This is a genomic window from Deltaproteobacteria bacterium (assembly GCA_020848905.1).
Taxonomy (GTDB): Bacteria; Myxococcota_A; Polyangia.
The window spans coordinates 1-57,671 of the sequence record JADLHG010000004.1 but is presented as its reverse complement, the minus strand read 5'-3'; the positions used below and the strand labels follow the sequence as shown (position 1 = coordinate 57,671).

48 protein-coding genes (1 of these 48 running past the window's edge) are annotated in these 57,671 nt (G+C 69.4%); 31 read left to right on the top strand and 17 right to left on the bottom strand.

Annotated elements, in window-relative coordinates; translation table 11 throughout:
• Window positions 1–872, bottom strand: the 5' portion of a protein-coding gene (locus IT371_01070) for a serine/threonine protein kinase (protein MCC6746216.1). It extends 961 nt beyond the left edge of the window; the window shows 872 of its 1,833 coding nt (coding positions 1–872); its start codon is at window positions 870–872; its stop codon lies off the left edge, out of view.
• A gap of 148 nt (window positions 873–1,020) precedes the next feature.
• On the opposite strand from IT371_01070, the gene IT371_01065 reads away from it, so the two are divergent.
• Window positions 1,021–1,605: a hypothetical protein gene (locus IT371_01065; protein MCC6746215.1), complete on the top strand. Its 585-nt coding sequence runs from the start codon at window positions 1,021–1,023 to the stop codon at window positions 1,603–1,605.
• Between the two features lie 231 nt (window positions 1,606–1,836).
• Window positions 1,837–3,219, top strand: a complete 1,383-nt coding sequence (locus IT371_01060) for a sigma 54-interacting transcriptional regulator (GenBank protein MCC6746214.1) — start codon at window positions 1,837–1,839, stop codon at window positions 3,217–3,219.
• Window positions 3,220–3,243: 24 nt separating this feature from the next.
• On the opposite strand, the gene IT371_01055 is transcribed toward IT371_01060, so the two are convergent.
• Window positions 3,244–4,389 carry an acyl-CoA dehydrogenase family protein gene (locus tag IT371_01055; protein MCC6746213.1) on the bottom strand — a complete coding sequence of 382 codons (1,146 nt, stop codon included), beginning with the start codon at window positions 4,387–4,389 and terminating at the stop codon, window positions 3,244–3,246.
• Window positions 4,390–4,655: 266 nt separating this feature from the next.
• Between IT371_01055 and IT371_01050 the strand changes: the two genes are divergently transcribed.
• Window positions 4,656–5,405: a response regulator gene (locus tag IT371_01050; protein MCC6746212.1), complete on the top strand. Its 750-nt coding sequence runs from the start codon at window positions 4,656–4,658 to the stop codon at window positions 5,403–5,405.
• Between the two features lie 9 nt (window positions 5,406–5,414).
• On the opposite strand, the gene IT371_01045 is transcribed toward IT371_01050, so the two are convergent.
• Window positions 5,415–5,951, bottom strand: a complete 537-nt coding sequence (locus IT371_01045) for a hypothetical protein (protein ID MCC6746211.1) — start codon at window positions 5,949–5,951, stop codon at window positions 5,415–5,417.
• A 370-nt stretch (window positions 5,952–6,321) separates the two neighbouring features.
• On the opposite strand from IT371_01045, the gene IT371_01040 reads away from it, so the two are divergent.
• Both IT371_01040 and IT371_01035 read left to right on the top strand, forming a co-directional pair.
• Entirely contained in the window at window positions 6,322–7,638 is a 1,317-nt protein-coding gene (locus IT371_01040; protein ID MCC6746210.1) for a protein kinase, read from the top strand.
• A gap of 23 nt (window positions 7,639–7,661) precedes the next feature.
• Entirely contained in the window at window positions 7,662–8,801 is a 1,140-nt protein-coding gene (locus IT371_01035) for an FHA domain-containing protein (protein MCC6746209.1), read from the top strand.
• Window positions 8,802–8,811: 10 nt separating this feature from the next.
• Here the strand turns inward: IT371_01035 and IT371_01030 are convergent, their stop codons facing one another.
• Complete coding sequence (locus IT371_01030) at window positions 8,812–9,681, bottom strand: NAD-dependent epimerase/dehydratase family protein (protein MCC6746208.1); 870 nt, start codon at window positions 9,679–9,681, stop codon at window positions 8,812–8,814.
• Between the two features lie 98 nt (window positions 9,682–9,779).
• On the opposite strand from IT371_01030, the gene IT371_01025 reads away from it, so the two are divergent.
• From IT371_01025 to IT371_01015, 3 genes are all read left to right on the top strand, one after another.
• Window positions 9,780–10,259 carry a cytochrome c maturation protein CcmE gene (locus IT371_01025; protein MCC6746207.1) on the top strand — a complete coding sequence of 160 codons (480 nt, stop codon included), beginning with the start codon at window positions 9,780–9,782 and terminating at the stop codon, window positions 10,257–10,259.
• Window positions 10,260–10,333: 74 nt separating this feature from the next.
• A complete protein-coding gene (gene selD / locus IT371_01020; GenBank protein ID MCC6746206.1) occupies window positions 10,334–11,401 on the top strand; it encodes a selenide, water dikinase SelD in 1,068 nt (355 codons plus the stop codon).
• A complete protein-coding gene (locus IT371_01015; GenBank protein MCC6746205.1) occupies window positions 11,370–12,557 on the top strand; it encodes a putative metal-binding motif-containing protein in 1,188 nt (395 codons plus the stop codon). Before selD ends, IT371_01015 begins: the two co-directional genes overlap by 32 nt.
• Window positions 12,558–12,563: 6 nt before the next feature.
• Here the strand turns inward: IT371_01015 and IT371_01010 are convergent, their stop codons facing one another.
• Window positions 12,564–14,603, bottom strand: a complete 2,040-nt coding sequence (locus IT371_01010; GenBank protein MCC6746204.1) for a radical SAM protein — start codon at window positions 14,601–14,603, stop codon at window positions 12,564–12,566.
• Between the two features lie 400 nt (window positions 14,604–15,003).
• On the opposite strand from IT371_01010, the gene IT371_01005 reads away from it, so the two are divergent.
• The gene (locus IT371_01005) at window positions 15,004–17,304 is read left to right on the top strand and encodes a transglycosylase SLT domain-containing protein (GenBank protein MCC6746203.1); all 2,301 of its coding nucleotides are present in this window, start codon (window positions 15,004–15,006) and stop codon (window positions 17,302–17,304) included.
• On the opposite strand, the gene IT371_01000 is transcribed toward IT371_01005, so the two are convergent.
• Both IT371_01000 and IT371_00995 read right to left on the bottom strand, forming a co-directional pair.
• Window positions 17,298–17,666 carry a hypothetical protein gene (locus tag IT371_01000; protein ID MCC6746202.1) on the bottom strand — a complete coding sequence of 123 codons (369 nt, stop codon included), beginning with the start codon at window positions 17,664–17,666 and terminating at the stop codon, window positions 17,298–17,300. The genes IT371_01005 and IT371_01000 overlap by 7 nt on opposite strands.
• A gap of 71 nt (window positions 17,667–17,737) precedes the next feature.
• Entirely contained in the window at window positions 17,738–18,772 is a 1,035-nt protein-coding gene (locus IT371_00995) for a hypothetical protein (GenBank protein MCC6746201.1), read from the bottom strand.
• Window positions 18,773–19,051: 279 nt separating this feature from the next.
• On the opposite strand from IT371_00995, the gene IT371_00990 reads away from it, so the two are divergent.
• Window positions 19,052–19,912: an LEA type 2 family protein gene (locus tag IT371_00990; protein ID MCC6746200.1), complete on the top strand. Its 861-nt coding sequence runs from the start codon at window positions 19,052–19,054 to the stop codon at window positions 19,910–19,912.
• A gap of 16 nt (window positions 19,913–19,928) precedes the next feature.
• On the opposite strand, the gene IT371_00985 is transcribed toward IT371_00990, so the two are convergent.
• Together IT371_00985 and IT371_00980 are read right to left on the bottom strand one after the other, a co-directional pair.
• Complete coding sequence (locus IT371_00985) at window positions 19,929–21,155, bottom strand: YvcK family protein (GenBank protein MCC6746199.1); 1,227 nt, start codon at window positions 21,153–21,155, stop codon at window positions 19,929–19,931.
• Window positions 21,156–21,842, bottom strand: a complete 687-nt coding sequence (locus tag IT371_00980) for an HAD-IB family phosphatase (protein MCC6746198.1) — start codon at window positions 21,840–21,842, stop codon at window positions 21,156–21,158.
• A gap of 51 nt (window positions 21,843–21,893) precedes the next feature.
• On the opposite strand from IT371_00980, the gene IT371_00975 reads away from it, so the two are divergent.
• The 3 genes from IT371_00975 to pruA all read left to right on the top strand — a co-directional run bounded on the left by IT371_00975 (window position 21,894) and on the right by pruA (window position 26,090).
• A complete protein-coding gene (locus IT371_00975; GenBank protein MCC6746197.1) occupies window positions 21,894–23,159 on the top strand; it encodes a hypothetical protein in 1,266 nt (421 codons plus the stop codon).
• A 73-nt stretch (window positions 23,160–23,232) separates the two neighbouring features.
• Entirely contained in the window at window positions 23,233–24,402 is a 1,170-nt protein-coding gene (locus tag IT371_00970; GenBank protein ID MCC6746196.1) for a hypothetical protein, read from the top strand.
• Window positions 24,403–24,458: 56 nt separating this feature from the next.
• The gene (gene pruA / locus IT371_00965; protein MCC6746195.1) at window positions 24,459–26,090 is read left to right on the top strand and encodes an L-glutamate gamma-semialdehyde dehydrogenase; all 1,632 of its coding nucleotides are present in this window, start codon (window positions 24,459–24,461) and stop codon (window positions 26,088–26,090) included.
• Window positions 26,091–26,118: 28 nt separating this feature from the next.
• Here the strand turns inward: pruA and apaG are convergent, their stop codons facing one another.
• Complete coding sequence (gene apaG / locus IT371_00960; GenBank protein MCC6746194.1) at window positions 26,119–26,499, bottom strand: Co2+/Mg2+ efflux protein ApaG; 381 nt, start codon at window positions 26,497–26,499, stop codon at window positions 26,119–26,121.
• A 228-nt stretch (window positions 26,500–26,727) separates the two neighbouring features.
• Here apaG and IT371_00955 point away from each other — a divergent pair, with 228 nt between their 5' ends.
• From IT371_00955 to IT371_00880, 16 genes are all read left to right on the top strand, one after another.
• Window positions 26,728–27,672, top strand: coding sequence for a heme A synthase (locus IT371_00955; protein ID MCC6746193.1), 945 nt, complete (start codon window positions 26,728–26,730; stop codon window positions 27,670–27,672).
• Window positions 27,669–28,649: a protoheme IX farnesyltransferase gene (cyoE, locus tag IT371_00950; GenBank protein ID MCC6746192.1), complete on the top strand. Its 981-nt coding sequence runs from the start codon at window positions 27,669–27,671 to the stop codon at window positions 28,647–28,649. Before IT371_00955 ends, cyoE begins: the two co-directional genes overlap by 4 nt.
• Window positions 28,646–29,620, top strand: a complete 975-nt coding sequence (locus tag IT371_00945; GenBank protein MCC6746191.1) for an ABC transporter ATP-binding protein — start codon at window positions 28,646–28,648, stop codon at window positions 29,618–29,620. Before cyoE ends, IT371_00945 begins: the two co-directional genes overlap by 4 nt.
• Window positions 29,617–30,465, top strand: coding sequence for an ABC transporter permease (locus IT371_00940; protein ID MCC6746190.1), 849 nt, complete (start codon window positions 29,617–29,619; stop codon window positions 30,463–30,465). The genes IT371_00945 and IT371_00940 overlap by 4 nt, the downstream gene beginning before the upstream one ends.
• Window positions 30,462–31,163: an SCO family protein gene (locus IT371_00935; GenBank protein ID MCC6746189.1), complete on the top strand. Its 702-nt coding sequence runs from the start codon at window positions 30,462–30,464 to the stop codon at window positions 31,161–31,163. The genes IT371_00940 and IT371_00935 overlap by 4 nt, the downstream gene beginning before the upstream one ends.
• Window positions 31,164–31,493: 330 nt before the next feature.
• On the top strand, window positions 31,494–32,141 hold the full coding sequence (locus tag IT371_00930; protein MCC6746188.1) for a cytochrome c3 family protein: 648 nt from the start codon (window positions 31,494–31,496) through the stop codon (window positions 32,139–32,141).
• Window positions 32,138–35,200: a TAT-variant-translocated molybdopterin oxidoreductase gene (locus tag IT371_00925; GenBank protein ID MCC6746187.1), complete on the top strand. Its 3,063-nt coding sequence runs from the start codon at window positions 32,138–32,140 to the stop codon at window positions 35,198–35,200. Before IT371_00930 ends, IT371_00925 begins: the two co-directional genes overlap by 4 nt.
• Before the next feature lie 3 nt (window positions 35,201–35,203).
• Window positions 35,204–36,652, top strand: a complete 1,449-nt coding sequence (nrfD, locus tag IT371_00920; protein ID MCC6746186.1) for a polysulfide reductase NrfD — start codon at window positions 35,204–35,206, stop codon at window positions 36,650–36,652.
• Entirely contained in the window at window positions 36,652–37,200 is a 549-nt protein-coding gene (locus IT371_00915) for a DUF3341 domain-containing protein (GenBank protein MCC6746185.1), read from the top strand. Before nrfD ends, IT371_00915 begins: the two co-directional genes overlap by 1 nt.
• 7 nt (window positions 37,201–37,207) lie before the next feature.
• Window positions 37,208–37,891: a cytochrome c gene (locus tag IT371_00910; GenBank protein ID MCC6746184.1), complete on the top strand. Its 684-nt coding sequence runs from the start codon at window positions 37,208–37,210 to the stop codon at window positions 37,889–37,891.
• A complete protein-coding gene (locus IT371_00905) occupies window positions 37,888–39,108 on the top strand; it encodes a hypothetical protein (protein ID MCC6746183.1) in 1,221 nt (406 codons plus the stop codon). Before IT371_00910 ends, IT371_00905 begins: the two co-directional genes overlap by 4 nt.
• Window positions 39,109–39,309: 201 nt before the next feature.
• A complete protein-coding gene (locus IT371_00900; protein MCC6746182.1) occupies window positions 39,310–40,113 on the top strand; it encodes a hypothetical protein in 804 nt (267 codons plus the stop codon).
• Window positions 40,114–40,154: 41 nt separating this feature from the next.
• Window positions 40,155–41,435 (top strand): aminotransferase class I/II-fold pyridoxal phosphate-dependent enzyme, encoded by a 1,281-nt coding sequence (locus IT371_00895; protein ID MCC6746181.1) that lies wholly within the window; start codon window positions 40,155–40,157, stop codon window positions 41,433–41,435.
• Window positions 41,435–43,042 carry an amino acid adenylation domain-containing protein gene (locus IT371_00890; GenBank protein MCC6746180.1) on the top strand — a complete coding sequence of 536 codons (1,608 nt, stop codon included), beginning with the start codon at window positions 41,435–41,437 and terminating at the stop codon, window positions 43,040–43,042. Before IT371_00895 ends, IT371_00890 begins: the two co-directional genes overlap by 1 nt.
• A 24-nt stretch (window positions 43,043–43,066) precedes the next feature.
• A complete protein-coding gene (locus IT371_00885) occupies window positions 43,067–44,350 on the top strand; it encodes an aminotransferase class I/II-fold pyridoxal phosphate-dependent enzyme (protein ID MCC6746179.1) in 1,284 nt (427 codons plus the stop codon).
• Complete coding sequence (locus tag IT371_00880) at window positions 44,347–45,603, top strand: MFS transporter (GenBank protein MCC6746178.1); 1,257 nt, start codon at window positions 44,347–44,349, stop codon at window positions 45,601–45,603. Before IT371_00885 ends, IT371_00880 begins: the two co-directional genes overlap by 4 nt.
• A gap of 12 nt (window positions 45,604–45,615) precedes the next feature.
• Here IT371_00880 and IT371_00875 read toward each other — a convergent pair whose 3' ends face one another.
• Entirely contained in the window at window positions 45,616–46,443 is an 828-nt protein-coding gene (locus IT371_00875) for a hypothetical protein (protein ID MCC6746177.1), read from the bottom strand.
• Between the two features lie 45 nt (window positions 46,444–46,488).
• Between IT371_00875 and IT371_00870 the strand changes: the two genes are divergently transcribed.
• Complete coding sequence (locus IT371_00870; GenBank protein MCC6746176.1) at window positions 46,489–48,129, top strand: hypothetical protein; 1,641 nt, start codon at window positions 46,489–46,491, stop codon at window positions 48,127–48,129.
• A gap of 24 nt (window positions 48,130–48,153) precedes the next feature.
• On the opposite strand, the gene IT371_00865 is transcribed toward IT371_00870, so the two are convergent.
• On the bottom strand, window positions 48,154–50,241 hold the full coding sequence (locus tag IT371_00865; protein MCC6746175.1) for a hypothetical protein: 2,088 nt from the start codon (window positions 50,239–50,241) through the stop codon (window positions 48,154–48,156).
• Window positions 50,242–50,572: 331 nt separating this feature from the next.
• Between IT371_00865 and IT371_00860 the strand changes: the two genes are divergently transcribed.
• Window positions 50,573–51,649, top strand: coding sequence for a hypothetical protein (locus tag IT371_00860; protein MCC6746174.1), 1,077 nt, complete (start codon window positions 50,573–50,575; stop codon window positions 51,647–51,649).
• Here IT371_00860 and IT371_00855 read toward each other — a convergent pair.
• The 5 genes from IT371_00855 to IT371_00835 all read right to left on the bottom strand — a co-directional run bounded on the left by IT371_00855 (window position 51,640) and on the right by IT371_00835 (window position 57,300).
• The gene (locus IT371_00855) at window positions 51,640–52,872 is read right to left on the bottom strand and encodes a nitroreductase family protein (GenBank protein ID MCC6746173.1); all 1,233 of its coding nucleotides are present in this window, start codon (window positions 52,870–52,872) and stop codon (window positions 51,640–51,642) included. The two genes, IT371_00860 and IT371_00855, sit on opposite strands and share 10 nt — an antisense overlap.
• A gap of 35 nt (window positions 52,873–52,907) precedes the next feature.
• Window positions 52,908–54,290, bottom strand: coding sequence for an aspartate ammonia-lyase (locus IT371_00850; GenBank protein MCC6746172.1), 1,383 nt, complete (start codon window positions 54,288–54,290; stop codon window positions 52,908–52,910).
• An 819-nt stretch (window positions 54,291–55,109) separates the two neighbouring features.
• Window positions 55,110–56,018: a hypothetical protein gene (locus tag IT371_00845; protein ID MCC6746171.1), complete on the bottom strand. Its 909-nt coding sequence runs from the start codon at window positions 56,016–56,018 to the stop codon at window positions 55,110–55,112.
• Between the two features lie 148 nt (window positions 56,019–56,166).
• Window positions 56,167–56,592 (bottom strand): DUF420 domain-containing protein, encoded by a 426-nt coding sequence (locus IT371_00840; protein ID MCC6746170.1) that lies wholly within the window; start codon window positions 56,590–56,592, stop codon window positions 56,167–56,169.
• Window positions 56,593–56,631: 39 nt separating this feature from the next.
• Window positions 56,632–57,300 carry an SCO family protein gene (locus tag IT371_00835; protein MCC6746169.1) on the bottom strand — a complete coding sequence of 223 codons (669 nt, stop codon included), beginning with the start codon at window positions 57,298–57,300 and terminating at the stop codon, window positions 56,632–56,634.
• Window positions 57,301–57,671 lie beyond the last annotated feature (371 nt).

The window sequence follows — 57,671 nt, the reverse complement described above, 5'->3', positions numbered from 1 at the left end:
CCGAAGAGCATGCCGCTCTGCTGCATACACTGCGTCAACGCCTGCCGGAAGGCAGCCGCGCTCGCGAAGCGTCGTTCCCGCCGCCGGGAGAGCGCCTTGTCCACGATCCGGTAGAGCGTCTCGGGCAGGTCGTCGCGCGTGTTCCGGAGCGGCTCGAAGTCCGCGTCGCGCATGCGACGCAGCACCTCGGTGTCCGAGGCCTCGACGGAGTGCGGCTCGCCGCGTAACAGCTCGTAGAGCACGACCCCGGCAGCGAAGATGTCGGTCCGGTGGTCCATCGCCTCGCCGGAGGCCTGCTCCGGCGACATGTAGCGGAACTTCCCCTTGATCACCCCGGCCTGGGTCTTCACGGCCCGCGTCTGCGCCTTGGCAATGCCGAAGTCGATGACCTTGACCTCGCCCTCGTAGCTCACGAGCACGTTCTGGGGACTCACGTCGCGGTGCACGATCCCGAGGGGGCGTCCCTGGGCGTCCTCCTTGCGGTGGGCGTAGTCGAGCCCGGCCAGCATCTCGCAGGCGACGTAGAGCGCGGCCTCCACGGGGAAGGGCTGGCGCTGGTCTATCAGCTCGTCCTGCAGGTTCCTCAGGTCCTGCCCGGCGATGTACTCCAGGGCCAGGTAGTACGAGCCGTTCACCTTCCCGAGGTCGAAGACCTGGCAGATGTTCGAATGCGTGAGCTGCGCGGTGATGCGCGCCTCGTCGAGGAGCATCGCCACGAACTCGCGGTCCTCGCTGAAGTGCGCGTGCAGGCGCTTGATGACCACCGGCTTGACGAAACCCGCCTCGCCATGAACCTGCGCGAGGAACACCTCGGCCATCCCCCCGTGGGCTAGGGGCTCGGTGAGCGTGTACTTTCCGAAGCTCTCGGGCAAAACGACTCCGTGCGGTAACTTGCCGCGATCTTCCTACAGATCGCCCGCCTTGCACTACCCGTTTCCTCTCGGAACGGGGCGTCCGCCAGGCCCGGTGCGAAGCCCGGCTCACCTTGACCCCCACAGTGCGCCGCGCCACGATACGCCCGTGCCCAAGCGTCACGCCCGAACGTGGATCGTCGTCGCCGGAGCCTTGCTGGTCCTGCTCGCCGCGGGCCTGCTCTGGCAGTTCGGCCGAACGAGCGCGCCCCGCCCCGAGGCCCCGGAACGTGAAGCCCCTTCAGCCGCGCGCTCCGACCCCGGCGCATCCCGCGCCAAGACCGGCGCATCAGCGGAGCGGACCTCGCCTCCGCGCGAGCGACGCACCGCTCCCACGCCCGCCGCCGCGTCCTCCGACCCCGCCACTGACGCCGCCGCGCGCGCCCCTGCACTCCCTTCGCTGCGCCCCCCGGCTCCCGCCGCGGTCCCCTCGGAGATCGCGCAGGAGACCGACCCCGCGAAGCGCGCCCAGCTCCTCAAGATGCACGAACGCGCGACGGCCCAGATCCGGCTGAGCGTGCTTCGGCGTCGGACGCGGCTCCTCGACGAAACGCTGGCGCGGGCGCGCGCGAGCGGTCAATCGTCCCCAGAGCAGCTCCGTCGGCTCGAGGGGGAGCTCCTGCAGCTCAAGGCCGCGACGAGCGACGCCGAAACCGCTCTCGGCCGCATGGAGGCGACCGACAATTCTCCCTAGGACGCCCCGGCCAGGCGACGTGCTTCGGCTTGACGCGCTCGAGAGCCGACTCTAAAGTGGTCTACTGACCCCACCGAATGGCACGCCGCGTTCGTTTCGCGCGCCGGCGGAGGGACGCCGGGGACGCAAGCTCCCCGACGAGACGACTGGACTGTCCGGTAACTGGCTCGAGGGAGAATACGAGTGGCCGAGCGAATCGCGAAGTTCCCTGACTACGCGGCACCCACCAAGATCGCCTACGTCAGCGGACGCCCTACCGAACTTCACCTCCGAAAGTGCAAGTTCGTGCTGGAACGCGGCGGGAGAGTCCGAGAGAAGGTCTTCGACCAGGCGGTGGTCACCCTCGGCGCGATGGAGGACAACGACCTCGTGATCAACGAGGAGACCGTCTCCCGCTACCACGCCAAGGTGGTCCAGGAGCCCGAGGGGTACGTCCTTGTGGACCTCGGCTCCACCAACGGTACGTTCATCAACCGGGTGCGCGTCCGCGAGGGCTACCTGAAGCCCGGATGCACGGCCCAGCTCGGCAAGGTGGAGGTAAAATTCTTCTTCGCGGACGAGAAGGTTCCCATCGTCCCGAGCCGCAAGGAGCGACTCGGCTCGATGATCGGCCGCAACGTCAAGATGCGGGAGATCTACGGCATCATCGAGAAGATCGCCCCTACCGGCACCACCGTGATCATCGAAGGCGAAACCGGTACCGGCAAGGAGGTGGTGGCGCAGACGATCCACCAGCTCAGCGATCGCGCCGACGGCCCGATGATGGTCTTCGACTGCGGCGCCGTCCCCGAAAACCTGATCGAGAGCGAGCTCTTCGGACACGAAAAGGGCTCCTTCACGGGTGCGATCATGACCCGGCAGGGGCTCTTCGAGATGGCACACGGCGGCTCGCTCTTCCTCGACGAGCTCGGCGAGCTGTCGCTGGACCTGCAGCCGAAGCTGCTGCGCGCGCTGGAGCAGCGCGAGATCCGGCGCGTCGGCTCGAACAAGCCCATCAAGGTGGACGTGCGTGTGATCGCCGCCACCAACCGGAACCTCGAGGAGGAGGTCCGCGCGGGGAGGTTTCGCGAGGACCTCTTCTATCGCCTCTCCGTGGTGCGTATCATCATCCCTCCGCTACGCGAGCGTCCCGAGGACATCGCGCTCCTCGTCGAGCACTTCCTGAAGACGCACGCGTTCAACCGGCGGCCGGACGGCACGCCCAAGGTCGACGGCGCGGACCGCGAGGCGATGGACCTGCTCGCGAGCTACCGCTGGCCGGGGAACGTGCGCGAGCTCCTGAACGCGATCGAGCGAGCGGTTTCCTTCGCCGACGGCCCGTTGATCCAGGCCCGCGACCTCCCGGACATGATTCGCGTGGCGTCCAGCAGCTCGCCGGGAAGCGTGGCGAACGTCGCCGCCGGCGCGACCATCGATTCCACGTTCAAGGATGCGAAGGAGAAGTGGATCTCCTCCTTCGAGCGCGATTACATCGTCGGTCTGCTCCGAAAGAACAACGGCAACATCTCGCACGCGGCGCGCGAGGCCGACATCGACCGGAAGTACTTCCGCAAGCTCATGCGCAAGTATGGGATCGAGGCGGCCGGGGCGGAGGGAGAGGACGACGAGGATTGAGAGGATTGCCGGGCGAGCCCCCGGCTACCCGATGCCCATCCACTTGGAGATGATCTCCTTCATCACCTCCGAGGTCCCCCCGCCGATCGTGATCAGTCGACTGTCGCGCCAGGCCCGGCTGATGTCGTACTCGTCCATGTAGCCGTAGCCGCCGTGGAACTGCAGCACGCGGTCCATGACCTTGACCACGGTCTCGCCCGCGTAGAGCTTGGCCATGGAGATCTCCTTGACTGCGTCCTTGCCGCGGTTGAAGAGGTCGCAAGCGCGGTAGGTGAGCCAGCGCGCGGCCTCGACCTGCGTGTAGAGGTCGGTCAGTTCGTGCCGCCAGACCTGGAACTTGATGATCGGCCGCCCGAAGGCCTGCCGGTCGCGGCCGTAGCGCACCGCGTCCTCGAGCGCGAGCAGGGAGCCCGCCACGGCGGTGATGGCCGCGATCAGGCGCTCGCCCTGGAAGTTCATCATGATGTACCGGAAGCCGTGGTTCTCCTCCCCCACGAGGTAGCGCTGGGGAATGCGGCAGTTGTCGAAGGCGAGCTCCGCCGTGTCCGAGGAGTGGTTGCCGAGCTTCTGGAGCTTGCGCGTCACGCTGAAGCCCTTCACGTCCGTCGGCAGCACGACCAGGCTGATCCCCATGTGCCCGGCGTCGCCCGTGCGTACGGCGAGGGTCACGAAGTCCGCCCGGGTGCCGTTCGTGATGAAGGTCTTCGACCCGTTGATGACGTAGTCCCCGCCCTCCTTGCGGGCCGTCGTGCGAATCGACGCCACGTCGGAGCCGCAGCCGGGCTCCGTCACGCCGAGCGCGGCGATCTTCTCGCCTCGGATCGCCGGGGCGACGAAGTCCTTCTTGATGTCGTCCGTGCCGAGCTCGCTGAGGACCGGCGTGGCCATGTCCGTCTGGACCATGATCGCCATGTTCATCCCCGCCAGACGGGAACGGATCAGCTCCTCGCCGAACGCCACGGTGTACCAGTAGTCCACCCCCGCGCCGCCCGAGGACTCGGGATGCCGGAGGCCGAGGAAGCCGAGCTTGCCCATCTGGCGGAAGACCTCGACGGGGAAGATGCCGGCCTCGTCCCACTCCCGGGCATGCGGGGTGAGTTCCTTGGTGACGTAGTCACGAACCGACTTGCGGAAGATTTCGTGCTCTGGCGTGAAGGGCGGGAACTCCATGGCCTCCTCCTGACGTGAGATGGATGGAACCCGGGTACTCTAGGATTTGAATGACCGGTCAGTCAAGGCGAGGGACCCAGGCCCGTCGCCCCGCATTCGTCGATACCCCGAAATTGACACACCATTTCCGGAGGGCTAGGGTAACGAGAGGCGCAAGACCCGGATCCCAAGCGCGCCGGAAGCCGCGCGCGAGACGCGAGGCCCATCGCGCACCGGACGCAGGGCTCGGCCGCTCGAGGCGATAGGCTGAGGTCCGAGACGCGGTCATGGGCAAGCGCATCCTGATTGTCGACGACGACCCGTGGATCTGCCGCATGGTCGGAACCATGCTGCAGCAACGCGGCCACACGACGCAGCTGGCGCGCGACGGCCGAGAGGGGCTGCGGGCAGCGCTCTCCTTTCGGCCCGACCTGATCATCACCGACGTGCTGATGGCGGGGATGGATGGCTGGACGCTCGTGCGAACCCTGCGCAGCCGACCAGACCTGAACATGGTCCCGGTGATCTTCCTCACCGCGCTGAACAAGGACGAGGATCGCATCCTCGGGTTTCGCCTGGGCGCCGACGACTACCTCGCCAAGCCCTTCCGCTTCGAGGAGCTGGACCTGCGGGTCGAACGCGTGCTGCGCACCGCCGACCGCATCCGAGAGCAGGTCCAGGAGGAGCTCTCGCGACAGCAAGCCGACAGCAACGTAGGCCTGAAGGGCGACCTCGCGCACCTCGGAGTGAGCGCGATCCTGACCATCCTCGAGATGGAGCGCAAGTCCGGCATCCTGGTCCTCCGCGGACCCACCACCGGGCGCATCTTCATGCGCGAGGGGCGAGTTCTGGCCGCGTTCCTCGAGGGACAAACCGAACCGAGGGGCGCGGACGCGGTGTACCTCCTGCTCACCTGGTCGAGCGGCGCCTTCGAGTTCACGTCGCTCGACGTGGACATGGAGGACCAGGTCAAGACCTCTACGACGCACCTCCTCATGGAGGGAGCCCGCCGGATCGACGAATCGGAAGCGATCTAGGGACGCCCCCTACCGGCCGAAGAAGAGCAGCGCCGCCAGCCCCGCCGCGCCGAGCGCGAGCCCCCAGAGCAACACGAGCAATACGGTGGTGGCCGCGCCTCGCCCACGGGGACCCGCGGCACGCGAGCGCCTCTCGACCGGTTGAGGCCACACCTCCCGCAAGTGGGCCTCCGCCTCCTCCGCCTCCGCTTCAGCGAGCGGCTCGGCGGGGTCGTCCATCGTCACCGGCGCGGGCTCGACCAGGGACGCGGGTGTCGCGGTCGTGACCTGAACCGGAAGCGTGGGAGCCGCTGCGACCGCCGCCGGCGGAGCGCCGAGGGGCTCGGTGGGCGCCTTTGGGTCCGCGCGGTGCACGTCGGTCGGGAGGGCGGCGAGGACTTCGGAGGGCGTCACCGTGCTCACCGGCGGTAAGGTCACCGCGCTGTCCAGCGTGTGGCGCGGCGGGTCCACCGGGGTATGCGTGAAGGCCCATAGATCCGTCGGGTCCGGGTCGCTTCCCTCACCGCCACGAACGTCTGTGGCCCATTCGACCGCCGCCGGCGACACGGCGCTGCTCGCCGCGGGCCGACTCGCCGCGGCGGGCGGGCGCCCATTGGCCGACGCGACCCACACGGAGGTGGCCGGCTCGTCGACCGTGCGGGTCTTGGCGCCAACAGCGGCCCGTCGCAGGGCCGCCAAAGGGAGGACCGCGCCGCAATGAATGCAGTGTCCGTCGACCGACTGGCGGTTCAGGCCACCGCAGGCTGGGCAAGTTTGCATCGAAGTCCCGGATCAGGATCGCGTGACGAACCGCTTCAGGTCAACTCCCGCACCCGATTCCACCCGGACCCCGTTTCGTCTCGTCGACGCCTATTGTAGACTCAATCGACGGTGCGCGCCCAAGTTCGAGCCGTGGCGACGCCTCAAGGGGTCGTGGGTGAAAGTTTGTGGGATCTGCAACCGGGTCTACCCGGACGACGTCAGCGTCTGCGAGCACGACGGCCAGCGTCTGATCCCCGTCCGCCGCGCAGCCGTCACCAGCGCCGGGCCCGTCCTCGACTGGGAGGGCCCGATGCCGGGCGACCTGGTCGGCAATTACCGCCTGGAGCAGATGGTCGCCGAAGGGGGCATGGGACGCGTCTTTCGCGCCACGCACCTGAGCCTCGGTCGCCCCGCGGCGATCAAGTTTCTCCTGCCCGAGCACGCCACGCGCGCCGACCTCGTGCAGCGCTTCTTCAATGAGGCGCGCGCGGTCAACGCCATCCGGCACCCGCATATCATCGACATCTTCGACTTCGTGCAGGAGTCGAGCCCCGACGGCAAGGCGCGGGTCTACATGGTCATGGAGCTCCTCGACGGCGAGGACGCCCGAACGCGGCTGCACCGCGCCGGCCCTTTTCATCCCCGCGCGCTCTTCTCGCTCACCCTGCAGGTGGCCGAAACGCTCGCGGCCGCGCACGACGCGGGCCTCCTGCACCGCGACCTGAAGCCGGACAACATCTTCCTGTGCAACGACCACGGTGAGGACGACTTCGTGAAGCTGCTCGACTTCGGCGCCGCGAAGGCGTTCGGCGAGCGGCCGGGACACCACCTCACGCGGCCCGGCGTCGCGATCGGCACACCCGAGTACATGTCGCCGGAGCAGATCCTCAACCGTCCGCTCGACGGGCGGGTGGACGCCTACGGCCTCGGCGTCGTCTGCTACGAGTTGGCCACCGGGTCGCTCCCCTTCACGGCCGACAAGGTGGCGAACCTCCTCGCGCTGCACACGAACGAGGAGCCGGAGCCTCTCCACGTCCGCCGCGCCCTCGAGCCACCCTTGCCCGAGCCGTTCGAGGCGGTGATCATGCGTTGCCTGGCCAAGGAACCCGCCGCGCGATGCAAGGACCTCTGGGACCTCGCCCATCAGCTTCACGCGTGCGCTCCAGCGATCGAGGCTCTTCCGCTCCCCGTGCGGGCCCGGCGCGACGCCCCCGAGAACGCCGCGCGAGCGGGAAGCGGCGAGGCCCGGCGCTCGTCGGGATCCCCCCCCGTCGGCCGCGAGGCCGAGGCGCTTCCCGCCGCTTCGTCGCCCCCCTCCACGCGCCCCCCCGCGGGCCCCGTGGAGGCCGAAGACGAACAACCCACGAGCGCCTGGGCCACCGTGGATGAGGAGTCTCCCGCGAGCCCCAAGCGTCGCCGCCTTTGGCCGTTCGCGGTAGGACTCGCGCTCTTGGCGCTGGCGGTGCTTCTGGCCCTGGGCCTACGTTCGTAGTAGAGTGGGCCATCGATGCGACTGTGAAGCGCCACTACTACCTCACCCCCGTGCTCGGCGGCCCGGGGGCACCGCGCTACCCAATCTCCGAGGAGCCGCAGCTCGTCGGTCGCTCTGAACGCGCAGCGATCCCGCTGCTCGAGCCGACCGTGTCGCGGGAACACGCGGCCATCCAGTATCGCGACTCGGCGGTGTATCTCGAGGACCTCGGCAGCAAGCACGGAACCTTCGTCAACTCCAAGCGGGTCTCGACGGTGAAGCTCCGGGTGGGCGACATCATCGTCTTCGGGCTCAGCCTCGTGCTGCGCCTCGAGGAGGCCGACCGGCCCTTGCCCCCCGCGCCCGCGTTGGGCCTCACGGAGTCGGGAAACACCGTGAGCATCGTCGAGCCCATCAGTCGCCTGCGGAAGGAGGACGTGCGCGTCACGGCCACGGCGCGGCCCGTCGCAGCGGCCTCCGTCACGGGTACTCCGGAGCTCGACCTGCTGCGTGAACAGCTCACGCGGACCCGCAAGCTCGCCGCCGTCGGCGCGGCCTGTGCCGGGGTCCTCCCTTCGGCCTACCACCGACTGGTCGACCTCCGCGAGGAGCTCGCGCGAACGGAGGAGCTCACCTCCGCCGACCTGATCGCGGTGCTCGGTCCGGTGATCGACTCCCTCGGCCGGGCCCTGCGCGCCGGAGCGCTGGCGGCGCCGGCGCTGAGCGCGACCTCCCTCTTCGACGTGGCACGCCGGGCGGTAGCGCAGGTCCAGCCCGAGGCCGCCCCGAAGCAGGTGGACCTCCTCCTCGGCGTGCCCCACGAGCTCCGGGTGATGGCGGACGCCGACCGGCTCGTGGGCGCCTTGGTCGAGCTCCTTCGCAACGCCGCCCAGGCCAGCCCGGAAGGGCAGTCGGTAGAGCTCTCGGCCACCCTCGAGGGCGAGGACGTGCTGCTCTCGATTCGCGACCACGGGACGGGCTTTCCGCCCGACCTCGCCGAGCGGATCTTCGACCCCTTCGTGACCCTGCGCTCGGATTGGCGCCACCTCGGACTCGGTCTCTTCGAGGCGCGAGAGACGATCCTGGCGCAGGGTGGAGTCCTCACGCTGGAGTCGGCCCCGGAGTCGGGCACCGTGGCGCAGATCGCACTCCGCGCCGCGCAGGCCGGCGACGACGCCGCCTAGCGCGACCTGATCACCTCCCGGCGATCGCCAAAAGCCCCTCGCGATAGTTCGGATACCGAAGCGGCTCCCCGAGCCACTGGCGCAGGCGCGCCGTGTCGCATCGCTTGGAGTCCCGGAGCAAGGCCAGGTGGTTCGGGTCGGAAGGCAGCTCCGTGGCGTCGCCGCGCGGGGCAGCGGGCCAGCCGAGCAGCGTCGCCGCGTAGTCGTAGACCTCCCCGACGAGCGCCGGCGTCCCGTCCGCCGCGAGCAGGACCTTCTGGTCCAGCCGCTCGCCGAGCCGCACCAGGATCGTCACCAGATCCTCGAGGTGGATCCGGTTGCTATAGCGGTCAGGAAAGCGCACGCGATACCCCGCCTGGAGGCGCGAGATGGGACCGCGCCCCGGACCGTAGATCTCGGGCAGGCGCACCACCGACGCGGGCAGACCGCACTCCTCCCCGAAGGCGTGCACGCGCTCCTCGAGATCCACCCGCATGCGTCCCCACGGCGAGTCGGGAGCGGTCGAGGTCTCCTCCGACACCCAGCCCCCTGCGCGGTCGCCATATACGGAGGTGGAGCTCACATAGATGACGCCGCACGGTCGCGCCGAGCACAGCGCCCCGAGCACGCGGTCGAGCGGTCGAAGGTGGGTCCGCGACTCGGCCAGCTCATGGCATAGCGGACCCACCAGGTAGTAGACGACGGCCCCGCGCGCTTCCGGCAGCTCGAGCGGAGCCTCCGAAGTCAGGTCCACCGACCGGACGCGGCCCCCGTCGGCGTCGCGACCCGTCCGACTCGTGGCTGCCACCCCCACGCCCCGCTCCGCGAGGCGCCGGGCGAGGGCCGTGCCGGCAAACCCGCACCCGACGATTACCGCGCGATCCAACGTGTGGTCTGGCATCACGAAACCTTTCCCCGGCCACCCCCATCTGTCAACGACCGGCGAAGCCCCCCTTCCGAGGGCTTGTCGGGACGGCACGCTGTGCTACATTGCACGCGATGACAAACCCGTCCCGCCGCCGTCGCCGGACGCTGCTCTTCGCCGGCATCTCTGCCGCGGTCGTCTCGGCTGCGGTGATCTTCGTCGTCATGACCACCGTGTCGAGCGGTGGAGCCCTCGAGTACTTCAAGAGCGTCGACGAGGTGGCGAAGGACGCCCCCGCCTGGAAGGGACGTCGCGTGCGCCTGCACGGAAACGTCGTGAGCGGCACGATTCAGAAGAAGCGGGAGTCCATGGACTACCGCTTCGCCGTGCATCGCGGCAACCGCTGGGTCGAGGTCACCTACACCGGCCTCGTCCCCGACACGTTCAAGGACTGCGCCGAGGTAGTGGTGACGGGTCAGCTCCGCCCGGACGGAAAGATCTTCGCCGCCGAGTCCATCGCCGGGAAGTGCCCCTCCAAGTACGACCAGAACCAGCGAGCCACCGGCTGCGGCGAGGGGATGAAGGCCGACGTCCTCGCCCAGCGTACGCGCTAGGCCCGCGGCTCGCGCCGCACCACGCCCGAACGCCAGAGCACCATCGCAGTGCCGGCCATGGTAGAACCCGCAGCATGAGCGGTGACCGCGAGATCCCTCGGCCGCCCCCCATCCGCTTGACGCAGATGGTGAGCTGCGCCGGTTGAGCCGCCAAGCTGGGGCCAGGGGACCTGGCCCGCGCGCTGGAGGGGCTACGACAGCGGACCGACCCAGACCTCCTCGTGGGCCTGGATCGGCCGGACGATGCAGGTGTGTTCCGCCTCACGGACGAACTCGCCCTGGTCCAGACCGTGGATTTTCTCACCCCGATCGTCGACGAACCCGAGCTCTTCGGCCAGATCGCCGCAGCGAACGCCCTGAGCGACGTCTACGCCATGGGCGGGCGCCCGATCACCGCCATGAACGTGGCGTGCTTCCCAACCGAGCTTCTGGCCGGAGAGGTGCTGGCACGCATCCTCGCGGGCGGCCTCTCCAAGCTCGACGAAGCCGGGGTGGCTCTCGCCGGTGGACACACCGTCGAAGGCCCGCAGCTCCTCTACGGCCTGGCGGTCTCGGGGCTCGTGCATCCGTCGCGCATCTGGACCAAGGCCGGAGCGAGGCCCGGGGACCGGCTGGTCCTCACCAAGGCCATCGGTACCGGGGCCCTCGCCACCGGCCTGAAGCGCGACCTGGTCGCCGAGGCGCCCCTCGCCGAGGCCGCGCGCTCCATGGCCGAGCTGAACCGCCGCGCCGCCGAGCTGGCGCAGGACCTCCCCGTTCACGCCTGCACCGACGTCACCGGCTTCGGCCTGCTCGGGCACGCGTGCGAGATGCTCGCCGGGCAGTCCGTCTCTTTCCGGATCGAAGGCGGTGCCGTCCCCCTCCTACCCGAAGCCCTCTCGGCCATCGAGCGCGGATGCCGGCCCGCGGGGCTCGCGCGAAACCGCGCCCACCGCGAGGCGATGGTGCGATTTGACCCGCAGGTGCCCGAGGCGCTACAAGACCTGCTGTTCGACCCCCAGACCTCGGGGGGCTTGCTCCTCGCGCTTCCCGAGGCCGCTGCGGAGGACCTGCTCCGCCGCCTCCGCGCGGCGGGATCGACGCAGGCGGCCCTGATCGGAGAGGTGATCGATGCTGCCCCGCCCCACATTCTCGTCGGCTAGCGCTCGCCGCGCGCGCGCTGTCGCTCGCTCGATCGGCGTCGTCCTGTTCCTCGTCGCGGCGGCCTGCGACGAGCAGGGGAAGCGTCCGTGGTTTCCCCCGGACGGAGGCTCGGCCGGCAACGACGGGGGGCAGGCCTTTCTGTCCCCCTGTGACGACGACCGGCAGTGCGCGTCGGGCAAGTGCGTGGAGGTGGGAGGAAGCAAGCGCTGCAGCCGTTCCTGCAGCACGGCAGAGCCCTGCCCTACGCTCGCCGGTTGGACCTGCAACGCCGCGCAGGTCTGTGGCTGCGTGGCCCAGGGAAAGAAACCCGACACCTGCAACGCGGACGGCGACTGCGACGGAGTGCCCGACAAGACCCCCGAGACGGAAACCTGCAACGGCCGCGACGACGACTGCAACGGCGAGGTGGACGACGTGCCGGCGGAGACGAAGGGAGCCAAGCGCTACTTCCGGGACGCGGACGGCGACACCTTCGGCGACGTCTTCAAGCCGAAATGGCTCTGTCAGCCGCAAACCGGCTGGGTAGAGGACATGACCGACTGCGACGACTCGAAGAAGGAGACGAGCCCCGTCGCGAGCGAACTCTGCGGGGACAAGCTGGACAACAACTGCAACGGGCAGCTCGACGACCGCGACCTCTGCGGCCTCGCGCCGATCGACGTGCCCGACGTCGAGGACGCGCGCCACAACAGCGCGACCCTGAAGACCTGCTCGCCTTCGACCACGGTGGACCCCTCCGTGGACGTGACGGAGATCGTGGCCAAGCAAGATCTGCAGGCGGTGAAGTTCACCGTGCGGCTGGCGGGAGCGCCGGCCTACGAGAGCTGCGCCAGCTACAAGCTCTCCTTCGGCGGTGCCGACAAGACCTACCCTCTGGTCTACATCTATCGACTCGGGGCCGCTCCCTGCGGGACGCAGGGCCTTCCGCTCCTCGAGGCCTACTACCAGGGCAAGCCGATGAAGACGACCGCCAAGACCATGCCGCTGCGCGCGGCCCCCGGCCACGTCTCCTTCACCATCCCCAAGGTGGAGCTCTATCCGCTCGTCCCGCAGGCCTCCTACTGGCTCAGGGCGTGCACCAACGCGAAGGCGGACGCGGCGCTGGATCCCACGGCATGCGCCGCGGACACCTGCGAGACTCCCGTCGCGCGCTGACGATGTCTACTTGAGCGTGGGCTGCGCGGAGGTGGAGCAGCCGCAGCCGCCCCCCGCCCGTCCGTCGGTCGCGCCGAGGCTCCCGCCCGGGCTCTGAGCCGCGGCGCGTCCCCGCTCCGCAACCGCCAGCGCGAGCGGTTTGCTCTCGCAGCAGCTGGAAACGGCCGACGGCGGGCCCGCGGAGAAGGGCGTCGCGCGAGCGGGGGTGGGACGCGCGCGTGGCACGCGCACCTCCAGGGGATCGTGCCCGTAGTCCGGCAGGTCGAGCGGCTTGTCGGGGCGGGCGTAGATCTCGTGCCGGCCCTTCTCCTTGTACCAGTCGGCGACGCTCGCCACGGCGTACATCTGCTCGATGATGTTCCGCCAGCCGATGCCCGTGTTGTAGGCGCAGAAGCTGATCTCCCCGAGCTGCGTGCCGTACGGGATGATGCACATCTCCGTCCGACGGAAATCGTAGGTGAACAGATCCTGGAACCACATGCCCCCGATGAAGAGCACGCGCCACGGGAACTCCGCCGCGTCGTCCTTGCCGAGGCCCACGGCGCCCGTCTGGCTCAGGTACTGGCGGATGAGCATCATGAGGTCCAGGTTCCGGGGCGCCTTGCGCGCGTCGTAGTTCCGCATCACGGCCAGCGCGAGCTGCGCGTAGGTGAGCGGGCGCGAACGATTCGCGTCGCTGATGGATCGAATGTCCCGGAGGAGCTGGTCCACGTTCAGGAACTGCGTCAGGGGAACCGCCTCCCGCGTCTCCTTGTGCACCATCAGGATCGTCCCGATCCCGCAGCTCGGGTGACAGCCGCAGCTAATGCTCCCCCACTTGGCCTCCTCGCCGAGTAGAACGTCGGTCATGTCGGCGAACGGCTGGAGCGCCGAGAGCGGAAACCAGTCGCGCAGGGGCTCCAGATGGCCGGTCTGGCGCTTCAGGTCATGCGCCAGGTGGCTCAGCGTGTAGCGCTGACGGGCCCTCGTCTCGTCGTCGATCTCTTCGTCGCGTCCGGTGAAGCTCACCGGCTGGAAGGCGATGGTCGTGACGGCGTCGATGTTCTCGATGGCGAAGTCCAGGATCGGACCCACCTGATGGTCGTTCACGCCGTTCACGATGGTCGTGACGAGCACGACGTCGATGTCGGCCTTCTTGAGGTTCTGGATCGCGCGCAGCTTCACGTCGAACAGGTTGCTGATCTTGCGATGCGCGTTGTTCTCGTTACCCACCCCATCGAACTGCAGGTAGGCCAGACGCAGTCCGGCCTCGCGCGCCTTGGCCGCAAAGTCGGGCTCGAGCGCGAAACGGAGGCCGTTGGTCGCGCATTGCACGCTGATGTAGCCGACCTCGCGCGCGTAACGGATGGCCTGGAGGAAGAGGGGGCTGAGCGTCGGCTCCCCTCCGGAGAACTGCACCGTCATCTGCCGACGCGGCTTGATCTTCGTCGAGTTATCCAGGATCTCCTTCACGTCCTCCCAGGTCAGCTCGTGCACGAAGCCCACCTGGTTGGCATCGGTGAAGCACGGGTCGCACATCATGTTGCAGCGGTTCGTCAGGTCTACCGTCAGGACCGCACCCCGGCCGTACTTCACCGACGAGCTGCCGTGGTTCCGGAGCGGCGTCTTGGGGCTCTCGTGATCCCGCCCCGGAAAGAGCCGCTCCATCCGGCGCAGAAATTCGGGGTCGCTCGCCAGCACGTCCTCGAAGCGCCCGTGCTTGGGGCACTCCTTGACCATCAGCACCTTGCCGTCCCGCTCTAGGATCGTGGCCTTGATCTCCCCCGGGCGCCCGGTTCGCAGCTCGTCCAGCTCCCGCGCCCCGGAAAGGATCTCCGCCCTCACCTCCTGCACGCATCGTGGGCAGAGTGAGTCCGTCTGTCGCGGCCACCCGAGCTGCGGGAACGAGCGGGCCTTCGACTTCACCATGGGCGCCGGGGCCCATTCGGGCTGAAAGGGCCGGCTCTCCACTGCGGCGTTCAGCCGCTGCACGGCTGGCCAGAGCGCCGCGGCCGCGCCGGAAAGCCCGCGCTCCAGCTTCTTCGTCACGTTCGATGGAATCTTCATCGCTCCCTCGTTCCTTGAGCTCCCCCACCAACACCCGCCGGCACCACCCCCAGAGCAAGATCCGGGCCGGCCACACGCACCCCTTGTTTATGGCGAACCATCGAGCTTGACAAGCTTTTTCTTGGCACCCACGAAACCCCGCCCTGCGGCAACGCACGGTCGCGTGCACGCTCCCGGATCGGCGACACACCGCGCCGTTCCAACTGCCCGGGACCCCGGCGCGTTGGCGGATGCACGGGGCCGTGCATCGGATGGCCCGCCCTCTCACACGCGGCCCTACCCCGGGCGATCACCGCCACTGCCAGCGGACCGGCCGCAGGCGTCGGGATCGGGGCACGGATTTCCCTTCTCCACAGGGATCGGTCAGACTAAGGCAGACCATGTCCCAAACGTGAGCAGCATGAGCCAACGATCCGTTCTCTCGCTGGTCGCTCTCTCGTCTTTCCTTGCGTTCCACCCGCGCGCGCTGGCCGACTCGACCGACGACGCCGCAGCCGCGTTCGCCGCGCGAGACTACGCCAAGGTGCTCAAGCTCCTACCGCGTCGCCTCGCCGACGACGGCGCGGAAGCCAACGTCTTGCGCGCGCGTGCGCTGCTGCACCTCGGGCGCCCGGCGGAGGCGCTCGACAGCCTCGAGGGCGTGGCCAAACAGCTCCCGCACCTCGCCGACCTCGTGGCCTTCCTGCACGGTGAAGCTCTGCTCGGCACGAAGGCCTACCTGAAGGCGGCCGAGAGCTTCCACTCCGCTGCGTCGCTCAAGGGGTCGCGATGGGTGGACCTCGCGCGAGAGCGTCGCGCGGAGGCGCTCCTCCACGCCGGCCGGCCCCAGGCCTCGGCCGCTGCGTATCTGGAGCTGCTCAAGAGCTACCCGACGCATCCGCGAAGACCAGCCCTGCTCGTGGCGCTGGCGCAGGCCCGCCTCGCGGCCGGGCAGCGGGTCGAGGCGGCGGAGGGGCTGCAGGCAGTGTGGCTGGAGCACCCGTCCAGCGCGGCCGCCGCGCGGGCTGCGGAGATCTTGCAGGAGCTGCGCGACAAGGGCGTGCGCCCCAAGCCCGCCGAGCTCGGAGAGCTCGTCGGACGGATACGCAAGCTCCGCAAGACGAAGCGCTACGAGCAGGTCGTCGCGGAGCTGCGCGAGCTGCGGCAGCGAATGCCGGCAGCCGCGGTCGCGCTCGACCTCCAGCTCGTGCTGACGCACCGCAAGGCCGAGCAGTACGCGGAGGGGATTGCGCTCCTCGAAAGTCTCACGGCGGCGGTGACGCGACGCGGAGCCAAGGGCAAGCCCTCGCTCGCCTACCTGCGCAATCTACGGATCGACCTCCTCTGTCGCGCCGGACGCATCGACGAGGGCATCGCGCTGGCCAAGGGGGCGCTACCCGAGAACCCGAAGCGGCGGGACGTCCCCCGACTCACCACTTTCGCCACGCTCCTCGGCGAGCACGGACGGTACGCCGAGGGACTGGGCGTGCTCGACCAGGCGGCGGCGCTGCTCAAGAACAAGAAGGCCTTTCCCGCGCAACGCGCGTGGTTCGCGTACCGCGCTGGCCAGCACGACCGCGCCATCGCCGGGCTCCAGCAGCTCGTGAAGGGAAAGAAGCGGCTCGCGTTCTCGCTCTACTGGCAAGCTCGCGCGCACGCCCGCGCCGGGCGCACCGCGCAGGCCGAGGCGCTCTATCGCCAGCTCCTGGAAAGCCACCTCCGCGAGTACTACGGGATCCAGGCCCGGAGCCGCCTCGTGGAGGCGAAGAAGCTGCGCCTCGAGGAACAGCGCTGCGCCGAGACCACGGCGACCCCCACCTCGGACGCCGAGGCGCAGCTCGAGAAGCTCGCCGAGCAGTACGGAGCCCTCCTGCCCGGACTGCCGCGGGCCCGGTCGCTCTGGCAGATGGGGATGCTCGAGGACGCGCGACGCGAGCTGATGCTCACGGCCCTCGACTTCTCGTGGACGGTCTATCGCGGCCGGTTCCGGCAGTACCGTATGCGCCCCGAGGTGGTTCGACTCTGGAGGGGAGGACCCGCGCCCAAACCCGAACGCACGCCGAAACGGGACAAGCTCGTGCGGCAGCAGAAGGCGGAGCTCAGGCTCGCGCTCGGGGCGGTGACGCACGCCGCGGGGCTCTCCTATTTCGGCTGGCGCTTCAGTCCGGCCGACCCTGACCCCGTCCGTCGTAGCTATCCGCGCGCCTACCCGCACCTCGTGGCCGAGACCTCGCGCCGCTTCGACGTCGACCCGAACCTGATCTGGGCCGTGATGCGCACCGAGAGCGTCTACAAGCCGGACGTCATCTCGCGCGTCGGCGCGGCCGGACTGATGCAGTTCATGGCGCACACCGCGGAGCGCGTGGCCGGGGAACTCGGCCTGGCGAACTACCAGCCGGCGGACGTATTCAACCCTGCCACGAACCTCACCATGGCCGGCCACTACCTGCGCGCCGTGACCGCCAAATTCCGCGGGCAGGTGCCGCTCGTCGCGGCCGCGTACAACGGCGGTCCCCACAACGTGGCGCGCTGGCTGAAGGCGCGCGGCTCGACGGCCGACATGGACGAGTTCATCGAGGAGATCCCGCTCGACGAGTCCAAGCGGTACGCGAAGAAGATCGTCCGCCTGATGGCGCTCTACGAACGGGCCTACTGCGGCAAGGACGATCGCACGGTGAGCAACACGCTGGATCCGAGCTTCAGCGCCTACCCCGGCTACTGACCCTCAGACCCCGTCTGGCTCCCGATCTCGAAGCCCTGTCGGCGCAGAAAGCACACGCTCGGATCGCGCGGTGAGAGGAGCTCCCGCGGAAGCAGCGCGGACGACGGGCTCTCGGGGGCGAGGATCCGGTGCGACTCCTCCGCCGGGGGCACGCTGAGCTTCGTCACGCGCCGGCAGAAACAGCCGGACCCCGTTCCCGTCGTCTGGCACTTGCATTCGTAGCCCGCGATGCACTGCCGATCCTTCGGCTGGTAGATGTCGCAGGCCTTGTTCTCGATCGTCTCCTCGTCCACCGTGCAGGCGAAGCCCGCAAGCGATGCAAACACGAGGGCGAGGAGTGTGGGGATCCGGGAGGGGGTCATCAGGTCGGTCAAGAGGCCCTAGAGGAGGCAGCTGGGATGAACGGGACGGCCCGCACGGGAGGCAAACATGCCTAGAAGCGGCCTCCCACCATCAAGCTACCACCCCCCTTGGCCAGGTCAAAGCCGATGCTCAGCTTCTCGCTCTGCCGCTCCTTGGACTCCTTGCGATACTCGAGCGCGAAGAGCAGGACGGAGGTGGCCACGGCAGCGCCGCCCGCGCCGAGCAGGATGTTGGCCGTGAGGGCGTTCTTCTGCGCCTTGTCGCGCAGGGTCCACGCCTCCGGCTGCACCTGCGCGTCGGCCGCCTCCTGGTTGGCCTGCCGGGACATCACACCGAAAGCGGCGCCGCCGGCCAGCGCCCCGAGCCCCACCGACAGCGTGGTCCAGGCGTGCCAGTAGCGCTTGGTGAAGATGCGGGACATGAAGCCGGGCTCCTGCTGCGCGGGGGGAACCTCGACCGCCGCCGGGGCCACACCACCCGCGGCCTCGCCCGTGAAGCTCGCCAGCTTCGCCTTCGCCTGAGGCTGGGTCTTGCCGGGCGGCGTCAGCGGATCCTCCTTCTCGTCGTCCTCTTCGCCCCCGAGGCCAGCCATCTGCGCCTCGCCCGCCGACTGCTTCACCACCTCGGGCTTGAAGTCGCCGTCCGGAGCCGTTTCCGCGTCCGCGTCGGAGCGGGAGACCACCTCGGGCTGGAAGTCGCTCGCCACCGCCTTCTTGCCCTCACCCCCCACGTCCGCGCGAGCCAGCAGGCGCGCGGCCAGAACGGGCCCCTTCAGGAGCAGCGCCGGGGTCCGACGGGCCTCCAGGTTCTCCGTCCCCATCACGGTCCCTTCGGCCGCCGACAGGACCCGCACGTCCAGCTGGAAGCTGCGGCCCGCGCGGGTCACGTGCCCCGCCACCACGTAGCGAACCTTGAGCCGGCGGCTCACGGCCTGCACGCAGCTCGGCACCTGCATGCACTTGCGAAGCTTCGCCCCCCCGAGACCCCCGAGCATCACCACCTTGGCCCGCTTCCCCTTCTTGAGCCGCTTGAGGACACGACTCGTCACGCCACGCGCCACGCGCCCCGCGGCCGCGTCGCTCGCGGTCATGGGCGCTAGGGCCACCCGTCCCACCTTCGAGGCGCGGCCAGTCGTGGGCGCGGCGACGGAAGCGGCTAGGATGACTGCGGATACCGTGAATCGACGCATTCTTGGCTCTCCCGGTTACGGTAGATGGAATGCGACCCCTGTGCCACCCCCCGGAAAACCCGGTGACGCATGTGATCGCAGGCACTTAGATGGTCGCACGAGGCGTGCCGAGCCCCAGAAGCTGGGGTCTGGAGCCCCAGCGATCGGTGCATACGCCCCACGCTCCGCGCGCATGGTAGAACCACGAGATCTCACATGCCTCCCCACCGCGCCTGGCTGGCCGTCGCCCTGCTGTCTTGCGCCTCGGGCTGCGCCGAACGGCTGGTCCGGTTCAAGCTCGCGCGCCTGACCGAGCTGACGGTGTTCCGCATGGAGCGCGAGGCGTTGTCGGCGTCGGTGCGATGCGAGGTCGAAAACCCGAATCCCGTCGGCGCGACCCTGAAGGAGCTCCGCTTCACGACCCGCATGCAGGGCCGGGTCGTCGGCACCGGCCAAGTGGGGCAGCCTCTCGAGGTGCGGGGGCGCCGCCCCTTCGAGCTGCGCGCGCCGATCCGCGTGCGCTACGTCGACCTCCCGAGCGAGCTTCCGGCGCTGGTCTCGACGGGATCCGTCCCGCTCGAGGTGGAGGTGCACCTGGTCGCCGAGACGCGTCTCGGCCGCTACCCCATGCGCCTGACCTGGCAGGGACGCCTTCCCGTCGCGAGGTCGGTCCGGGTCGGCGTCGGCGGCGAGCTGGCCGACGGGGCCTTTCGGCTGCGCGCCGTGGAGGTCGCGCGCGTCGACCTCGGCGGGATGGAGCTCGCGGTGCGCCTGCAGGCGACCAATCCGTTTCCCTTTCCCGTCGGCGTTCGCCGCGTGGACTACGCGCTCTTCGTCGGAGAGACCTTCTTTGGCGAGGGGCGCTCCGCAGGGCGCCTCACCCTGCCGGCTCGCGCGGGGCGGGAGCTCTCCCTGCCGCTCACCGCGACCCATATGGGCGCACTCGACGGCGCGTCCGCGCTCCTGCGTGGGGCCTCGCGTCTGCGGGTCCGCGGAACGGTGTGGATCGACCCGCTCGCGGGGGTGTCGGCCATCCCCTTCGACGTGACGACCGAGCTTCGCGCCGTGCTGCGCTGAGGCCCCGCCCGGAGGATCAGCAGAGCGAGAGGAGCACCGACGCGACGACTCCCGGCTCGTGCATCCCCTGCCCCATCGGCTGCGCCTCCACGGGCAAGACGATGGGCTCGACCCCCATCTCCGCAATCGCCTCCAGGTCGACGGGCACGTAGCCGCCGGCGTCGCTCGGGCCGTGGGTCCCTACGAGCACGTAGTGCACGTAATCGGCCATGCCCCCCGGGCTCGGGTCGGAGGCGCAAAGGTAGCGGTGGAGCTCGGTGAGCATGCCGCTGACCGTCATCCCAGGCGTCTCCTCGTCGCGCAGCAGGTTCGCCACGAAGACCTTGGGACGCCGCGTCTCGCGGATCACGCGCCCCAGGTCGCCCACGATCAGGTTCGAGACCAGGCTGGTGTAGAAGCTCCCCATCGTATAGGCCACGAGCGACGTGGAGCGGAGCGCGCGTTCGACATGCGGGTTCAACGCAGGATGAACCTCGACCCACCCCTCCTCGCCCTGCTCCACGATGGCCAGGCGCCGGATGGGCGCATGCGGCTGCCCGGTGAGGCGGGCCTGCCCGACCCAGGTCGAACCGTCGTCGAGCTCGCCGAGGAGGTGGTAGTCGCCGCCGCAGCAGACCGGGTAGACCTCCCCGCGGACCGCGGCGAGCGCCGAGAACTCGAAGATCACCGACTCCAGATCTCCGACCGCGAGAAACGCGCCGGCGATGACGAAGTTGCCCAGGTTCCCCCCGCGCAGGTCGAAGTCCCCGGGCATCTGCCCGACGAAACGCTCGAGGTGCTTGAGGATGATGCGACGGTAGCGCGGCTCGATGCGCTTCATCTGCGGGTGCCGCTCGTCGAGAAAGGAGTCGAGCTCCTGCCGCAGCGCCTCGGCCGTCCCTTCCGCGGGCAGGCGGGTCCGGAAGAGCCGACTCACGGCGGGATTACCGCGCATGCTCATGTCCGAGAGCGCCATGAGCCGGTTGCGGAGGTCGCCGGGCGGAGGCATGCCCAGTTTCTGCCGCAGCTCGCGACTCGACCCGCCGTCGTCGAAGGTCGGCAGGACGTGCACCGATCGATGCGTGTACTGGATCAGCGTCTCCGAAAGAGCGCGCGCCCCGCTGCCCCCCGACAGGAGCACCATCGACGGGCCCTCGGCCGGGTGCTGCCGGTGGTACTCCACCTTGCGATACGCCGGGAGCTCGATCGAGTGCCGCAGCCTCACCTGCGTGACCGGCCCTTCCTTGGTCTCGTGGTAGGCCATCTACGCCGTCTCGAGCAGCGCCAGGAGGCGGCGCAGGTCGGAGTGGATCACGTGCCTCGCCGCCGCTTCCACCTCCCCGTGCTTCGGCTCGTAGGCCACCGCGAGGCCCGCCGTCCGCATCGCGTCGAGGTCGTTGACGTTGTCTCCGACGAAGACCGTGCGCTCGAGCGGCACGGCCAGGGTCTGGCAGAGGTGGCGCAGGGCCAGAGCCTTGCCCGCCATGTCGAAGGGGGTCGCAGCCCACCCCTCGATGTAGCCCCGGCGATCGAACCAGATCCGGTTTGCAAAGACCGCGTCGAAGGCGTGGTCGCCGAGGAGCAGCTCGAGCGTCAGGTCCAGCGTGCCGCTGATGATCGCCAGCCGGTAGCCGCGCCCGCGCAGCTCCGCGAGCGTCTCTGCGACACCCGCCATGAGCGAGAGCTGCTCGAGGATGACGTTCGCGATCTGAGCCCGCGTCGCACGCGCGGCCAGCCAGCCCTCGACGTCGAGGTCGACCCACTCGGCATACGTGATGTGGCCGCCGCGAAAGGCGTCGAAGCGACGCCGGTTGACGGTGCCATCGCCGCCGAAGTGGTGGTTGAGCAGCTCCCAGACCACCTTCCCCTCCGGGTGTCCGACGAGCGTTCCATCCACGTCGAAGGCGATCAGGTCGTGGGCCACCTGGCGGTCGCTGGCCTTGCGCATCATCAGCCTGCCTTGTGCTCGACAGCAGGGACCCAAAAATGTTAGTTCACACCAATGCTATATCTAGAGAGTTTTGTCCACCGGGTCGAGCTGGCCGAGGTGGTCTCTCGCTGGGTCGTGAACCGCCCCGACCCAGAGGATGTGGCGACGCTCAAGAAGATCGTCAACTTCAACTCCTACATCTCGCGCCTCTGGGTGCACCACCTCTTCACGCAGCTCCTGACCGAACTCTACGGGCAACCGCCAAAGAGCTTCATCGCGAAGACCAAGGGCGAGATCAAGGACTTCGTCGTTCGCACGCCGCTCTACACCAACGAGCGCATCGAAGAGCTCTTCGCCATCTACCGGACGTTCAGCGAAGACTACTACCGCGAGACCCCCTTCGACGGGCGCGTCTACTACAACGAGGTGGGGGGGCACCCGCAGTACGTCGGCTCGAGCCGCATCAAGCGTTTCCGCCGTATCGCCGAGAAAGGGAGCCGGCGAATCGTCGACTACATGTTCGAGCGCATCCGGGCCAACGCCGACGCTCTCGCCGAGGAGCGAGCGAAGCGGCTGGGTATCCCCAAGCATCAGCTCATCACACCGCAGGAAGAGCAGGTGGCGGAGTTCCTCGACGCCGAGCGACGGCTGCTGAAGATGATCCGGCGCGGCACGATCCAGGCCGAGTTCCCGATCCTCTCCATTCCCGACGTGGTCGGTATCAAGGTCATCGCCGAGGGGGACCAGTTCGAGCGACTGATCCGGGCGCTCGAGGCGAACCCGTCGTGCAGTCTGCTCGAGCAGGAGCACCACACCGGGCGCTACAACGCGATCAACCTGCGCGTGGCGCACATGATCCCGCGCGCGCTCCTCGCCGCGACCCCCCCGGCGGGCGAGAACCTGAAGGTGCTGGCGAGCCGCGGCTTCGACCCCGACAAGCTCGTGCAGACCTATCACGAGTTCCTCGACTCCGCCGAGGACCACGTGCTGCTGGAGATCATCGTCTCGAGCTACCAGGACTTCCTCGAGTCGGAGATCGGCCGCAGCATGCACGAGGACCGCATCCTCGAACAGCGCTCCAACCGCGAGTACAACGCGCACCTGGCGACCAGCGTCTTCTACCTGATGGACTACATCCTGGCGCTCTGCCTCTCCCCGCGCGTCGAGCCGGTCGCGGACGTGCCGATCAAACTCTGGGTCAAGTACATGCCCGACACGATGGACCGGCTCTTGCGGGGGCTCTTCAACATGCCCACCGACGCCTCGTTCGAGGTGGCCAGCCCCGACTGGTCGGAGTCGCCCCCCCCCATCCTGGGCGGCGTCTCGCTCGTCTCGTAGGCCCGTCGCGGGGCCCTTCCGCAGCCCGTAGCCAAGCACCGAACTCCGTGAAATACTCGGGCCGTAGGGGAACATGGCCGACAGCCCTGATACGCGCAGCCCCAGCGAGTCCGAGCCCGCGCAGGCCGATGGGGACGGCGGCAACGGCGTGCCCCCCTCCTCGGAGCGGGCGGCGCGCTACCACGGAGTCCTCCGCGCAGGGGCGCAGGGTCTCGCGTGCGTGAACGCGCCGAACATCTCCCTCATGGTCGAGCGCGGGCTGGAGGTCACGAGCCAGACCCGTCGGAGGTACGCCAACCAGACGATCTTCCTCGACGGTGCCTACGTGGAGGCCCCCTTCTTCGACAACGAGTCGCGGCAGTACTCGCTCGATCATCACGCGGGGTGCGTGCGCGCCTTCACCCTCGCCACGTGCGAACAGGCCGCCGTGATGCTCCTCGACGGGCTGCCTCTCGACGACGGGGACTGGCAGCTCTACGTGAACGATCCAGACCTGGATGCGCTGCTCGCCGCGTGGCTCCTCATGAACCACACCGAGCTCCTGAAGGACGACGCGCAGCTCCTCGGGGAGGTGATGCCCTTCGTGCGCGTGCAAGGGGTCATCGACGGCCACGGGCTCCACATGCGGGTCCTCACCGGCTTCTCCGAGGCGCAATACCGCGAGCAGAAGGGCCGCATCGACGCCGCGATGTCCGACGAGCGACGGCTCAAGGCGCGTGGCGAGTGGGCCACGATGGACTTCACCGCCTACACCCGAGGTCGCCTCGAGTACCTCGACGAGCTCCTCTTCCCGGCGGGCTACCTCGCGCGGCTCCTCGACCTCAAGGAGGTCGCGCGCCTGCCGATCGGGCAGCGCAAGCTCGCGTTCCTCTGCCAGTCGCAGCAGGGGATCTACGCGGTCGAAGACCTGCTCAAGGAGCGCTACGAGAAGCAGGTCGGGGTGATCGTCCTCGACCTCGGCGGCGGCCGCTTCACGCTGCGCCAGGTCGACCCCTTCCTGCCGCGCACCCTCGAAGACCTCTATACGGCGTTGAACCTGAAGGACCCGCGTGCCGAGGGGAGGCCCGAAAACGAGAACCGCTGGGGCGGCTCGGCGGACATCGGGGGCTCCCCGCGCCGCACCGGGTCCGGGCTCGAGGGTCCCGAGGTGCTGAGCCTCGTGCAGCAGGTCTATTCCGAGGCCGGCTGGTTCACCCGGCTGATGCGCCGCCTGAAGACCGGATCCACGCCGAGCATCCGTTGACCCACCCGAAACGGCCGTGGTAGGCCCCTCTCGAGCTCTGCGAAGAGAGGGCGACGATGACCGATGCGATCCTCAAGGTTCCGCCTCCCGTGAACGAGCCGGTGCTCTCGTATGCACCGGGCTCTCCCGAGCGGTCGGCGCTCAAGGCGCAGCTCGAGCGGCTGCTCCAGGACGAGCTCGAGATCCCGCTCTTCGTCGATGGCAAGGAGGTCACGACCGGGAAGCTCGGCTACGCGGTATGTCCGCACGACCACCGCCATCGGCTGGCGCGCTTCCACCAGGCCTCGGCCGAGCACGTGCAGCACGCGGCCATCGCCGCGGCGCGCGCGCACGGGGAATGGGCGGCGACGCCGTGGGAGGCCCGTCTGGCCATCTTCCTCCGGGCCGCGGAGCTCCTCGCGACGAAGTACCGGCCGATCCTGAACGCGGCGACGATGCTCGGGCAGAGCAAGACGGCGCACCAGGCGGAGATCGACGCCTCCTGCGAGCTCGTCGATTTCTTCCGCTTCAACGCCTTCTTCGCCACGCAGCTGATGGCCGAGCAGCCGCTCTCGTCGGCGGGGGTCTGGAACTACCTGGACCACCGGCCTCTCGAGGGCTTCGTCTTCGCCGTCACTCCCTTCAACTTCACCTCGATCGCCGGGAATCTGCCGACGGCGCCCGCGCTGATGGGCAACACCGTCCTCTGGAAGCCGGCCTCCACCGCCGTCTACTCCGGCCACTTCATCATGAAGCTGCTCGTGGAGGCGGGGCTTCCGCCGGGCGTGATCAACTTCTTGCCCGGCTCGGGGGGGCAGGTCGGCCAGCCGGCGCTCACCCACCCGGACCTGGCGGGGGTCCACTTCACCGGGAGCACGCAGGTCTTCCAGGGGATGTGGCGAACCATCGGGGAGCAGATCGCGAGCTACAAGAGCTACCCGCGCGTGGTAGGCGAGACCGGCGGCAAGGACTTCATCTTCGTGCACCCGTCGGCCGATTTCGAGGCTGTGGTGGCCAACTGCCTGCGGGGCGCGTTCGAGTACCAGGGGCAGAAGTGCTCGGCCGCCTCTCGGCTCTACGTGCCGAAGTCGATGTTCCCGCGCCTGCGCGACCGCCTGGCGGACGAGATTCGCGCCCTGCCGATGGGCAACCCGCTCGACTTCCGCAACTTCATGGCGGCGGTCATCGACCGCGGAGCGTTCGAGGAGATCCGCGGCTTCATCGAGCACGCGCGCGGGGCGAGCGACGCGCGGATCGTCGTCGGTGGCGAGTGCGACGAGACGCAGGGGTACTTCATCCGCCCGACGCTCGTGCACGCGGATCAACCGGACTTCCGCCTGATGCGAGAGGAGATCTTCGGACCGGTCTTGACCTGCTACGCCTACCCGGACGAGCGCTACGCCGAGACGCTCGAGGTCTGTAACCACACCTCGCCCTACGCCCTCACGGGCGCCATCTTCGCGAACGACCGTCGGGCCGTGAGCCAGGCCGCCAAGACCCTGCGCTTCGCCGCCGGGAACTTCTACGTCAACGACAAGCCGACGGGAGCCGTCGTGGGGCAGCAGCCCTTCGGGGGCGGCCGCGCGTCGGGGACCAACGACAAGGCGGGAAGCATCCTGAACCTGATGCGCTGGGTTTCGCCACGCGCGGTGAAGGAGACCTTCGTCCCCGCGACGGACTACCGCTACCCCTTCATGCGCGAGGCGTGACAGCCGCGAGGGCCTCGGGCGCCGTCGGTCAGTTGATGGCGAGCGTCTCGGCCAGCGTGAAGGACGGGATCTCCGCCTCGAAGCTCTCGCCGTCGGCGTCCACCATCTGGTAGCTCCCCCGCATGGCGCCGATGGGGGTCGGGAGGGGGCAGCCACTCGTATAGGTGAAGCTGTCTCCGGGGAGGAGGAGCGGCTGCTGTCCCACGACCCCCGGCCCGCGCACCTCGTCCACCCGGCCCACGGCGTCGGTGATCACCCAGTGACGACTGAGGAGCTGCACCGGCGTGCTCCCCTCGTTCGTGATCGTGATTGTGTAGGCGAAGAAGTAGAGCCCGTCGGCGGGGCGGGACCGCTCCGCGACGTACTCGGTGCTCACCGAAACCTCGACCCGATGCGCCGAACGCTCCATACCACCCGCTCCCGGTCGCTCGGGGAACCACGACCTACGATCCCCGCGACGCTCGGCGGCTCATAGCACCGCCCTCGCAGACCGGTCAAGCGAGGCGGCCGCGGACCCGGCGGCGAACGGGGGAAACGGGGTCACGATCCGCCGCCGTTGCGAAAAGCGCTGGCCAGCGGCACCAACCGGAGGTATTACCCGCGCGCCGGGTTCCAGCCGCACAGGGGTCGGCACTGCATGCTCGTGCACCGTTTCGCGCTCGCAACCTCGACCGCCACCTTTCTGCTCCTCCTCGTGGGAGGGACGGTCAATCCCACCGGCTCGTCTCTCGCCTGCCCGGACTGGCCGCTCTGCTACGGCAGCCTGATGCCCGCGATGGTCGGAGGGGTCCGCTTCGAGCACACCCACCGCCTGGTCGCGGGCCTCGTGGCCCTCATGACCGTGGGACTCGCGGCCTTGGCCTTCCGGGCGCGGCCGGTGGACCCGGCCCTGCGCCGGCTCGGGCTGCTCGCGCTTGCAGCCGTCCTCATCCAGGCCACGCTCGGCGGGATCACCGTGCTCTTCAAGTTGCCCCTGGCCGTCTCCACGGCCCACCTCGGGCTATCGATGATCTTCTTCGTCTTGCTCATCTACACGGCGTGGCGCACGGCGCCCGCACCGGGGAGCCACTCCGCGGGAAAGCGGGCGCTCGTCGGGTGGACCACGGCCGCGGTGTACGCGCAGATCCTCCTCGGCGGACTGGTCCGTCACACCCATTCGGGCCGCGCCTGCTCGGCCGACATCCCCTGGTGCCTCGGGCAGGCCTGGTCTTCCTGGGGACCGGCGCAGCTCCACATGCTCCACCGGTACGTCGGTGTCCTGGTCGCGGCGCTCGTCGTGGCCGCCGCCTGGAGCGTGGCGACGCAGGCGCTGGCCGGCGGCCGTAAGGGCCTCCTCGCGCTGGCGCTCGCCGCGCCGGTTCTCGTGCTGACCCAGATCATCCTCGGCATCCTGTCGGTTACGAGCGGCATCGGCGTCGTGGAGGTCACCGCGCACCTTGGCGTCGGGGCCCTGCTCCTCGCGTGCCTGTCCTTGTCCTTCATGGCGCTCGGGACGCGACCGGCGCCGGCGTTCGCGCCCGAGGGGCAGCCGCTCCCGCGACGGAGCTCTCCGCCCCACGGGGCCCGCGGAATCGCCGGATGAGCGGCGCCGTCGGCTCGAGCTCGCGCGAGGATTTCTCGCCTCTGGCAATCCCGCCCGAGGACGCGACCGAGGCCGCCGTGAGCGCGCCTGCCGCCGCGCCGCGACCCCTCCCGCGCGCGCTGGCGACCGCGCGGGACCTGCTCGCCCTGACCAAACCGGGCGTGACGCTGATGTGCGTGGCGACCGCCTCGGCCGGCCTGTGGGTCGCCCCGCTTCGCCCCGGCGTCGGCACCATCATCGGAACGCTCCTCGGCACGGCGCTCGCGGTCGCCGCCGCCGCCGCGTTCAACATGTTCCTCGAGCGCGACCTGGACCGACGGATGCAGCGGACCCGTCGGCGCCCCCTCCCCGACGGACGTCTCGCCCCCGGGGCGGCGGTGGCGCTGGGTTCGGTGCTGGCCGTCGCGGCCACGGTGCTCCTGTGGACGCAGGTGAATCGGCTCACCGCCCTGCTCGCGCTCATCGCGCTACTGAGCTACGTCCTGGTCTACACCCCGCTCAAGCGGCAAACCCACCTGGCGCTGTGGGTCGGCGCGATCCCCGGCGCCATGCCCCCGCTCATGGGGTGGACGGCTGCCACGGGACGGCTCGACCTCGCGGGCTGGGCGCTCTTTCTGACGGTGGCGCTCTGGCAGCTCCCCCACTTCCTCGCCATCTCGATCTACCGTCGCGCCGAGTACACCCGGGCCGGCATCAAGATCGTGCCCGAGGAGCTCGGCGAGACGGTGGCCCGCGCGCAGTGCGTGATCTTCACCGCCGCCCTCCTGCCCGCCAGTCTGAGCCTGCCCGCGCTCGGCGTGGCGGGGTGGATCTACACGGCGGCGGCGCTGCCGGCGGGCCTTGGCTGGCTCCTCCTCGCGCTCGCCGGACTGCGGGCACCGTCGGGACCCACGTGGGCGCGTCGCTTCTTTCTCGCGTCCCTCGTCTATCTCCCGGTCATCGTGCTCGGCCTGATGTTGGACGCGGTGTTTCGGTGACCGCGACGCACAACGAGAGCCAGCCCGTTCTCGCTGCAGAAGGCCTCTGCCTGGCCTACGGCGCGAGGACGGTGCTGGAGGACATCTCCTTCGCGCTCCATCGGGGCGAAGCTCTCGGCCTGCTCGGCCCGAACGGGAGCGGCAAGTCCACCCTGCTCGGCCTGGCCGCGGGGCTCCTCTCCGCCCAGCGCGGCGTGCTGCGCTTTCGCGGCGAGCCCTGGCCGAGTCGCAGCCGTGCCCTGCGGTCCACGCTCGGCGTGGCGTTTCAGTCCCCGAGCCTGGACCCCAAGCTGACCGCGCGACAGAACCTCATGCTCGCCGCGCGCCTGTACGGCATCCGCGGGGCCGAGGCCCATCGGCGCACGCTGGAGCAGCTCCTCCTGGCGGGCCTGCACGAGCGCGCCGACGAGCCAGTGGCCGTCTTCTCGGGCGGAATGCGCCGACGCCTCGACTTGGCGCGGGCCGTGCTGCACCGACCGCGGCTCCTGCTGCTCGACGAGCCGACCGCCGGACTCGACGAGTCGGCCTTTCGCGCGACCTGGAAGCTGGTGCAGGCCATGCGCACGAGCCGCGAGCTCAGCCTCCTTCTGGCCACGCATCGCCCCGAAGAGGCCGAGCAGTGCGACCGGCTCCTCGTCCTCTGCCGAGGCCAACTCCGCGCCCTCGATACCCCCGAGAACCTGCGCCGCCAGATCGGCCGCGACGTGGTGTCCGTGCAGGCCGCCGAGCCTCGCACCCTCGCCCTAGAGGTGAAGGATCGCCTGGGACTCGCCAGCCTCATCACCCACGACGGGCTGCTCATCGAACACGACGCGGGCCACGAGCTGATCCCGCGCCTCGTCGAGGCTTTTCCCGCGGGGCGCTTCTCGACCGTCAGCTTGCGGCGGCCGAGCCTGGCCGACGTCTTCCTCAAGCTCACCGGCCAGTCCCTCGACGACGAGCCGACCCAGGAGGAGGCCACGGCAGCATGAGCGGTGACCACGCAGCAGCCGCGCCGGCCGAGCGCGCTCCGCGCCGCGCGGAGGAGCACGCGGTGAGCTGGCTCGCCCAGGAGTGGGGCGTCATCTCGTCCCTCTGGTGGCGGGATCTCCTGCGGCTGGCGCGAGAGCGCTCGCGCTGGATCGGCGTGCTGGCCCAGCCGGTGCTCTTCTGGGTCATGCTGGGCAGCGGCCTGGCGGAGACCTTCCGCATGCCGGGCGGTGGCCCGAGCTACCTGACCTACTTCTACCCCGGCGTGCTCGTGATGACGGTCCTCTTCACCGCCATCTTCGGCACCATCTCGGTGATCGAGGACCGCCAGCTGGGGTTCCTGCAGGCTGTCCTGGTCGCTCCCGGCTCGCGCGGCGCGCTGGTCCTCGGCAAGACCGCGGGGGTCACCACCATGGCGCTGATCCAGACCGCGATCCTGCTCGGCGCGGCCCCGCTCGCGGGCTACTCGTTCGGTCAGGTCTCCTGGCCCGCGCTCCTGCTCGTGCTCCTCCTCGGTTCGGTCACGCTCACTACCCTGAGCTTCTCCATGGCCTGGGTCATGTCCTCGACCCAGGGCTACCACGCCGTCATGAGCGTGGTCCTCATTCCGCTCTGGATGGTCTCCGGCGCAATGTTTCCCGCGCCGGCCTCCTGGATGGGCGTAGTCGTCCGCTTCAACCCCATCTCGTACATCGTGTCCGGCGTGCGGGCCGCCCTCGCCGGGCCGGGCGCCCCCACCCGCGGCCCAGGGCTCGGCACGAGCCTCCTCGTGCTCGGGGCCCTCTCCCTCGCGGGCTTCGCGCTCGCCGTGCTGGCCACGCGACGTGGCGGCGCGCGCCGCGAATGAGCCACGACCCCGTCGCCGGCGGAGCGCCGAGTTCCGCACCGTCGTCAGACGACGGAGCGCACCCGGCCGCCGAACCGCGCCGCCCCATCTGGCGCAACCCCTACGTCTGGGCTGCCATCGGGGGGATGGCGGCCATGACCGCGCTGCGTCCGTGCCTGCGGCGGGTCCCCGCGCCGCCCCCCGTGGTGGCCAAGCTCCCCGCGTACCGGCTCGAGGACACCGCCGGACGCCCCTCGGGGTCGGCCGAACTCGCCGGCCAGGTCTATCACCTCGCCCTCGTGCGCATGTCCTGCGCCGTGCATTGCGTCCCCGTGGCCCGCGCGCTCAAGACGCTCATTCGCCGCTACGACTACATGAAGATCCCCGTGCAGCTCGTGGCGGTAGCCGTCGATCCGCCGGCCGAGGCGCGCCGCGGGGCGAGCGCCTACCTGGCGCAGCGCAAGCTCGTCTCGCCGCGGCTCCGGCTCCTCTCGGGGCCGCCCGAGGCGCTGAAGCCGCTCCTCGAGGCGCTCGCCCGCGCCAGCGGTTTCGCCGTGCCGAAGGGAACCACCGTCTCCGAGCTCGAGGCGCTGGCGCACCAGGCCCGGCTCTACCTCATCGACGCAGCGGGCAACCTGCGCGGCAGCTACCGCACCGACGAGCTCGGCACCGACGAGGCATATCACCGTGGCCTGCACGTCTGGCTCCCGAAGCCGTAGATCCCCCGCGCCCCGAAACGCACCCCGCAGGAGCGCTGGGCGACCCACTCCCAAGCTGCGTCTTATCAGCACCTTCGATGCCCGAACGGAGCGCGCGCACGCGTCGGAAAAGTGTTGCCGTCCGAAGCCTCCGCGGCTAGTGTACGCCCGCGCAAGGCGCGCCAGAACGTGATCGCCGACGGAGAAAGAGCTCGACGGCCTCCCACTGGACGCGCGATGGATGCAGCGATGTTCCACCTGACCGGCGAAGAGAGAGCGCAGTCCCATCACCGAGCCGAGACCCCCTCCTGCCGTTCGGCGCCTCGGCACTTCGATAACTAGGGTACGCACGTGGCGGTCATCTTCCCTCGTTGGACCAATAAAATTCCTCTCATCCTCGGCGGTGCGGTCCCCATGGGCGGCATCGTCGTGGTGGCCGCGGTCTGGTACTGGGGCTCCCCCAAGTACACGGACGTGGGCTATCAGCCGGAGCAGCCGGTCGCCTTCAGCCACCAGCAGCACGCCGGCGAGCTCGGCATGGATTGTCGCTACTGCCACAGCACGGTGGAACGCGGCGCCTTCGCGGCCATCCCTCCGACGCAGACCTGCATGAACTGCCACGCCACCATTCGCAAGGACAGCCCCAAGCTGGCGCCGGTGCGGCAGAGCGCCGCCACGGGCAAGCCGATCGAGTGGGTCCGCGTCCACATGCTCCCCGACTACGCCTATTTCGATCACAGCGTGCACCTCGCCGCGGGGGTGGGCTGCGCGAGCTGCCACGGACGCATCGATCAGATGCCGGTGGTCCGCCAAGACCAGTCGCTCAGCATGGGGTGGTGCCTGGAGTGCCACCGCAACCCGACGCCGCACCTCCGTCCGAAAGGCCAGATCACGAACATGGCCTACAGCCCGGCCGAGGCGAAATACGACGCCGCGAAGGACCCGCAACGCACGCGCACCCTCAAGCCGCCCGTGTACTGCTCTGGATGCCATCGATGACCACGACACGACCGACAGTGGACCCCGCGACCTCCGACGTCGAGACGCCGGCCCCGGGGGCGAGTCACGGATACTGGCGTAGCCTTCGCCAGCTCGCGGAGCCCTCCGCCGGACAGGATGCGCTTAGGGACGAGTTTCCCGAGGGAGCCTCCGAGCTCGAGGTAACGCCCGTGGATCGTCGGGGGTTCCTCGGCGTGATGGGTGCCTCGCTGGCTCTCGCCGGGGCGACGCTCAGCGGCTGCGTGCGCAAGCCCAAGGAGAAGATCCTCCCCTACGCCTCGCGGCCGGAGGACCTCATTCCGGGCCGGCCCAAGTACTACGCCACCGCGACCGCCATCGGCCCCACGGTGCTGGGTCTCGTGGTGGAGAGCCAGGAGGGGCGGCCGACCAAGATCGAAGGCAACCCGCGCCACCCGAACAGCAGCGGCGCGACGAACCTCTGGGCGCAAGCCGAGGTGCTCCGGCTCTACGACCCGGACCGCAGCCGCACGCCCGCCCGCGGGAAGGAAGGGGGCGCGCCCGCGCCCGCGACGGTGACCGAGCTCGAAGCGTTCCTCAAGGAGCATCTCGGCAAGCTCCGAGGCGACGGCACCGGCCTCGCGCTCCTCCTCTCCTGGCGCCCCTCCCCCACGCTGCAGAAGCTCGTGGCGGAGTTCCGCACCGCGTACCCGAAGGCCACCGTCCATCTGCACGACGCCGCCTACCCCGCGGGGGACCGCGCTGCGACGGCCCTCCTCGGGCAGGGGCAGCTCCAGCCCGTCTACGCCGTGGATCGGGCCAAGGTGGTGCTGACCCTCGACTGCGACTTCCTCGGCACCGAGGGGGACATGGTGCGGGCCACCCGGGGCTTCGCCGCCGGCCGTCGGGTCCGCTCCGAGCGCGACGAGATGAATCGGCTCTACACCGTCGAGCCGATGCTCACGATCACGGGCGGCATGGCCGACCATCGGCTACCGCTGGCCGCCTCCCAGGTGGGAGCGTTCGCGCGGGCGCTGGCGGCCGAGCTCTTCCGCAAGGGCGTGAACCCGCCCACCGGCGCGCAGGAGCTGGTGAGCAAGCTCGGCGGGACCTCCGAGGCCTTCGGGAAGTGGATCCCGGCGGTCGCGGCGGACCTGGCCCGGCAGCGCGGACAGAGCCTGGTGCTCGTCGGAGAGCGCCAGCCGGCGTGGGTCCACGCGCTCGGGCACTTGCTCAACGCGGCCCTCGGCAACGTGGGACGCACTGTCACCTATACCGCCCACGAGGAAGGCCCGGCCGAGGGGATCGAGGCGCTGGCGAAGGCCATGCGCGCCGGCCAGGTCAAGACGCTGGTCATGCTCGGCGGCAACCCCGTCTACGACGCTCCCGCCGACCTCGAGTTCGGCGCCGCGCTGAAGCAGGTGCCGACGAGCATCCACCAGAGCCTGTATCCCGACGAGACCTCGCGGGCCAGCTCCTGGCACGTGCCGGCGAGCCACTTCCTCGAGGCCTGGGGCGACCTGCGCGCCAAGGACGGCACGACGAGCGTGCAGCAGCCGCTCATCGCACCGCTCTTCGGCACCTGGTCCGAGCTCGAGTTCCTGGCCCGCGTCGTCGGGAGCCCCGTTCTCGACGGGCACCAGCTCGTCAAGCGCGGCGCGGCGGCGCAATACAAGGGGCAGCTCGACTTCGAGCGCTTCTGGCGGCGCACGCTGCACGACGGGGTAATGGCCGGCAGCTCAGCTCCCCCCGTCTCCCCGACCTTCAACTGGGCGGCGCTCGCCGGAACGTTGCCCGCGGCGGCGGCGGCGAGCGGCGGCCTCGAGCTGGCCTTCCAGCTCGACGAATCCGTCTACGACGGACGCTACGCGAACGCCGGCTGGCTGCAGGAGTACCCGGACCCGGTCTCGAAGCTTACCTGGGACAACGCGGCCCTCGTCGGACCCGTGACCGCCAAGCGCCTCGGCCTCGCCGACGGCGACCTGGTCGAGCTCTCGGTGCAAGGGCGCAAGCTGAAGATCGCAGCGTTCACGGTGCCCGGCACCGTCGAGAACACGGTCGTCGTCCCCCTCGGCTACGGCCGCACGGCCGCGGGCAAGGTCGGCAACGGCCGCGGCTTCAACGCCTACGCGCTGCGGACGACGCAGGGGCTCGGCTTCGCCGGCGGCGCCGCCCTGGCCAAGCTCGGCGGCACCTACAAGCTCGTGACCACGCAGGAGTACGGCCAGCTCGTCGAGCCGCAGACCGGCCGGCGGCGGCCGCTGATCCGCGAGGCCACCCTCGCCGAGTACCGCAAGGACCCCGCCTTCGTGAAGAAGGACGAGGCGATCCCGGCCGAGAAGATCACCTCGCTCAGTCACCGCTCCGTCGAGACGGGCGGCCAGCAGTGGGGGATGGTCATCGACCTGAACGCCTGCACGGGCTGCGGGGCCTGCCTCGTCGGCTGCCAGGCCGAGAACAACATCCCGGTGGTGGGCAAGGAACGCGTGGCGAACGGCCGCGAGATGCACTGGATCCGCATCGACCGCTATTTCGAGGGGTCGATGGAGACCCCGCGCATGGTCTACCAGCCCGTGCCGTGCATGCACTGCGAGAATGCCCCCTGCGAGCCGGTTTGTCCGGTCACGGCCACCTCGCACAGCGCCGACGGCATGAACGACATGATCTACAACCGGTGCATCGGCACGCGCTACTGCGCGAACAACTGCCCCTATAAGGTGCGACGCTTCAACTACTTCAACTTCACGAAGGAGAACGACGCGCGCAGCCCGCTCCTCGCGATGCAGCGCAACCCCGACGTGACCGTTCGCTTCCGCGGCGTGATGGAGAAGTGCAGCTACTGCGTGCAGCGCATCATGGAGGCCAAGGCCGAGTCGAAGCGGCAGGGTCACGGCGTGGTGGCCGACGGCGCCGTGGTCCCCGCGTGCGCGCAGGTCTGCCCGGCCCAGGCCATCGTCTTCGGCGACATCAACGACCCGAAGAGCGCGGTGGCCTCCGCCAAACGGGACAGCCGGCACTACGGCTTGCTCACCGAGGTCAACACCCAGCCGCGGACGACCTACCTCGGTAGTCTGCGCAACCCGAATCCGGAGCTGGCATAACCCATGCTTGATCGAGCGGAACAACTGCAGCTCGAAGATCCGGTGGACCGGCGAGCGCCCCTGATCCTCCGGGGGGCCGACTTCAAGGGCATCACCGAATCTGTCAGTCGCCCCACAGAGTGGAAGACTCCGAAGGCCTGGTGGATCTATTTCCTGGCCGCCTCGTCGCTCCTCGCCCTGCTCCTCGGCGCGGTGGGCTACCTCTTCTGGGAAGGCGTCGGGATCTGGGGTCTCAATAACCCGGTGAGCTGGGCCTGGGACATCACGAACTTCGTGTTCTGGGTCGGTATCGGACACGCCGGCACGCTGATCTCGGCCATCCTCTTCCTCTTCCGGCAGAAGTGGCGCACGTCGATCAACCGCTTCGCCGAGGCGATGACGATCTTCGCCGTCATGTGCGCGCTGCTCTTCCCGTCGATCCATGTCGGGCGCGTCTGGCTGCTCTACTACGTCTTCCCCGTGCCGAACCAGATGTCCGTCTGGCCCCAGTTCAGAAGCCCGCTCCTCTGGGACGTCTTCGCGGTGACGATCTACGGCTCGGTCTCGCTCCTCTTCTGGTACGTGGGCCTCATCCCCGACCTGGCCACGCTCAGGGACCGGGCGAAGACCCGCGCCCGGCAGCTCGCCTACGGCATCTTCGCTCTCGGGTGGCGCGGCTCCAACCGCCACTGGCAGCACTACGAGAAGGCCTATCTGATCCTGGCCGGCCTGGCCACGCCGCTCGTGCTCTCGGTGCACTCGGTGGTGTCCTTCGACTTCGCCACCTCGAACCTGCCGGGCTGGCACACGACGATCTTCCCGCCCTACTTCGTCGCCGGCGCCATCTTCTCGGGCTTCGGCATGGTCATCACGCTCATGACCATCGCGCGCTGGGTCTTCAAGCTCGAGCACCTGGTGACGACCCGCCACTTCGAGAACATGGCGAAGGTGACCCTCCTCACCGGCTGCATCGTGGGCTACGCCTACAGCATCGAGTTCTTCACCGCCTGGTACAGCGGCAACCCCTACGAGAGCTTCACCTTCATCAATCGCGCCACGGGGCCCTACGCCTGGGCCTACTGGATCATGGTGAGCTGCAACGTGATCTCGCCGCAGATCTTCTGGTTCAAGAAGGCGCGGCGCAGCATCCCGATCCTCTTCGTCGTCTCGATCTTCGTGAACATCGGCATGTGGTTCGAGCGCTTCGTGATCATCGTGACCTCGCTCCACCGCGACTTCATGCCCTCGAGCTGGTTCTACTTCTCCCCGACGATCTGGGACATCGCCACGCTGCTCGGCAGCTTCGGCCTCTTCTTCACCATGTTCGCCCTCTTCGTGCGCTTTTTGCCCATGGTGGCGATGGCAGAGGTGAAGGGAGTCCTGCCCCAGGCCAATCCCCACTTCCACCCGGAGCCCGGACCTGCGGCGCCCGGGTCGGCGGAAGGGGCCCCGCTCACGCATCAGGAGGCCTAATGACGGCCCAGGCTCCCACCTCCAAGACCTTCGGTGTGCTGGCCGAGTTCGAGACGCCGGCGGCGATCTACCACGCCGCCGAGAGCGTCCGCGACGCGGGCTATACGCGCTGGGACGTGCACACCCCCTTCCCCGTGCACGGCATGGACAAGGCCATGGGGCTGAAGCAGTCCAAGCTCCCCTGGGTCGTGCTCGTCATGGGGCTCACGGGGGCCGGCGGCGCGCTGCTCCTGCAGTGGTGGATCAGCGCCGTCGACTATCCGGTGGTCATCGGCGGCAAGCCCTTCTTCAGCTGGCAGGCCTTCGTGCCGATCATGTTCGAGCTGATGGTGCTCTTCTCGGCCCTCGGCGCGGTCTTCGGCATGTTCGGCTTCAACAAGCTGCCGCGGTTTCACCACCCGCTCTTCTCCTCCGCGCGCTTCGAGCGCGTGACCGACGACAAGTTCTTCCTCTCCATCGAGGCCGACGACCCGAAGTACCGCGAGGAGCAGACCACGCAGCTCCTGCAAAAACTCGGGGCGAGCCACGTGGAGCTGGTGCAGGACTAGGCCCGTGATGCGCGACGCCCACAGACGACCTTTCGCTCTACGGCTGACCATCCTCACGGCAGCGAGCCTCCTCGGGCTCGGCTGCCGCGGCGATCTCTCCGCCGAGCCCCCCGTCCATTTGAACCCCAACATGGACAACCAGAGCCGCTTCGACCCGCAGGAGCCGAACCCGTTCTTCGAGGACCAGCGCGCCATGCGGCCGCCGGTACCGGGGACCGTGGCCATCGGCGAGCTGCGGGAGAACGACCACCTCCACGAGGGAAAGGTCGCGGGCCAGTTCGCACCGGTGCTCCCGATGCGGCTCACGCGCGCCCTCCTCGAGCGGGGACAGGACCGCTTCAACATCTACTGCGCGCCTTGCCACGGCATGGCCGGGGACGGCAACGGCATGGTGGCCATCCGGGGCACCAAGGTCGGGATGGTGAAGGTCCCGACCTTCCACGACGCGCGCCTGCGAGCCTTCCCCGTCGGCCAGCTCTACGACGTGGCGACGAACGGCGTCCGCACCATGCCCGCCTACCGGGCCCAGATCCCCACGCAGGAGCGCTGGGCCATCGCGGCGTACGTGCGAGCCCTGCAGTCAAGCCATCACGCGCCCCTGGCCGACGTCCCGGCCGAGGTGGTCCAGCAGAAGGGCTGGACCGCGCCCGCAGGCGGCGCCGGCGGTGCCCCCGAGGAGGGCAAGCGATGAGCCACCACGGACCCGACCTCAGCTCCCTCACCGCGGAGAAGCTCGCGCTCCCCGCGGGGCACGGCTGGAACAAGATCCCGGCCATCGGCGCGGTGCTGGGCCTCCTCGGCCTCGGGGCCGCGTTCGGCCTCGGGATGTCCCACCGCCACGACCTCTTCCCGTCGTATCTCGTGGCCTTCCTCTTCTGGCTGAGCCTCGGGCTCGGCGGCCTCTTCTTCGTGCTCGTGCAATACGCCGCCCGCGCCGGCTGGAGCGTGGTCGTGCGCCGCATCGCCGAGCTCCTGATGTCCACGCTGCCGCTCTTCATCGTCCTCTTCATCCCCATCGCGATCGGGCTCCACGACCTCTATCACTGGTCGCATCCCGAGGCGGTGGCGCACGACGAGCTGCTCAAGCACAAGGCTCCGTACCTCAATCCGACCTTCTTCTTCATTCGCGCCGGCGTCTTCCTCGGCGCCTGGGCCCTGCTTGCCCGCTACTACTGGAAGCGCACCACCACCCAGGACAAGACCGGCGACAAGGAGCTGACCCGCCGCATGCAGGTCATGAGCGGCCCGGCGATCGCCATCTTCGGCGTCACGGTCAGCTACGCTGCCATCGACTGGATCATGACCCGCGACCCCCACTGGTTCTCGACCATGTTCGGGGTCTACTACTTCGCGGGCTCCATCGTGACCACCTACTCGACCATGGCGCTCATCGCGATGGCCATGCGCAAGGCGAAGGTCCCGGGGTCAGAGCTCATCACCACCGAGCACTTTCACGACCTGGGCAAGCTGATGTTCGCCTTCACCGTCTTCTGGGCCTACATCGCCTTCTCACAGTACATGCTCATCTGGTACGCCAATCTCCCCGAGGAGACGGTCTGGTTCGCCTACCGCTGGGACGGGACCTGGAAGTACCTCAGCATTCTGCTCGGCGTGGGCCACTTCGTGGTCCCCTTCTTCTTTCTGCTCCCACGAACCATCAAGCGCACCCGAGGGGCCCTCTTCCTCGCCGCGATCTGGATCATCTGCATGCAGGCCGCGGACCTCTACTGGCTAGTCATGCCGGTCTTTCACAAGGCGGGTCCGCACGTGACCCTCATCGACGTGGCGGCCTTCGTGGGCGTCGGCGGCCTCTTCGTGGGGCTCATCGGCTGGCGGATGAAGAAGGTCCCCCTCGTGCCGGTCAAGGACCCGCGCCTCGCCGAATCCGTCTCCTTCGAGAACTTCTAGCCTCCCGCAGAGCTCTCTGCGACCTGCCGGGGCTTCCCGCCACTTCCCCTTGATGGCGCCGGCGCGGCCCGGCCGACCGGTCGCGCGCCAAGCCCATCGACCGCTCGCGCCAAGCCCATTGCCGCGTCTCCAACGCACGGGGTAGACTCGAAGCCGTCGAAACCCGGGAACTAACGCCCACCAAGGTTCGTACACCAGCCCATGAGCCAATCACGCCTTCCCGACTCGCAGAGTATGCCCATCGTTCCGACCGGTGAGGTGGTCTGGACCTGCTTCGACAAGGAAGTGGCCCAGTTCTACGGCGAGGAGGGGGGGGCGCGCATGTTCGACGACGTGCGCAACACCCCGGAGGTGGAGAACTACCTCAACGAGGAGGCGGTGGCCCTCGATCGCCTCTTCCGGGCGCTCCCCGACCGCAATCACCTGATCGAGGTGGGCTGCGGACACGGGCGATACCGCCCCTGGGCCGCCGAGCGCGACCTGAACTACGACGGCCTGGACCTCGTGGCCGCGCTGGTGGACGCGGGCCGGAAGCTCCACGTGCCCACGCGCCCCGACCTTCGCAGCAAGCTGCACATCGAGTCCGTGGAGGAGCTCGGCCGACTCTTCGAGCACGAGGGCCTCCAGGGGCACGGCAACCGGGTGATCACCCTCTTCCCCTTCAACTGCTTCGGCAACCTCGCGCGCCCGTCGATGGTCCTGCGCGCTCTGGCTCACACGCAGGCGAGCGCGCTCGTCTCGACCTACTCGACGGACCCCGAGACGACGAACCTCCGCATCACCTACTACGAGCAGTGCCACTACTCGGGACTCGTGGCGCAAGACCTGCCGAAGGGCGTGGTCATCCGCTCGCGCGAGGGGCTGCGGGCCTACGCCTATCGCGAGGAGTACCTGACCCGCCTCTTCGCCGCCGTGAACTACCGACTGGAAATGTGTTTGAAGCTGGACCGCATCGGCATCGGCTACTTCTTCGTCCCTCAAGAGGATGCCGCCCGCCCCCGCTAACGCCATCGCGCGGAACGACCGTTTTCCAAGGAGAGACTGCGATGAAAACCCTCGTTGAGTCGGTGATCGACCTGAACCTGCGGTCGCAGCGCGCGAGCATCCACGAGGTGCTCCAGCGCAGCCGGATGTTCGACGCGGACGCCGTCGAGATCAAGGGACGCATGATCAAGATCGACGACCACTGGGTCGCCGACTTCGCCTCGTGCAACTACCTCGGCTACGACCTCGACGAGGAGATCATGGACGCCATCCCGCCGGCGCTGCGTCGATGGGGGATCCACCCCAGCTGGTGCCGCCTGGTCGCGAGCCCCCACCTCTACCAGGAGTGCGAGGACAAGCTGGCCGCGCTCACCGGCGCCCCCGACTTCCTCATCCTGCCCACGGTGACCCTGATCCACGTGGGCGTGATCCCCGCGCTGATGGAGAAGGAAGGGGTGATGTTCCTCGACAAGTCGGCGCACATGACGATGTACGAGGCGGCCAAGATGGCCAGAGACAGCGGCTGCAAGCTGGTGAGCTTCGTCCAGAACGACTACGCCCGACTCGAGGAGCTCCTCGCCACGCACCGCGCCGCGCCGCGCAAGCTGATCCTGGTGGACGGCGTATACAGCATGACGGGCGAGTACCCCGACCTGCCCCGCCTCTCCGCGCTGGCCAAGAAATACGAGGCCATGATCTACGTCGACGACGCCCACGGCTGGGGGGTGGTGGGGGAGAAGCCCGACGCGGAGATGCCGTACGGGCACCGCGGCAACGGCATCGTGGCGCACTACGGGATGCGCTACGAAGAAGACAACATCATCTACGTGACGGGGTTCTCGAAGGCCTACTCCTCGCTCGCGGCGGGCATCGCCTGCAGCAAGAGCTTCAAGGCCTTCATCAAGGCCTACGCGACCCCCTACGACCTCTCGGGTCCCTGCCCCACCGCGTCGCTCGCCAGCCTCTACGCCGGCTTTGCGGTCAACGAGGTGCGCGGGGAGCAGTACCGCAAGAACCTCTACCAGGTGACCAAGCGCGCCGTCGACGGGCTGAAGGAGCTCGGTTTCCACGTCAACAACGACAACTACTTCCCGATCATCTGCGTCTGGGCCGGAGAGACCGAGCGCCTCATCGCGGCATCCAAGATCCTCTTCGACGCGGGGGTGCTGCTCACCCTCGGGCCCTACCCCATGGTCCCCAAGGGGCAGGAGGAGCTCCGGATCACGCTCACGGCGGCCAACACGATGGAGGAGGTCGAGAAGTACCTGCTCGCGGGCTTCCGCAAGGTGCGCGACTACCTGGTCGAGCAGAAGGCGCCGCTCAAGCCCGAGGGTGTCGCCTGATGAAGTACCTGCTCCACCACACGCTCGAGGAGAGCTTTGCCCACGCCGCCGCGAGGACGGCGATAGACCAGGAAGGAAGGACCATCACCTACGGCGCGCTCGACGCCCTGTCGAACCGCGTCGCCCGCGCCCTCCTCGAGGTTCGGGCCGCGCACCCCGGCCAGTTCTACGTCGGGGTCTCGTCGGCGGTGACGATTCACTCGGTGGCCTCGATCCTCGGGGTGCTCAAGGCGGGGCTGGCCTACGTCCCGCTCGACGTCCAGTCTCCCGTCTCGCGTCTGGCCGAGATCGTGGACGACGCGAACCTCTGCACGCTGATCCTCGACCCGTGGGCGCTCCCCGACTGGGCCGAGCTCCTCGGTCGCGACCGGGTGAAGGACGCGCTCCTGATGGACGCCGACGAGCGCGTCACCGTCGCCGCGTCGTCGCGCCGGGTCCGGCACTGGGAGGAGCTCGAGACGCTCGACGGCTCGCCGCTCCCGTGGCAGGGGACCCTGGCCGACGATCTCGCGTACGTGCTCTACACCTCCGGGTCCACGGGCGTGCCGAAGGGGGTGATGCTGAGTCACCGCAACGCCAAGACCTTCGTCGACTGGATGCAGAAGGAGTTCCGGGTCACCCCCGAGGACCGCATCATCTCGCGCTCGCCGCTCAACTACGACCTCTCCGTCTTCGACGTCTTCAACAGCCTGGCCGCCGGATCGACGCTCGTCGTGAAGGATCTCCGCAAGCGCGTCACGGCGGGAAGGAGCTCCGAGGAGCGCCATCGCGCCTACGTGGAGCTGATGCGCGACCGGCGCGTCACGATCCTCTACACCACCCCTTCGACCTTCATCACCCTCCTCGACAAGGGGGGCCTCGACGGTCGAGTGCCGCTCCGCCTGGCCCTCTACGCGGGAGAGCCCTTTCCGCCGCCGCTCCTGCGCAAGCTCATGCTGGCGGTCCCCGGCCTGAAGGTGGGTAACATCTACGGCCCGACGGAGACCAACATCGTCACCTACTACTGGGTCCACGAGCCGCCGGCCACCGACGACCCGATCCCCATCGGCCGCGAGTGCGACGACACGCAGATCGTCGTGGTCGACGACCAGGGGGCCCTCTGTCCCCCCGGCGAGCTCGGTGAGCTCTGGGTGCGGGGCGGGACGGTCTGCTTCGGCTATCACGGGCGCGAGGAGCTGACGCGCGAGCGGCAGGTGAAGAGCCCCTTCCACCCCTACCCGGCCACCTTCTGGCGCAGCGGGGACTACGGCAAGCGCCTCCCCGACGGGAACCTCGTCTACCACGGGCGACTCGACAACATGGTGAAGACGCGTGGCCACCGCGTGGAGGTGGGCGACGTGGAGGCGGCCTTCGCGGGGATCCCGGGGCTCAGCCAGGCCGTGGTGGTGCCGAAGCCGCACCCGAAGTACGGCAAGACGATCCATGCCCTCGTCCTCCCCGAGGAAGGGGCCGCCCTGGACCCCGAGGCGCTCATGCAGCAGATCGCCTCCAAGCTCCCGGCGTACATGCTGCCGGCCGACATCCGCCTGGTGACGGAGTTCCCGCACACCTCCACGGGGAAGGTGGACCGCCAGCGCCTGATGGCCCTGCTCGCCGCCGAACCCTGACTCGCGCAACCCCAGGAGACGTGCATGTCCGGATCCACAGAAGACCTGTTCATCGGCGGGGCGCTCGACGAGCGGAGGCGCCGCATCGCCGAGATCTGCTCCTCGAGCCCCATGTTCAACGTCGTGACCCGCCGCGTGGACCGGCGGCACCTCGAGGACGCCTCGGGGCACTGGCTGGGCGACTTCGCCACGCAGGACTACTTGGGGATCGACTTCGACCCCGAGGTGCTCGAGGCCGCCGTGGAGGCCACCCGCAAGTACGGCTCCGTCGTCGCCTGGTGCCGGCTCGTCGCCACGGTGGACCTCTTCACCCAGGCGGAGGCGGAGATCGCGAAGCTCGTCGGGACCGAGGCCGCCAACATCTTCGCCTCGACCACGCTGCTGAATCACGGGGTCATCCCGGCCCTCGCGGGCAAGGACAGCGTGATCTTTCTCGACAAGGCGGGGCACGCCACGATGTACGAGGGGGCGAAGCTGGCGCGGGACAGCGGCTCGAAGCTCGTCAGCTTCCCGAGCGAGGACCATCTGGCCCTCGAGCGCCTGCTCGAGGAGCACCGCGCCACGCCGAAGAAGCTGATCCTGACCGACGGCGTCTACAGCATGACCGGCGACTATGCGAACCTCCCGCGGCTCGCCGAGCTCGCCCGACGCCACCAGGCGCTCCTCTTCGTGGACGACGCGCACGGGTTCGGCGTGGTGGGCGAGAGGCCGGACGCCTCGCACCCCTACGGGCGGCGCGGCAACGGCCTCGTGCGGTACTTCGACCTGCACGACCCGAACATCCTCTACGTGGGCTGCTTCTCGAAGGCCTACGGCACCTACGGGTCCTTCATCGCCTGCAGCACCGCCATGCGTTCGTTTCTCCTCTCGCAGGCCACGCCGCACGACCTGGGCGGTCACGGCCCCGCCTCGGCGATGGCGGCTCTCCTCGCCGGGCTGCGCATCAACGCCGAGCGGGGTGACGCGATCCGCGAGCGGCTCCACGCGCTCACGGTGCAGGCGCTCACCGGGCTCCGCGACCTGGGCCTCGAGGTCGAGAACTCGACCGACTTCCCGATCATCTCCGTCTGGCTCGGAAACAGCGAGCACATGATCGAGGCCTCGAAGATCCTCTACCGCAACCACGTGCTCCTGACGCTCGCCCCCTACCCCATGGTGCGCCGGGGCGACGAGGCCTTTCGCCTGACCGTGACGCCCACGAACACCGAGGAGCAGCTTCAAGCGCTCTTCACGGGCTTCCGAGAGGTACGGGACTACCTCACGCGCCAGGGGCTCCCCCTCCGTCGCCCCGCCGCCGAGCGTCCGTGACCGACACCCCCGCCGGACCGCCGCCGGGACTGCTGGCCTCCCTTCGCCGCGTCAACCGGGAGATCTGGCTCCTCTTCTGCGCGAGCTTCGTGAGCTGGTTCGGCACGAGCCTCACGCAGATGTACTCCGAGATCTACGTCTTCCAGCTCACGCGATCGAACTTCTACGTCTCGCTGGTGATCTGCGCCGTCTTCGGCGTGGGGGTCCTCTCCTCGGCCCTCTTCATGCGGCTGCACAAGCGCCTGGACCTGGCCGCCATCGTCTACGTGAGCGAGCTCGTGAGCGGATTGCTCCTCGTCGGGCTGTCCCAGATCTTTTCCCGCCAGCTCGTCTACGTCTATCTCGCTATCGGCTGCGTCTATCTGGCCTATGGGTTTCACAAGCCAGCCATGCAGACCCTCATTTACGACCTGACAGCCGACAAGCGACTCATCCGCCAGATAAACTCCTATCGCACGGTGATTACCAGCGTAGCCATGGCGCTCGGCTGGATCGTGGGACCCTTTCTCTTCCGCAAGATCAGCTTCGGCGGGCTCTTCCTGGTGGACGGCGCCACGTATCTCGCCAGCGCCGTGCTGCTCTTTCTGGCCGTGCGAAAGCGCCGGCCCGGCGGCCCCGCGGAGGAGCCCGAGGAGACCCCCAGCGTGCAGCTGGCCCGCCAGCGCGCGGCCGACCCCCGCACGAACACCCTCGTCTTGGTCGGGGGACACGCCGTCGTCTGCCTGGTCTTCGCCACCGTCACGGCCCTCGAGATGGGCACCATGCGCTCGGTCTACGGCCTCACCGACCGCGGCATCGGGATCTTCTTCACGCTCTGGATCGTCGCGGAGGGACTCGCCGGGTTCGTGGCCATGCGCTTCGCGCGTCCGGGCAGCGACTTGCCCCGGATGGTCCTCGGCTGGTTCGTCTTCATCGCCTCGGCGACGCTCTACCCCGTGGCCGGCTTCGTCCCGCTGGCCGGCTTCTTCTTCATGTTCGCGGGCGTCGTGTACTCCGCGATCGAGATCTTCGCCCAGAACTACATCCACCAGTCGCTCCGCCCCGAGCACCATCCGCGTCTCTTCGCGCAGCGCCACCTGGTCTCGAACGTGGTGAACCTGGCCTTTTTGCCCCTCTGCGGCTTCGTGGCCGACCGGATCGGGGTACTGCCCACGATGTTTTCTGGGATGGGGCTCGCCCTCGGGACGGCCGCCCTGCTCGCCCTCGTGGCCCGCCGTGGCGCGCGGCCACCGGCCGACGTCTCTGCTTCGTAGGTAACCCGCCGGTCAGCGCCGCTGAAAGAAGCGGCGCTCGAAGACCCGCCGAAACCCCACGCGCGCTCCCGAGAGCGCCGAGCTCGCGTGCTCCGTCGAGGTGAAGTAGGCCCACCGGCACCCGGCCGCGCGGGCCAGCGCGACGCGCTCCAGCAGCATCGCCGAGTGCAGCCCCAGCCGCCGATGGCTCGAGGCCGTGGCCGCCTCGGCGAACAGGGCCAGCTCGCCCACGATCCCGACCGCCCCGGTGGCCACGGGAACATCCTCCAGCAGGTACAGCAGGCAATGGAACTCCACGCCGGGGAGTCGGCGGTCGGCCAGATTCCGGGCCAGCTTCTCCGCCACGGCCGTCGAGAGCCCATTCTCGCGTGCGTCGAGGCCGACAAACGTGTCGAAGAGCGCCCCCGATCGCTGGGTCACCTCCACGCGGCGAAGCGCGCTCAGCGGCACCTTCAGGACTTCCTGCAGGCTCACCATCTGCGGAAGCGTCCCGAGCTCGAGGACATGCCAGAGCTCGAGCTCCGCCGGCAGCTCCTCGTAGCCCCTTTCTATTAGCAGCGGCAGCAGCTCGCCCGGTGCGGCGGGGTCGAGGTAGACCCCCGGGGCGAGGCCTTCCCGGGCGTAGAAGGCTTCGACCTCGTCCAGGAGCTTCGGCGTGACCCGACAGATCGCCTGCGCGCAGTTGTAGTAATTCCAGTCGGCGCCACGAAGCAGCGTGAGCTGGCACTCCGGCCGTTCCACGAGCTCGTCGTAGTAGAGGAGGTACCAGACGCGGTTGTTGGCTCGAATGGCCGCCTGGAGGTCCCCATAGACCGAGTCCCCGGCCCAAGTCTCACGCATGAGGCCATGCTACCATGCGCGCGTCCCCCGACGGACGAGGAGGCCATGGCCAGCACCGACGCGCTCGACGTCACCTCCCCCCTGAGATGGTCCGGCACCTGCTCCTGGACCAAGGCCGACTTCACCTCTCGCATGCCGGAGCTTCTCCGCGACGACCCCCGCCGCGCCGACGTGCCGATGTTCCGGCCCGCCGTGACGCTCCTCGAAGAGCTCGCGGAGACCGAAAGGCAGCGGAGACAGGCCGCGCTCCTCGGCCGCATGGACCATATATACGCCTATTCCCTCTTCCTCGGCGTGCTCGGCAGCGCCCACGCGCACTGGCTGCGACGGGAGCTGGCGCTGGCTCTCGCGGCCTCGCTGCGTTTCCTGAAGCTCGCGCTGAGCGCCCCCCCAGACCAGGTTCCCGAGCTCGAGGCCCTCCGACGCCAGCTGCGAGGCGAGGACCCCGCCATGGCGAGCTACCTGGAGACGGTGCTTCGAACCTCGCTGCTCCACCACCAGGCCCACCAGCCCCATCCCCGCGCCTACGGCGTCTTCGATCGCCTCCCCTTCTATCTCGAGTGCGGCGGCGACGTGATGATGGGGGCCCACGGACCGGTCCTATCCGAGTTCCAGGTGGCCTACCAGGGCTACCCGCACGCCGAGCAGATGGTCCAGGCCGCCTACGCCGCGACGCTGCCCGAGCTCTTCGACGGATACGCGCTGCGCCTGGACGACTTCACCGAGCGGCGAGGCCGTCAGCTCGAGGCGGCGATCGGGCTTCTCGCCGGAAGGACGCCGCCCTCCCGCGTGGGGCGCGTGGTCGTGGACGCCTGGAGCCAGCCGGGGCACGAAAACGGCAGCCACGCGCCGCTCGCCGCCGCCCTCGGGGCCGAGCTGCTCTATTTCGACCACCAGAAGCGGTCCGAGAACCGCTACGCCGCGCTGCGGAAGGGCTTCGACAAGCTCTTCGTCTTCAATCAGCCGGGCGTCTGCTTCCTCGACCCCGAGGCGCCCCACTGCGCGGCCTACAACGCCGAGGAGATAGAGGTCTATCCCGAGCTCGGGTGGCGCGGCGTGATAGACGACTATTTCGCGGGACGCACGCTTTTGAGCGTCCCGCCCCCGGCGGATATCCTGAACGACAAGGCGTTCTATCCGCTGGTTCGTCCCCTCGTGCGCTTCTTCTTCGAACGCGACCTCGAGCTGCCCGTGGCCGATGCGCGTCCGCTCTGGGACCCCGAGGACCCCCGCCGGCCGAACCGCGCCGTCTTCGGTTGGGCCCTGGAACACCAGGAGCAGGCCGTTATCGCTCACCGCTACCTGGAAGGGGGGATGGGGATCCGCGTTGGGGCCTACCTCGAGCCCGCCGCCTACCGCGCTTTTCTCGAGCAGCAGGTCGCCAGGCGCCCCTCGCTCTTCGTCCTGCGCGGCTTCTACCCGATGGCGCCCGTCCACTCGCTCCGCGCCTATCTCTCGGCCCTCATCGCGCCGGGCGCGGGGCAGCTCGAGACGCGGGTCGAGGTGAGCGACCTCTTCTGCGGTCGCATCACCCTCGAGCGCAGCGTGGACAATACGGCTGCTGGGGGACAGTGTTTCGACGCGTGGGAGTCGCGGCTACCCGGCTACAGCGAGGCCTACGACCGCCAGCTGGGGGAGCTCCGCCGGCAGCACCCAGCCGGCGGGCCCACCCGCGTGCCCGTTTGACCCCGGAGAGGGGACGGGGCCAACCTACAGCGCGTCGACGAAGGGATCGCCTACGAGGATGTCCTGCCCTTCGCGCCAGAAGAGCGAGCTCGTGCCGCGCTGGTCGTAGCTGTCCATACGGTGGCGGTTCGCCGCACCGAGATAGCTATCCTCGTAAAGCCTGAGCAGGAGCGGACCGAAGTCTGGGCTGGCCGAGCGTATCGGCACGCTGCCTATGGCGGAGACGAACGCGCCCTTGCCGTACACCAGACTGACGAGCAGGTTGTCCTCTGCCGGGGGCACCGGCCACGCGTCCTTGGGGAGCGTATCGCCCGGACGCTGGTACGAGCCCACCATGCAGCCACTCATCAGCGCGACGAGCGCCCCCTTGCCCGCCGCGATGCCGGTGCGCGCCTGGGCGCTGGTCAGCAGGGAGCCCTGGGGCGTGCCGTGCCCGTTGACCCAGACCACGCGCCGCGGAAAGGCGGGCGAGCCGTTCAGGTGGCCGAGGAAGATATCCGCAGCCTGCCAGCCTTCGTCGATCCAGGGCAGCGTGCGCGCGTAGGTCAGGAACTCCTCCATCGACGCGTACTGCTCGAGGGGGGCGCGCACGTAGCAGGCTCGGTTGTTCCTGCAGCGCCCCGGACCGAGCGTATTGATCGCGTAGTAGTCGATCCCCGTGGCGCCGAGCAGGGGCCAGAGCGGGGCGAGCTGCCCGAGCTGCCCGAGGTCGTTTCCGACGTGATAGATGTTGCGCGCATAGGTCTCGGGAGCGCGATAGAAGGCGAGCGTCTTGGCGAGATAGGGCCTTAGCTGGCGCCCCCACGCCGCATAGTCGCGCTTGTCGGCCGCGAACCCCACGGGCAGGAAGGCGGCCCAGAGCTCCCGGCCCGGGCGCGGCCCCTGCTCGAAGTCGTCGAAGTCGTGGGGTGGCGCCGGGAAAGGGACCTTCACGTCCTTCGGCACGACGCAGGGCCAGTTCACCGGCGGCGTACCGCTGCACTCGGGGAGGGCGGTTCCCTCGGGGATCACCCGCTTCACCTGCATGTCCAGGTCTTCGTAGTAACGGGTCCAGTACCTGGCCTGCGGCACGTCGACCCGCCCCAGGAAGAAGGTGGGCAGGGGGACGTTGCCGACGAGCAGCACCCCCTCTAGGGCGGCGTTGGCGCTCTTCTCGGCCTTGAGGAGGGCGCGGATCGCCGCGGGGGGCATGGCGTCGAGGCCCTGCACGCCGGCGAGGCGGATCGCGAAGCCGCGGCGTGCGCAGGCGGCCTCCAGGTAGTCGTGGAGCGCGGGCGCGACCTGGGCGTAGAGGCGCTGATCCACGAGCGCCAGGGCCTTCGGCGCGCCGGAGCAGAAGGAGGTTCCGGCGAGGGGGCGGCAGCTTCCTCGCACGCAGAGCTGGCCGCTCCCGCAGGGACAGGGTGCGCCATCGGGGGTAGCCGACGACGCGGGCAGCGTCGCGCGGGCGGGCGGTTCACCGCAGGTCGGGACCTCGCCGTCGGTGCGGATCGGGGCACGCCCCGGACAGCAGAACCAGTTCAGGTTCGGAGCGGCGCAGAAGGTCGCACCGAGCACGAACTCCTCGCTGCAGGAGAGGTCCGGTCCCCCGAGAGAGGCATCGCAGCCGGGCAGCGCGGCCGGGACGGGGGGAGCGAGCTCTGTGCAGCCGCCCCCCGCGGGGATGACCTTGTCCGCGGCGTCGCAGTAGCACGGCTGGTCGTTGGTGTTGCCGCAGCACTCGCCCGCCTTGCAGTGGAAGGAGTCGAAGCAGGTGTGCTTGACCTTGCCCTTCGCGTTGAGGGCGCAGGAGGGCGGTGCGGAGAAGGGCGGCTCGCTCTGACAGACGCCGTCCGTGGCCCCGACCCCCCGCGGGCAGCAGTACCTCGGCTTCTTCCCAATGGTGCAGCGCGTGGCCCCGACGAGCGGCTTTTCGGCGCAGGTCAGGTCCGGCCCTCCGAGCGCGACCTCGCATTCCTCGAGCTGGCTCGACGGCGCCTGCGCGCGACCTTCCGCTTCGCGCCCCTGCCCTTCGGGCAGCCCCGAGCTGCAGGAGGCTGCGACCGAGCACGCAGCAACGGCGAGCAGCGCGAGGCGCACCCGTAGCGCGGGAGCGCGTCCATCGACGGGCATACACGAAACTCCTTGGGCGTTGCCTGCGCGCTGTGCAACCCGCGGACCACCACGCGGAGCGCGTGACTACGGCGAGTTGTCGAGGGCCGTGGTCGCGAGGCGACCGCCGTTCGGTCGAGTCGCCGGGCATTCCCCTCGAAATCGATGGACCGGCGTGAGCGCGTTCGGGCGGCCCGTTCAGCAGCCGCCGGGGCTGGCTGCGGCATCCAGCGATCGTGGGAAGATCTGCAACCTCCGGGTGGCACTCAATTGTAACTATTTACGATTTTCGAGTTGAGACCGGCCGAAGAGTGGCACAGGTGGTGCTCTCCGTCTGCCCAGGAGGCCTTCGATGGCAACTCGCGCAACGTCCGCCGTGCTCTGGTCCCTGGTCCTTCTCTCCAGCGTGAGCGCCGGCTGGGCGGCCAAGGGAAAGGCCCTGTCTCAGGTCACGGGCCGGGCGCTCCGCCTGGCGGGCTCGTACGCCACGCGCGCCATCCGCGAGAACTACAGCGGCGGCTTCCAGCTCAAGCTCGCGCGGCAGGCCGATGGAAAATATCGGGTCTCTTCGTTCGTTCCGCATTCGTGGCTCTCGAGCCAGATCATCAGCTTCGATCCCGAGGGCGAGTACCTGGACGGCGCCGGGCGGGACGCGCATCCACCGCAGGCCTCCGACGCCCGGGGGAAGCACGCGCTCCTCTCCGCGGCCTTTCAGCTCGTCAAGGCGGCGCGCCAGCTCGGCGTCACCGAGGCCACCTTGAATGCGCAGGAACAATCGGGGCGCTATCTGATAGCCATCCAGTACGCGGGGAACACGCTGCTCGAAACCTTCGACGGCGTGGCGAGACGGCTGGACGGCCGCCACGTCTCGGCCGAGGGCGTACGCACCTTCGATGCGGTCTGGCGCGCGCCGGTTCGCGGCTCGGTCACCGAGCTACGCGACCCGCGGCAACTGCCCGAGGGGTTGCGAGCCATCCACGAGCATCCGCGCGCCCTGCGCGTTCAACTGGGCTCGCGGCGCGCCTTTGTGGTCTTCGACGCCCGGGGCCAGGGCGGGGGCGTCACCGTCCAGCCCGCCCAAGGGGGCCGATCCACCTGGACCTCTGGCCGCTTCGAACGCCTGAGCCTCGATGGGCGCTATCTGCTCGTCTCCGACGAGGTGCGCGGATCGCAGCTCCAGCTCTCGAACGGGGGCCACGACCTACAGTACCGCGCGGGACGCAAGCCGCGCTTCCTCTGGCGCGTGGACCTCACCACGGGGCTCGCGGCCCGCGAGGGGAACTTCGATCCCGCCATCGCGCGCGTCGAAGAGCAGGCGCTCGCCGAGTATCGCCGCACCCACCCGATCGACCAGAAGCGCTGGGACGCCGACCTTCAGCGCCACCGGGACGAGAGCGCCGCGCGCCACGCCCGGTCGCTCTATCGCTGACCGCGCACGCCGTGGGTCTCGTAGGATATGCGCTGCTCGGGCAACTCGCTGCGCGGCCGGATGGTGGTCCGCTGCGCGTAGCCTAGGCCCACCGCGGCCAGGATCATCGTGCCGTGCCGGCTATCCCGCCCACCCTGGCTCAGCGCCGCGCGCACCTTGTTCTCGCCCCGCGTACCGACGGGAGCTATCCGCACGCCGAGCCCCAGGCTCTCCGCCCCGAGCCGAAGATTGGCCAGGGCACAGCCGAGGTCGTGGGGCATGAAGAAGTGGACGAGCTTCCGCTTGGTCACCGTGTTGTGCGGGTCCTTCTTGAGCTGCGTGCCGAAGTCCGCGGGGGGCGGCCCGTAGCTGCCGGCGAGCACCGCTACCACCGGAGCCTCGGCGAGCACGCGATCCTTCGCGGCCCGCGCGATGCGCGCCTTGGTCTCGGGATCCCGGACCAGCACCCAGCGCCAGGGCTGACGGTTCTTCGAGCTCGGCGCGGCACGCATGGCCTCGAAGACCGAACGCAGCACGTCGGGCTCCACGGCCCGCCCGTCGAACGAGAGCACGTCGACCTCGCGATCGAGCAGCTCGCGCATCGGGCGCCCGGCGCGCGCCAGAGCCGTCGTCCCCTCGAAGAGCGTGGCAGCCTTGCCGAGCTGGTCCTGAAAAACCGTCAGCGCGAGGGGGGCCCGCGGCGGGCTCTTGAGCGCGAGGCCCGCGGGCGGCGCTCCGACGGGGATGACCGTCAACAGGTGGCGGTTCTTTCCCACGCCGAGGCTGCGCTTCATGGACTCGCGGTTCGCGGTCCCCTGGAAGGTGATCCCGAGGCCGAGCTCCTGCGCCTTGTAGTACATCCGCATCACGGCCATAGCGCCGTTTTCGCGGAAGAGCTGCGGCGACTCGGCGGTGCGGACCAGCACCGCGATCCCCACCGGTGCCTTGGTCAGCCACTTGCCGTAGCTCGTGTGCCCCGCGAGCTCCTCGAGGACTCCGCGATTGCGGATCACCACGAACTCGAGGGGCTGGCTGCCGTCGAGGGTCGGCGCGTTCCAGCCGGCCTGCATGATCTGGCGCAGCTCGCCGTCGGTGACCGCGCGCGCCGGATCGAAGACGCGCAGGCTGGTCCGCTTGAGCAGCGCCTCCATCGCGTCGAGGGCGTCGCCTCGCGCTGGCAGCGCCCCGGCGACGACCCACAGCGTCGGGACAGCCGCGAGGGCGAATCGTCTGATAGCTCGCATCGGACGCCACGCAACGGTCATCGAGGTCCCTTTCATCAATCGAGCATGCCCCCGCGCGCCATGCGGGCGGGGCTGAGGAGCTTGGCCGCTTCGGCCTCGGGCAAATCGCCGCTCTCTACCACCACCTCGAGCAGCGAGCGATTGGTGCGAAGAGCCGTCTTGGCGTGGTACGCGGCACGGTCGTAGCCCAGGCGAGGCACCAGAGCCGTGGCGAGGCCGAGCATCTGCCGCGCGCCGCGCAGGCACGCCTCGTCGTTGACCTTGAGCCCGCGGATCGCCTTCTCGGCGAGGGCCCGGATCCCGCGATCCATGATCTGCACCGAGCCGAGCAGGTTGTGCACCAGCACCGGCTCCATCTGGTTCAGCTCGAACTGCCCGTTCTGCGCGGCCAGGTTCACGACCACGTCGTTGCCCTGCACCTGATAGCCGATCTGGTTCATGACCTCGGCGATGACCGGATTGACCTTCCCCGGCATGATCGACGAGCCCTTCTGCTGCTCGGGGAGCTGGAGCTCCCCGAAGCCGGCCCGGGGGCCCGAGTTCATCAGGCGCAGGTCGTTGCAGATCTTGATCAGGCTCGACGCCGAGACCTTGAGCATGGCGTGGGCGCGCGTGAGCGAATCCACGTTTTGCGTGGCGTCCACCAGGTCGCGGCTCCGCACGAGAGGCACGCCCGTCAGGCCCGCCAGCGTCTTGGTCACGTTCCGCACGTAGGCCGGCTCGGCGTTGAGGGTCGTCCCTACCGCGGTGCCGCCCAGGTTCACGCTGGTCAGCGCGCGCATGGCCTCCTTGATGTAGCGCACGTCCCGCTTGAGCACCGCGGCGTAGGCCTTGAACTCGCGCCCGAGCATGATGGGCACCGCGTCCTCGAGGTGCGTCCGGCCGGGCTTGGGCAGGTTGGCGTAGCGTCCCGCCTGCGTGGTGAGCTCCGCCACCAGCAGCTCGTAGGCCGAAACGAGGCTCTGGAGGCGCCGGTAGGCCGTGAGGCGGGCCGCCGTCGGATAGACGTCGTTCGTGGACTGCGCCATGTTGACGTGGTCGTTCGGATGCACGACCGAGCTGTCCCCGATGCGCCCGCTCACCAGCTCCGAGGCGCGCGCCGCGATCACCTCGTTGACGTTCATGTTCACCGAGGTCCCTGCCCCGCCCTGGATGGGATCGGTGAAGAACTGGTCGTCGTGGCGGCCGGCGATGACCTCCTGGGCGGCCGTCACGATGGCCGTGCCGATCGTCCGGTCCAGGCGTCCCGTGCGCATGTTGGTCATCGCGGCGGCGGCCTTGACCTCCGCGACGCTGCGGATCATGTCGAGGGGGACGCGCTGCCCGGTGATGCGGAAGTTCTCGAGGGCCTTGGCCGTCTCCGGGCCGTAGTACCGCTTCTTCGGCGGTCGGGCGCCCCCCGCCGAGAGCCGCACCATCTGTTCGGTCTTGGTGAGCGGCCGGGCCGCCGCGGGCACCGGGGTCCCCGTCAGCTCGAGCCAGCGTGCGAGCTCCTTCGGCCCCTCGCGCAGGCCGCAGCTCCCCGCGAGGCAGCGGAGCGTCTCGAGGCGCCCCGCCTGATCGAGCGCCTGCCAGTTCGACGGAAAGGTGCGGGCCTCGACGAAGTCCGCCGCCAGTGCCTTGTAGAGCGCGCCGAACTGCCTGCCCGGGGTGAGCTCCTCCCAGCCGGCGGGGCGCTCGAAGCCCCGGACGAAGACCTCGAACTCGCGCTCCACGAGCTCGCGTGCGTCCCGGTACGAGACCGGGAGGCCGGAGGCCCGCATGGCCTTCCACTCCTCCCGCGTGCGGTGCGCCTTCAGCTGCTGGAGCAGCGCCTCCTGCACGCGACCGCGCACGAGGCCCGATGGGGCGCCGCGACCGGCCCGGGCGATCCGCGCCACGGAGCGCCGGATGGCCTGCCGCAGCGCCGGGTCCGCGACCGGAGCGGCTCCGGCCCTCCCGGCCGCGAGCTCGAGCACCACGAAGAGCAGGCCCGGCAGCGCGAGGCGCAAGGCTCGGAAGGCGCTACGTCGAGGCGAACTCCGGCCCGTGGTGCGGCGATCTCTCGTGCTCACGTGCGGCAACCTCCGACCGAGGTGGAGGATTGCAACCGCGGGACCAGCCGCGGGACGTGGGAAATTGCGAGCTTGTGCTCCTTGCCCCCCACCCCCTGACCGATAGTCACCGAGCGGCTGGCCTAGCAGCCGGGACGTGACCAGCGCGCGACCAGCACACGCCCCCTCGGGGCCCGCGAGCGATCACCGCCAGGGATTGTCCGTCCGCGGCGGCCCGCCGAGGAGACGAACCGCCTCGCGAGCGTCGTTCCCCTCCGTCTCGCGGAGCGCGGCGAGCGCGGCGGCGAAGGTCCCCGGACGCCCGAGCGCGTGGTCCACGAGCGTCTCGAGGTGCCCAGTCAGGTTGTAGGCCACGGGGCTGAAGAAGACCCGCTGCAGGGCGCGCTCGCCGACCAGCTCCGCCACGCGCAGGGCGAAGAGGTAGCGGGGGTAGTAGGAGTGGCCGCGCTGCGGGGCGAGGTATCCGAAACGCCGGATCGCCACGCGATAGGCGAAGTACTCGGTGATCCCCTCGTAGAGCTCCGATGGGGCGCTCCGGATGAAGGGCTGCGACAGCCCGTGGATCACCTCGTGCACCATCGTCTGGCGCTGTCCGAAGGCGTGGTTTCTCGAGACGAGCGCCTGCCCGCGAGAATGCAGCCCGGCCAGGGAATCCGTCTTGCCGTGCCGCTGCCGGTATACCGCCTGGAGCGCCTCGCTCCGGAGGGTGAAGATCGGCACGGAGCTCGCGTCCAGCCCGAGCTCGTCCCGCAGCGCCTCTCGGACCTCGCGCTTCAGGGCCCTCAGTCGCCGGCGCTGCGAGCCGAAGGGCAGCGCCTCGAGGCGCAGCTTCTCGAGGGGCCCGTGCTGAAGGACGCCGTCTCGGAACAGCACGGCCACCGCCAGGCCTCCCGTGCTCTTGCTCCGGAGAAACCCGAGGATGCGGGCCGGCTCGTTCATGCGGCCGGTCCGCGGGTGTCGCAGCCGCAGCTCCGCGCCGATCCGGAGGCCCTGCGGCTCTCCCGTCTCTCGTTCGAGCCTTCCTTCCCCCACGGAAGGCACGAATAACCCCAGCCAGGCCCCGAGGACCCGAACGTAACCCACGCGCCGCATGTGATCGCGCCGCAGAGCAAGCCGCGTACCAGGGGAGCCATTGCGGCGGCACGCGACGTTGGCGACGCGTTCGAGCGCGCCGGTCGCCGATCTTGCGGCGCGCGGGCCTCGAGACCCTCGATTTCCGGCGCGCCCGCCCCTGGGGCCTTCAGCGAGTCGAGAGGTGGTGCACGAAGACGTAGATCACGACCCCGGTGGCCGAGACGTAGAGCCAGATGGGGAGCGTGAAGCGGACCACGCGGCGGTGGCGGTCCCGCTGGTCCCGGAGCGCCACGTAGAAGGTGTAGAGCACGAGCGGCAGCGCCACCACGGCCAGGAGCGTGTGCGAGGAGAGGATCGCCAGGTAGACCTTGCGCAGGCCGGGATGGCCGACGAAGCGCTGGTGCCCGGCCAGCGCCAGGTTCACCAGATAGCCGCCCAGAAAGATGCACGACGAGACGAAGGCCCCGCCCATGAGCGCGCGGTGGAGCGCGAGCTTCCGACTCCGCACGGCGAAGAAGCCCGCCAGGATGAAGACCACACTCAGGGCGTTGAAGAAGGCGTTCAGCGGGGGAAGGGCTGCAACCCAGGTCATGCGCTCCTCGATCTCCTCGTCTTCGTCCACTTCGGGGCGCTACTCGTCCAGCAGCCGCTCCGCGTCCCGCAGCAGCGCGTCGTAGGGCGCGTTGTCGGTCGCCTGATAGTAGCCCCGGATGCGGCTCGCGCGGTCCACGAGCACGAAGTGCGAGCCGTGGAAGAGGTCGGCCGGGTCGCTCCCCGGCTTCTTGCGCTCGAGCCCGACCTTGAAGCCCTGCACCACCGTCCCCTTGATCTGCTCGAGGGGCCCCGTGAGGAAGAACCACCGACGGCCGTCGGCAGCGAAGCGGGCGGCGTACTCGGCCAGCACCTTGGGCTGGTCGAACTCCGGGTCCACGCTGATCGACACCAGCTTGAGCTTTTCGCCGTGAGAGCGCGTGGCCTGCTGCAGCTCGGCCATTCGCTTCGTGAGCGCCGGGCAGATCGTCGGACAGCGCGTGAAGATGAAGTTCGCGATCCAGACCGTGCCGCGCAGCTCCGCCGTGCCCTGACGCCGACCCTGCTGGTCGAGGAACTGGAAGGCCGGCAGGCTGGCCAGGACCGGGGGCGGCGGCGTGAGGCGACGGTGGAGGACGCGCGCCAGCGGATACGCGGCGGCGAGCGCGAGCAGGACCAGCCAGAGCCACGGGTGCGCGTACCACCGCCGCGGCGTGGCTCCGGGTCCGGAAGACGAGGGCTGCGTGCCCAGCGAAGGTGCGGCGTCCATGGCCGGCGCAATGTAGCACTTGTTCCGCTCGTGGGGTCAGCCGCCCGAGGTGGCGAACCAGGGCAATCGAGTTCTGCGGATGGAAGAACCTGGGGAGGGCCTCGGGCGCTCGTGACGCGGTGGAGGCGTGGCGGGTGGACCGCGCGCGCGGGATCGAGGGAACCAAGGGGTGATAGCGGCGGGGATCGATGCAAAGGCCTTCGGCGCGGTGCTGCGCCCGGGGAGCTTCACTCCTTCTCCGGCTCACCCGAGCGCACCGACAACGGCAGCGGCGCGGCGGGTCAAGGCCCCCGAGCGCAGCGTCCGTAGGCAGCAGCGCCCGCCAGGGCGCTGTCGCCGGAGGTCCGCAGCCCCGCACGTCGCGCCTCTCG

Excerpts from the sequence above, each read along its gene's own strand:
- IT371_01055 (MCC6746213.1), bottom strand. The coding sequence starts at position 4,389 with ATGGAGTTCCCGCCCTTCACGCCAGAGCACGAAATCTTCCGCAAGTCG.
- IT371_01050 (MCC6746212.1), top strand. The coding sequence starts at position 4,656 with ATGGGCAAGCGCATCCTGATTGTCGACGACGACCCGTGGATCTGCCGC.
- IT371_01030 (MCC6746208.1), bottom strand. The coding sequence starts at position 9,681 with ATGCCAGACCACACGTTGGATCGCGCGGTAATCGTCGGGTGCGGGTTT.
- IT371_01025 (MCC6746207.1), top strand. The coding sequence starts at position 9,780 with ATGACAAACCCGTCCCGCCGCCGTCGCCGGACGCTGCTCTTCGCCGGC.
- IT371_01015 (MCC6746205.1), top strand. The coding sequence starts at position 11,370 with ATGCTGCCCCGCCCCACATTCTCGTCGGCTAGCGCTCGCCGCGCGCGC.
- IT371_01010 (MCC6746204.1), bottom strand. The coding sequence starts at position 14,603 with ATGAAGATTCCATCGAACGTGACGAAGAAGCTGGAGCGCGGGCTTTCC.
- IT371_01005 (MCC6746203.1), top strand. The coding sequence starts at position 15,004 with ATGAGCCAACGATCCGTTCTCTCGCTGGTCGCTCTCTCGTCTTTCCTT.
- IT371_01000 (MCC6746202.1), bottom strand. The coding sequence starts at position 17,666 with ATGACCCCCTCCCGGATCCCCACACTCCTCGCCCTCGTGTTTGCATCG.
- IT371_00990 (MCC6746200.1), top strand. The coding sequence starts at position 19,052 with ATGCCTCCCCACCGCGCCTGGCTGGCCGTCGCCCTGCTGTCTTGCGCC.
- IT371_00985 (MCC6746199.1), bottom strand. The coding sequence starts at position 21,155 with ATGGCCTACCACGAGACCAAGGAAGGGCCGGTCACGCAGGTGAGGCTG.
- IT371_00980 (MCC6746198.1), bottom strand. The coding sequence starts at position 21,842 with ATGATGCGCAAGGCCAGCGACCGCCAGGTGGCCCACGACCTGATCGCC.
- IT371_00975 (MCC6746197.1), top strand. The coding sequence starts at position 21,894 with ATGCTATATCTAGAGAGTTTTGTCCACCGGGTCGAGCTGGCCGAGGTG.
- IT371_00970 (MCC6746196.1), top strand. The coding sequence starts at position 23,233 with ATGGCCGACAGCCCTGATACGCGCAGCCCCAGCGAGTCCGAGCCCGCG.
- pruA (MCC6746195.1), top strand. The coding sequence starts at position 24,459 with ATGACCGATGCGATCCTCAAGGTTCCGCCTCCCGTGAACGAGCCGGTG.
- apaG (MCC6746194.1), bottom strand. The coding sequence starts at position 26,499 with ATGGAGCGTTCGGCGCATCGGGTCGAGGTTTCGGTGAGCACCGAGTAC.
- IT371_00955 (MCC6746193.1), top strand. The coding sequence starts at position 26,728 with ATGCTCGTGCACCGTTTCGCGCTCGCAACCTCGACCGCCACCTTTCTG.
- cyoE (MCC6746192.1), top strand. The coding sequence starts at position 27,669 with ATGAGCGGCGCCGTCGGCTCGAGCTCGCGCGAGGATTTCTCGCCTCTG.
- IT371_00940 (MCC6746190.1), top strand. The coding sequence starts at position 29,617 with ATGAGCGGTGACCACGCAGCAGCCGCGCCGGCCGAGCGCGCTCCGCGC.
- IT371_00935 (MCC6746189.1), top strand. The coding sequence starts at position 30,462 with ATGAGCCACGACCCCGTCGCCGGCGGAGCGCCGAGTTCCGCACCGTCG.
- IT371_00925 (MCC6746187.1), top strand. The coding sequence starts at position 32,138 with ATGACCACGACACGACCGACAGTGGACCCCGCGACCTCCGACGTCGAG.
- nrfD (MCC6746186.1), top strand. The coding sequence starts at position 35,204 with ATGCTTGATCGAGCGGAACAACTGCAGCTCGAAGATCCGGTGGACCGG.
- IT371_00915 (MCC6746185.1), top strand. The coding sequence starts at position 36,652 with ATGACGGCCCAGGCTCCCACCTCCAAGACCTTCGGTGTGCTGGCCGAG.
- IT371_00910 (MCC6746184.1), top strand. The coding sequence starts at position 37,208 with ATGCGCGACGCCCACAGACGACCTTTCGCTCTACGGCTGACCATCCTC.
- IT371_00905 (MCC6746183.1), top strand. The coding sequence starts at position 37,888 with ATGAGCCACCACGGACCCGACCTCAGCTCCCTCACCGCGGAGAAGCTC.
- IT371_00900 (MCC6746182.1), top strand. The coding sequence starts at position 39,310 with ATGAGCCAATCACGCCTTCCCGACTCGCAGAGTATGCCCATCGTTCCG.
- IT371_00895 (MCC6746181.1), top strand. The coding sequence starts at position 40,155 with ATGAAAACCCTCGTTGAGTCGGTGATCGACCTGAACCTGCGGTCGCAG.
- IT371_00890 (MCC6746180.1), top strand. The coding sequence starts at position 41,435 with ATGAAGTACCTGCTCCACCACACGCTCGAGGAGAGCTTTGCCCACGCC.
- IT371_00885 (MCC6746179.1), top strand. The coding sequence starts at position 43,067 with ATGTCCGGATCCACAGAAGACCTGTTCATCGGCGGGGCGCTCGACGAG.
- IT371_00875 (MCC6746177.1), bottom strand. The coding sequence starts at position 46,443 with ATGCGTGAGACTTGGGCCGGGGACTCGGTCTATGGGGACCTCCAGGCG.
- IT371_00870 (MCC6746176.1), top strand. The coding sequence starts at position 46,489 with ATGGCCAGCACCGACGCGCTCGACGTCACCTCCCCCCTGAGATGGTCC.
- IT371_00865 (MCC6746175.1), bottom strand. The coding sequence starts at position 50,241 with ATGCCCGTCGATGGACGCGCTCCCGCGCTACGGGTGCGCCTCGCGCTG.
- IT371_00860 (MCC6746174.1), top strand. The coding sequence starts at position 50,573 with ATGGCAACTCGCGCAACGTCCGCCGTGCTCTGGTCCCTGGTCCTTCTC.
- IT371_00855 (MCC6746173.1), bottom strand. The coding sequence starts at position 52,872 with ATGCGAGCTATCAGACGATTCGCCCTCGCGGCTGTCCCGACGCTGTGG.
- IT371_00850 (MCC6746172.1), bottom strand. The coding sequence starts at position 54,290 with ATGGTGCGGCTCTCGGCGGGGGGCGCCCGACCGCCGAAGAAGCGGTAC.
- IT371_00845 (MCC6746171.1), bottom strand. The coding sequence starts at position 56,018 with ATGCGGCGCGTGGGTTACGTTCGGGTCCTCGGGGCCTGGCTGGGGTTA.
- IT371_00840 (MCC6746170.1), bottom strand. The coding sequence starts at position 56,592 with ATGACCTGGGTTGCAGCCCTTCCCCCGCTGAACGCCTTCTTCAACGCC.
- IT371_00835 (MCC6746169.1), bottom strand. The coding sequence starts at position 57,300 with ATGGACGCCGCACCTTCGCTGGGCACGCAGCCCTCGTCTTCCGGACCC.